This window comes from Arthrobacter sp. SLBN-83 (genome assembly GCF_006715285.1).
GTDB lineage: Bacteria > Actinomycetota > Actinomycetes > Actinomycetales > Micrococcaceae > Arthrobacter.
In genome coordinates this window covers 1,191,919-1,247,501 of record NZ_VFMX01000001.1, presented here as the reverse complement: position 1 = coordinate 1,247,501, position 55,583 = coordinate 1,191,919, and the positions used below count along the sequence as shown (strand labels likewise).

Genomic DNA, 55,583 nt, shown 5'->3' with positions numbered 1-55,583 from the left:
GCCGAAGAGGCATGGGTCCTGGATACCCCGCGTGGCCGCGAGCTGATGCTGTCCGCGGACCCGCTCTGGGTTGATGATCAAGGGCGGCTGGCGGGAAGATCATTGGGGATGCCCGTGGTCTGGCGGTACTCCGCGGAGGATGGACGCTTTGTTGACCTGGCTGTCGAAGCGGAAGCCCTGGAGCCCGCACGCCAGGCGGTACCGGTGGAACTTGTCCGCGCCGCGCAGCCCGTTCCTGCCTCCTTCGGCTCGCTGGCCGGACGCGCAGCAGCCCCGGATGGTGAAGTTATCAATGAACATGCGGCGGTGTACCGGCTTGAACTTCCGACGGCGGAACCTGGCACCGGGGACGGGCTGACAGAGCTGGAGCTCGCCTGGGCGGGCGACGTCGCCCGCCTTGTGGTGGACGGCCGCGTGGTGGCCGACCGCTTCTGGGACGGCTCCCCGTGGATCCTCGAAACCAGTGCCTTGGGCATCCAGCCAGGGTCCGACGTCGTCCTTCACATCCTTCCGCTGCCCAAGGCAGCCAAGGTGGGGATACCCGCACCGGCCCAGCTCCGAAGGGACGCCGTGGACGGTGACCTGCTCGCCCTGGACGGCGTCCAGCTGGTGCATTGGATTGCATGGCGGGAAGCCCGCGCCTGATGCACCCCCTCCGGCATAGGATGGACATTTCGTGACGGAGGGAGCGGATGTGGAGCGGGCGCACGGATTCGCCAACCAGCGGCTGGTGGTGGTGCCGCGCCCGCTGGTCCATGAGGCGCTCGGCCGTCCCATCACCCGGCACCTCATGGTCACGGACGCCGGCGTCTTCCCGGCCGCGCAGGACCACGGACGCTACCGTCCGTGCGGTGTCGAGGAGACCATCATCATCCTCTGCGCCGCCGGACGGGGGTGGGTGGAAACCGCCGGCGCCCGGACCGACGTAGGCAAGGGATCCGCCGTCGTCCTTCCCGGCGGAACCGGCCAGGCGCATGCGTACGGTGCCGCGACAGATGATCCATGGACGATCTGGTGGTGCCACGTTCGGGGAAGCGATGTCGCCGAGCTGGTTGCTGAGGCCGGGATACGCCCCGATCGGCCCATTATTCCGCTGCTCGCTGTGGACCGGTTGACGGCCATGTTGGATGAGATCATCACGGCGCTGGAGAAGGACCAGTCACCCGCGCGGCTGGTGGCCACGGCGGGGATGGCGTGGAAGCTGCTGGCCACCCTGGCCGTGGACCGCCGCGTGCCGGAGAAGGGGACGCCGCTGCAGCAGGCCATGAACTACCTGGAGGAACGGGCGGACGGGACCATCCGTCTGGCTGAGCTTGCCGCCCTGGTGGGGGTGTCGTCGTCGCACCTCAGCAAGCTGTTCCGCGAGGCAACCGGTGGGGGAGTGCTGGCCCACCACTCGGCCCTGAAGATGGCAAGGGCACGTCATCTGCTGGATACTACCGACCTGACCATCGCACAGGTGGGCCGGGATGTGGGCCTGCCGGACCAGTTCTACTTCTCCCGCCAGTTCAGGCGCCTGCATGGAGTCAGCCCCAGTGCTTACCGTGCGGAGCGGAAAGGGTAGGTCATCCGGCGGTCCTGCAGCTAGAGCAGGGGATGGTCCTGGTTGCCCTGGTCTCCGGCCCCGACGGTGGTGCGTTCGATGATCTCCTGCGCGATTGCGTAAACCTTACGGTTCGTATCCTGGCTCAGCTGGCTCATGAGCCCGTAGGCCTCGTCCGCGGTGATGCCGGTACGCCCCATCAGGATGCCCTTGGCCTGCTCGATGGCCGCGCGGTTTACTGCGGAGGCGGCCACGGCCTCGGTGGCGAGCTGGTGCCGGTCAGTATGGATCGAGGTGGTGAGGTCCACAACCACGCCCCAGACTCCGATGGGAGTGGTGCCGTCCATGATGTAGTCCGCTGAGTACAGCAACTTGTGCTGGCGGTCCTTGCGGTCCCGGATGGACACGTAGATGGACGACGGTCCGCCGTGCTTGGAGACGTGGTCCCAGTATGCCAGGACCCTTGGCCGGTCTTCGGGCTCGACGTGCGGCAGGACCATTTCCATGGAAGGGACCACCTCGCCCCGCTCATACCCGTACATCCGGTAGAGCCCGTCAGACCAGCGGAAGATGCCGTCCTCGAAGTAGTACTCGACAAGCCCGGTGGGGCAATCGAGGAAGTCGCTATGGGGGACCCTCCCTGGCTTGGGTCCTGGGTACTTGCTGGTGGGTGTCAATAAAGGGCCATTCTTACGTGCCGTACGCGGGCTACCCCCTGCCCGGCCTGAAAGCAATATAGCACTTGATATGCCAGTTAGCTTTCCTGTCAGCGCACCTGGTCCTCGGCAGTGATGTCGAAAGAGACCGCGCCCACCTTGCCGTCACCGAAAATGGCTGCCAGTTGCCTGCGGGTGGCAGTCAGGCCAAGGGGAAGGCGTGATGTCAGAGCCAGGTCACGTGGTGCCCATGTTGGCGATGGCCTGCCGCACGGCGGCCAGGTCCAGGTCGCCGAGGCCCTGCGCCACCAGTTCCGCATAGAGGTCGACGCCGGCCGAAGCCATGGGTGCGGCCGTCCCGGCAGTGCCGGCGCTGTCCAGCACAAACGACAGGTCCTTGTGCATGAACTTCGCCGGCCCGGTCGGCGTGTAGTCCTTCGCCGCCAGCCGGGGCCCCACGAGCTCCAGAACCCTGCTGGCCGCAAGGCCTCCGGACAGGACCTCAAAGAGGGCGTGGACGTCCAGCCCGGAACGTTCGGCGAGTTCGGCAGCTTCGGCGAGTGCCGCCGTCGTGGTTCCGACAATCAGCTGGTTGCAGGCCTTGGCCAGCGAGCCCGCGCCCAGGTCCCCGAGCCGCCGGACCGAGGTGCCCATAGCCTCCAGGACCCGGCGTGCCAGCTCGAAGTCCCCGGGGGACCCGCCGGCCATGATGGCCAGGGTTCCCCGCCGTGCGCCGTCGGTTCCGCCGCTGACCGGTGCGTCGAGCACCGACGCGTTTCCACCGCTGGCGTCCGCCACGGCGAGGCCGAACGCGCGGACCCCCGCCGGCGAGACGCTGCTCATCACGACTACCAGCGTTCCCGGGGTGGGCGGTACGTCCCGCCACGATTCAAGGAGCCCCGCCGCGGCCTCTTCGATGAATGGAAGGTCGGGGAGCATGAAGATCACGAAGGGTTCGTCACGCAGGTCTGCCACCTTGTCCACGCCGGTTCCGCCCAGCTCCTCAAGTTCCCGGACGGCGGCGGGGGAGCGGTTCCACCCCTTGACCTGCCACCCGGCCTTGAGCAGGTTGGCGGCCATCGGTGCCCCCATCAGCCCCAGCCCGACGAATCCCGCGCGATTGGGCGCGGGATTCCCCAGGGCGTCGTTGCCGTTGTTCACCTGGCGTCCTCCACGACCACCAAGTCGCGGCCGTTGGTTTCCGGGGTGAAGAACGTGGTGACGAAGGAGATGCCTGCCAGGACCAGCGAGTAGAGCGCCGGCACCAGCCAGGAATGGTTGGTGGCCGCCAGCAGTGCAACGCCGATCATCGGGGCGAAGCCTCCGGCGAGCACCGCGGAGAGCTCACGGCTAAGGGCCACGCCGGTGAAGCGGTGCTGGGAGCCGAACAGTTCCGGGAGCAGGGCGCACTGCGGGCCGAGCATGGCCTGCACGCCCAGGGCGATGCCCACCACCATGACCACCCAGACCAGGGCGACGTTGCCGAGCGTGACCAGGTAGAAGGCCGGCAGGGCGATGACGGCCTGGAAGAGCGCGCCGTAGCGGTACACGGGAACCCGGCCGAATCGGTCGGACAGGGCGCCGAAGGCAACCACCAGCACCGCTGCAAAGCCCGCGGCAATCAGCAGGCCGGTGGGGCCGATGAACTTGTCGCCGGGGAAGACGCCGGCCGGCATGCTGATGAAGGACACCAGCAGCGCCGAGTAGATCGAGGAGTTTCCGTTTTCTCCCATGCGGAGGCCGATGCCGACCAGTACGTTCTTTTTGGAGTGCTTCCAGATCTGGCCCACCGGGTTCTTGACCACGGCTTTGTGCTTCTCCAGTTCCTGGAAGACCGGGGTCTCCTTGAGGCGCAACCTGATGAAGATCGCTATGGCGATCAGGATGACGCTGGCCAGGAACGGAACGCGCCACAGCCAGCCCTGCAGGACCTGCTTGTCCGCCAGGGCCATCAGGGCGAAGGTTCCGGCGCCCAGGAGGGTGCCCAGCTGGATGCCAACGAACGGCAGGGAGGCAAAGAAACCACGACGGCGGCGCGGGGCCACCTCTGAGATGAGGGTGGTAGCGCCTGCCTGCTCGGCGCCGGCGCCCAGGCCCTGCAGGATGCGCAGCGTCACCAGGAGTACCGCGCCGAGCATGCCCGCCTGGTCGAAGGTGGGCAGGAGGCCGATGGCGCAGCTGGACAGGCCCATGAGGCCGATGGTCAGGATCAGCACCATTTTGCGGCCGAAGCGGTCGCCGATGTGGCCGAACACCACGCCCCCGAAGGGCCGGGCGGCGAATCCGACGCCGTAGGTGGCAAAGGAGGCGATGACCGCTCCGCTTTCTCCGAGCGGCGCAAAGAACAGCGGCCCGAAGATCAGGGCCGAGGCCAGGCCGTAGATGTAGAAGTCGTAGTACTCCAGGGCGGAACCCACGGAGCTGGCAAGTGTTGCCCTTCGCAGCTGGTCCGGATCGACGACGGCGCCGTCCGTAGTGGCCTGCGGTGAGTTAGTACGAGTTGTCACGAGAACTCCCTCTAATACACTCCAGGCCCCCGTTGGCCTGGTGGGATAGCGACAACACCTGTTGTGCCGGTCACTATGCTGAACACAATACAGCATCCTGAACGGGTGGCAACAGTTTTCGATTTTGGATTACGGGACGGCGGGGGCCAGTGCGGTCCTTAGCCCATCGGGTTGCCCAAGGAATGGGCAAGCTCCTGCAGTTCCTTGACCATCTGGGAGCCCTGCTCGGGGGTGTAGGTCGCCTTGAGGGCGGTCACGGACAGGCCCAGGCTGGGGCCGTGGGCGCCGCGGGTGGGAACGGAGACGGCAAGGCACACCACGCCGGTGGTGGATTCCTCATCCTCGAAGGCAAAGCCCTGCTCGCGGATGTCCTTCAGCTGCGCCTTCAGTTCCCTGCCCGTGCGCAGGGATTTGGGGGTGAGCACCGGCAGCTCGGCGTCGTCCGGGAACATCTCCTCCAGGTCATGGTCGCGCAGCCGCGCGATCAAGGCCTTGCCCACGGCGCAAAGGGACACGGGCATCTTGTCGCCGATATTGGACGTAAGCCGCACCGCGGGGTGGCCCTCATACCGGGCAAGGTAAATGACGTTGGTGCCATCCAGCATGGCGATCCGCACCGTCTCCCGGGACAGGACGGAGGCCTGCTCGCAGTACCGGTAAAACTCCTGCACCTCATCCATCCGGCCAAGGTAGGCGGCGCCCAGCTCCACCAGCTTGCGGCCCAGGGTGAACTCCGCGCCCTGCCGGCTGATCAGCCGGGCCTCTTCCAGCGCCAGCAGGAGGTTGGAGGTGGAGGATTTTGGTATCCCCACTTCGCGGGAAAGGTCGCTCAGCGTGAGCCGGCCGGTAGCTGAGGCAGCGAGGGCGTCGAGTACCGCTGCTGCCCGGGTGACTGCCGGCGCCGGAGAGGTCGCTCCCGGCTTTTCAGATGAAGCGGGGGCATGGGAATCGGCCATGATTCTCCTTAGGTCGCCGGGGCAGACTGTGCTGATCGTTCAGTCAACTGAACGCAATCCATCATAAGTGTGCTCGGGCGGCCTCGGTGCCTGCTGTCAGCCCACTGCGCTGCTGAGGGTGCCGATGCCCTCCACCACGATGTCCACCCGGTCTCCGGGTTCGATGGGAACGACAGTGGCGGGGGCACCGGTCATCACCACGTCGCCGGCTTCGAGGGTCAACCACGACGTGACGTAGATGAGGCAGTCCACCACGGTTGAGGGCAGGTTGAACGTCCCGGAGGTGGCCTTGGCCGTCCCGTTGACGTAGACGTCGATGGCCACCTGCTCAGGATCGGCGAGTCCGGTTTCGATCCAGGGGCCCAGGGGCGTGTAATTGACCCCGGACTTGCCCTGGAAGTTCCGCTCATCCACCAGATTTTGGTCCACGTTGGTGACGTCGTTGACGCAGGTATAGCCGAAGACATGCTCCAGCGCGTTCTCCGCGGTCAGGTTTGCTGCCGTCCTGCCGATGACGACGGCGAGCTCACCCTCCGCGTTGACCGTCCCCTGATCCCGGACCGCGCCGATGGCATCGCCGGGTCCGGCCACGGTATGAACCGACTTGTGCCACGCCTGGATGGGCAGGGGGTGGTCATTCAGCGTCCGGTTGTGGCCGATGCCGAGCACTACCTTGGGTTCCACCGGGGCCAGGAATGCGGCTTCGCTGTCCGCGGTGGTGCCGCCGGTGTACTGAAAGGGCTCCTCGAAGGGGTTGACGATGTGGTGCCATCTGCCGTCCCGTTCCACTGCGTGCCGGGCACCTTCTGCGGTCTTGATTCTGGCGATGCGCATCGGCTCTCCGCCTCGTTTTAGTAGAAATGCACCGTGTCCACGAGGTGGGGGAGATCCCCGCCGTCGAGGAAGGTACGGAGGTTGCTGCAGAACCGTTCGGTGATGAGCCGGTTCTCGGCGGCGCTGAGGGCTGAGGTGTGGGGCGAGACCATGACCTTGGGATGGTTCCACAGGGGGCTGTCCTGTGGCAGCGGTTCGACGGCGAAGACGTCCAGGCAGGCGTATCCCACCTGGCCGTTGTCCAGTGCCTCCAGCAGGGCGTCCTCGTCCACCACGGTTCCGCGGCCCACGTTGACGAAGGTGGTTCCCGGCTTCATGGCGGCAAACACCCCGCGGTTGAACAGCTTTTCCGTGTAGGCGGTGCCGGGCAGGGTATTGACGACGGCGTCTGCCGTGGCCAGGAGGGAGGGGAGGCCTTCGTTGTCCACAACCTGGTCGATACCGTCAATGGGCTCCACGGTCCGCTTGGTGCCGCTGACGTTCATACCGAGAGCCCTGGCGATCCGGGCGGTTTCCAGGCCTATTTCGCCAAGTCCGGTGATAACCAGGTTCGATCCGTTGACCAGCCGGGTGGGGACCCGGAGTTCAGGCCAGACCTTGGCGTGCTGATCCTGTGCCAACTCCGCGCTGCGCTTGAACCCGTTCAGGATCCCCATCGCGGCGAACTCGGCGAGGGGCAGGGCGTGCACACCCGCCGAGGTGGTGATCTTGAACTTCTGCAGAATGTCCTGGCCGAGTCCGGATGCCTTGACTGCTCCACCCGCGCCGGCCGCCATGGCGTGGACCCACTGCAGCCGTGGGTTTTCCCGGGCGATGCGGGCCAGGCCTGCAGGGCTCTCGTTGGGGAAGCCGTAAAGCACTTCGGCGCTGTTGAGTATGGTCCAGTAGCGTTCCTCTTGCTCCTCGCTACGTTTGAAGGCTGTGTTACCTGCGTGATCTGCCGGGTAGCGTTCCGGGGGCAGGAGGTCCGGCTCGTAAAGGACGGTGATGGAGGGGTCAACGGCTCGGATCCGGTCCACGAGCTCTGCTTCGAGCGGGACGGCGATGGCCACGGTCTTCCGGGAAGTCATGCGTTCACTATACTGGGCTGCGTCCTATATGGTGAACAATATTTCCTTGCGTTCCGCCGCTGATGAACTGACCAGGAACCCCTGAATTGGGTCAGCGGTCCAGGCCGGGACTCGAGTTGTTCCCATGTGCGGTAGCGGCAAGGAGTTTTGCGGCAAGGACTGCCGACAGCGCCGCGAAGGGAAGTTCGACCAGGACCGCTTCCAGCACCGCGGTCAGAAGTGGCGGACCCTGCTGGGCTGTGGTGACGTCGAAGAGGGCGTCGATGCACAGGCTGGTGGAAAAGGCCGTGGCAGTAAGGACCGCCAGGGTGCTGTTCCTGAAGAGGAACACCGCGGTCAGCAGCGCGGCGAGGGCTTCAAAGGCGTCCAGGGCCAGCCAGGCCATGTTCCAGTTGTAGGCGACGGTTACGGAAGGCATCGTCCCGCCCAGGTACAGGATCCAGGCAACGTAGAAGAGGGTGGACGCGGCGCCGCAGCCGATCGCCAGGCGCCGCCATCCCAGCCCGCGGACCCGCACCAAAAGGCGCCGACGGACGCGAAGGATTAAGACCAGCGCCAGAAGGACCACGCCGAGCTTCAGACCGATGAAGTGGGGTCCGCTCAACCGCCCACCTGCAACCGCCAAGGACGCGAGAGCTTGTGGTCCCCCCATGTCCAACACCTCCCTGTCTTCCGCTAATGCTTGAAGTCCGGGCTATGGCCCGCTGCCTGGGGCTATTCGTAGCGGAGCGAATCGATGGGGTTTTGTCGGGCCGCGCGCCAGGCGGGGAGCGTGCCGGCGATAAAGGCGATGACCATGACCAGGAGGATGACGCCGGCGACGGGTGCGGGGGCGAAGCTGAGGATCTGCAGTCCGGCGAGGTCGCTCAGGGGCCCCCGGGCAAGGGCGCCGCTGATGGCGGTGCCCAGGCCGATGGCGGCGGCGGATCCGATGAGGCTGCCGAGCAGGCCGATGAATGCCGCCTCGGTACTGAAAAGCGCGAATACAGAGCCGCTGCCCATGCCCATGGCCTTCATCAGGCCGATTTCCCGGGTCCGTTCCTGTACCGACATCAACAGCGTGTTCACGATGCCGAATCCGGCCGCGACGAGGGCGATGATTGCGAAGGCGTCCAGGACACCGATGATGCCGTTGATGACGGTCTTAACGGTGCCAATCCGGTCCTCAAGCGTCTGGGCCGAGTAGCCGGCGGCGCTGAGCCGGGATTTCATGTCGTTGATCTCTTTTTTGGACGTCGGTGAGAAGCTGGCCGTCGCCGCGGTCCACGTGTTCTTCGTCGCGGCAGGCGCTCCCGTGCTTTGCGCGTCCGCGAGGGCGGCGGTGAGGGCCTTGTTGGCGAAAGCGCCGCCGGAGCCGAGGAGGGCGTTGTCTTCCACGCCATTAATCCTTGCCGTGACGGTGTGCATGGTTCCAGTGGCATCCGGGATCCCGATGGTGACATCCTGGCCCACGGCCTGGTCACTGCCCGTAAAACCCAGCGGTGCGATGTAGCTGGTGGGGAGGATTATCTGGGGCTGGCTGCCGGCATCGTCCAGCGCTTCGCCGGAGGCCAGTTGCGGCTGTGCCCCTGCCAGCGGACTGACTGAGAGCTGGTATTTGTCCCGGCTGTCCCACTGAATGTAGGCGGGGCTGAGCCGGCTGACCGGGAAAACAGCAGTGATCCCGGGAATGGCGGCCACGGCGTCGAGATCGGATTGGTTCAGGGCAACCTGTGTTGAACCTGGTCGGCCGCCTGCGGCCAGGACCCTGGTGTTGGGGTCGTATTTCTGCGGGCCGGAACCCGGGCTGGTGCTGACGTCAGTCTTGGTGACAGTGAAGGCGTTGCTGGGCCCGACGGCGGCGATCTGGCTGTCGATGTAGTTGGAAATACCGGTGCCCAGACCGTTGGTGATGGTGAGGGTAAACGCTCCGACGAAGATCGCCAGGATGGTCAAGGTGGTGCGGAGCTTGCTGCGGAAGCTGTTGGCGATGGCGGTTTTCAGCGTTTCAAGCGGTTTCATGCCGCGTGCTCCTCGTCAGTGGTGATGAGCTGCCCGTCCCGGATGTAGAGGCGGCGGTTGAACCGTGCGGCCAGGTCATGGTCGTGCGTCACCGTGATGAGGGTGATGCCGTGGTTTTGGTTGAGGTCGAACAGGATGTCTTCGACGATGGCGCCCGTGGCGGTGTCGAGATTTCCGGTAGGTTCGTCAGCGAAGAGAACCTGCGGGTTGTTCGCCAAGGCGCGCGCGATGACCACGCGCTGCTTCTGGCCGCCGGACAGGTTCCCGGCCTTGTTGCGGGCCTTGTCGGCCAGTTCGAGCTGTTCGAGGACTTCCATGCCCCGGGCGCGGCGCTCCCGCGCCCCCGCCCCGGCGATCTTCAGTGGCAGGACCACATTGTCCAGCACGCTGGTGGCGTGGTTGAGGAAAAACTGCTGGAAGACGAAGCCGAACATCTGGTTCCGCAACGTGTTCAGCTTCCGGCCGCTCAACGTCCTGGCGTTCGTTCCGTCAACGTGGACTTCTCCTCCACCCGGGCTGTCCAGGAGTGCCAGCAGGTGCATCAGCGTGGACTTACCGGATCCGCTCTTGCCGACGATTGCGACGGAGTCTCCACGGTCGATATCCAGGGACACGCCTTTCAGGGCGTCGAAACGGTCAGGGCCGCGTCCATAGGTCTTGGTCAAATCGCGGGTGGACAAAATCGGCACAGACATGGGTTTCCTTCTTTAGCCCGGCACCATGCCTGCCATCCGGCCGGTCAGTAGCACGCTAAACATGCGGTAGGTGAACCGCAAAACAGAGGGTAGGGGACGAACCTTGACGAAACCTGACCAGGATCTGATGCAGGAACAGCCTGCCAACTCACCAGCGGGACTGCTCATTCAGCGGGATGTCCGCCTAGTGCTGCCCAGGCTTGGAATCCGCCGATGAGGTCGGTGGCGCGGGCCAGCCCCAGCCGCTGCAGAGTGTGTGCGGCGAGGCTGGAGCTGTAGCCCTCATTGCAGACCACCACGATCCGCCGATCGGGGTCATCCGCAATCTCGAGCCGGTGGGGGCTGGAAGGATCGAGCCGCCACTCGAGAACGTTGCGGTCAATGACCACAGCTCCCGGCAACTCACCGTCGCGCTCCCGCTGGTCGGCCGGCCGCGTGTCCACAACAAGGGCACCTGCCGCCCTCTCCCGCTCAAGATCCGAGGCGTGCACACGCTCGAGCCCGGCGCGGCTCTCCGCCAGCAGCTGGTCGATGGCAGGGGTCCCGGAAATATCGTGCTGTTTCAGGGGTTTCCTCCTAGTGGAATCCTGGCCGGCTCAGCCCGGCAAGGTTAAGTACATCCTTCAACATAGCCAGCGCTGCACCCTTCGGGCTGGAGCGGCCGCCCTGCACCGTGATGTCCCCGGCCTCGGGGCAGCTGAAGACCATCGCCTTTTCGGGACCGTTGATGGAGAACAGCGGGTCGCCGGGCGCCACGGCTTCCAACTGCACAGTGACCACCATGGGCCGGCTGAGGGAGGCGCTTGCAACGGCGCGGAGGCGCCGTCCTTGTTGGGCGGCAGCCAATGCGCTGGCGGACGTAGAGGCTTCGATCGGCTCCGTCTCAACCGCAATCGCGGACACGTCCCAGTTCCAGAGGAGTCCAGCGATCAAGCGCACCTTGGTGGCCGCATCCTTCCCGGATAAATCCGCGGAAGGGTCTGCTTCGGCAATGCCCCGCCGCTGCGCCTCCAACACGGCATCCTCCAGCCCGATACCAGCCGACAGCTCGTCCAGGATGAAGGTGGACGTGCCGTTGGGGCAGGCCCGCACAGCGCTACACCCCATGCCCCTCAGGGCCACGCGAGCCATGTCGGCCGTGGGAAGCGCCGCGCCCGTGGCCCCGGAAATGCGGATGCGGCTGCCGCCTACCTCCGCCGCACGTTCAAGCTCGCGCCAGTGGCTGAGGATGTGGCTCTTCGTTGCCGTCACCACATCCACGCCGCCCCTCAGGGCAGCAAGCGCCTCATGCAGGGCCCGCGCGTGAGCGCCAGGAGTGGAGGGCAGTGCCTGGACCAGAACGGCGGCATTGGTCCGGGCCAGCGTCTCCTCGATGGGCCGGACCGGCGCCCATGAAGCACGCTCAGGTACCGCGGACCCGGGCGCAACAAAAACCTCTGCCGAATGACCCCGGACCGCAGCAACCTGTAGCAAGGGATCCTGCTCAAAGACGGAATCAACAAAGGCCTGCCCCACAGGGCCGAACCCGGACAGGACCAGCGGCACGCCCAAAGACATTTACTTGTTCGTCATCCGGTACCGCTCGATCTGCCTCAGCCGCCGCAGGAGGCTGTCGCGCCGGGGGTGCGGGACGACGTCGGGCGCTTCTGCGGTGAGGTCCACATGGCTGGTGCCGTACTGCCACAGCAGGAGGTCGTCCAGGAGGCGGTCGGGGCCAGGGGAGTAGCGGTGGTCCAGGGCCTTGCGGACCTCGGTGATGCGGTTGGCGTTCAGCAGCCCGGCCAGCTGCATGGTCTGGTTGAGCCCGTGCGCGGCGAGCAGTTCGGCGGCCCAGCCCCAGTCGTCATCCACCTTTCGGTCCACGTGGGGGAGAAGGGTGCGCCAGACGTCCCGGATCCGGTTGGGAGTGAGTGGGGCGGCTCCTTCGCCGTCCATGTCCCAGTAGCTGCGGACTTCCTCATAGCGTTCGTGCAGGTCCGCGAAGGCCGTTTCCACCGTTTCCAGCATGGCGGCAGTAGCCGTGAACTGGCGGTCGAAGTGCGGTGTCCAGGCACGCGGGTCCTCGGCCTTGAACCGGATGTCGTGCTCGATCTCGCTCCAAGCATGGGCAAAGATAGTGCGGATCTGGCACTCGAAAAAGTAGCTGCCGTTGGGTTGTACGTCCGGGTTGAAAACCTGCTGGTACTCCTTGACGGCCTCATTCTGGATGCTCCGCAGGATCAGGTGCCGGCTGGAGTAGCCATAGGTGCCGGACTCGATGGAGCCAATGTCCTTCTCGCGGTCCCCGCGGCAATCGAACACCTGCCGCTGCCGCTTGATGATGTTGGCCACCACGGCATTCTCCGCCGGCAGTTTGGTGATGACGCGGATGCCCACCATGTCATTCAGGGTGCGGAACGGGTCCGGGAACTTCAGCAGCCGCCGCCCGCCCGGTTCCAGCGGTTCCTCGGTCCGGGAAATCTTTTCCTTGAAGGACTCCACCGTCTTGGTGCGTCCGGTGACGAACAGCGGCGTGACTTCGCTGTCCTTCAGCATGCCCCGCAGGGTCAACAGGACATCGCGGGTGACAAGCTTCAGGGCAGGCCGGACGCGCTCGTAGATCTCCACGTTGTGCTGCACGGACTCGCGCAGCGGGGCGTCCAGGCTTTCCCAGTTACTCGGCATAACCCCAGCTTAAGGCCGGGGTCGGACACGGAGCCTTTGGGACTCCCTACGTTTCGGCGGGCGACGTGGACCCGCGCACCACCAGGGAGCTCTCCAGCGTCAGTTCCTCCTGCTCCAGCGCCTGGCCCTCCATCAGCCGGCGCAGCTGCTCCCCGGCTTTAAGGCCCAGCAGCGCCGCCGGCAGGTGAACGCTGGTCAGGCCCGGGCTGCTGGTGGCGGAGTACGGCAGGTCGTCGAATCCGGCTACTGCCAGCTCCCCAGGGATCCGCACCCCGGCCACACGTGCTTCCTGCAAGACGCCATAGGCGTGCGTATCAGTGGCGCAGACGACGGCGGTCACCCCCTCACGCTGCCAGTCCGGCCATGCTGCGGCGAAGGCGGCCGCGGCCTCACCGACGTCGATGGTGGTGGCGGGCATGTGGTCCGCATCCACCGACATGCCCCGCGCTGCGGCCTCGGCCAGGAACGCCTCCCGGCGGATGGTGAAGGTTTCGGTTCCGGTGACGCTGTCCAGGTAGGCAACGCGCCGGTGACCCGCGTCGGCGAGGTGGGCGGCCAGCTCCCTTGCGCCCTGGGCGACGTCGAGATTGACGGCCGGCGCGACGGATTCCAGGCCGGGCGCGTCCAGCAGGACCAGCGGGCCGGCCACCGAGAGGTCGGCCAGGAAGCCGGCGTTCGGTGCGTCCACCAAGAGCCCGGCGGGACGAAGGGACATGAGCTTTCGGACGTCGTCGGCCTTGGGAAACTCGCCCGAATCCGTGACGGAGAGCAGGAGCTGGTAACTGGGTCCCAGGGATTCGCGTACCCCGCCGATCACCTTGGCGAAGAACGGGTTGGAGATGTCCGGGGCCACCAGGATCACGATGGAGCTGACGCCTTTGGCCAGTGAGCTGCCGATCCCGTCCACCACGTAGCCCAGCTCGGCGATGGCGTCCCGCACCCGGGAAATGTTGTCCTCGGAAACGCGGCCCGCCGTCTTGCCGTTGGCCACCAGGGATACCGTGGCCACGGACACCCCGGCCCGTGCGGCGACCATCGCCGCCGTCACCCGCCGCGGCCGCGACCGCTGCTGCACCTGTTCCCCGGAATCCATACTCCGATCCTAGCCGCCGCGTGGCGCCACCAGTAAGGGCAAGGCATCAAGCGTTTGACGTGGGACAATGCAGTCCGCACGTTAAGCGTTTGACGTAGACCACAAAACCCTGCCATGATCGCTCCCGGAAGACAGAAAACCCCTGCCGCGAGGCAGGCCCCAATGACGTGGAGAACATCGTGGAACCAAACCCGCAAGCGAACCAGCAAGAGCCCAGGAAGATCATCCTGGACTGCGACCCCGGCCACGATGACGCCGTCGCCCTCCTGCTCGCGCACGGCAACCCGAACATCGAACTGCTGGCCGTCACCACGGTGGTGGGCAACCAGACCCTCGAAAAAGTCACCCGCAACGCCCTGGCCGTCGGGACCATCGCCGGCATCACCGGCGTCCCCTTCGCCGCCGGCTGCCCCCGCCCCCTGGTCCGCAGCATCGAAACCGCGCCGGACATCCACGGCGATTCCGGCATGGACGGCCCCGCCCTGCCCCAGTCCACCATCGAGCTGGACCCGCGGCACGCCGTCGACCTCATCATCGACACCGTCATGGCGCACGAGCCCGGCACCGTTACGCTCGTCCCCACCGCCGGCCTGACCAACATCGCCATGGCCGCCCGCAAGGAACCGCGCATCGTGGAACGCGTCAAGGAAGTTGTCCTCATGGGCGGCGGCTACCACGTGGGCAACTGGAGCGCCGTGGCCGAGTTCAACATCATCATCGACCCCGAGGCCGCGCACATCGTCTTCAACGGGAAGTGGCCCGTGGTCATGGTGGGCCTGGACCTCACCCACCAGGCCCTGGCCACCCCGGACGTCGTTGAAAAGATCGCAGCGATCGGCACCGGGCCCGCAAAGTTCGTCACCGAGCTGATGGACTTCTTCGCCCACACCTACAAGGACGCCCAGGGCTTCGACTTCCCGCCCGTCCACGATCCCTGCGCCGTGGCCTACGTGATCGACCCCAGCATCGTCAGCACCCGCAAGGTCCCCGTCAACATCGAACTGACGGGCACGCTCACCCTGGGCATGACCGTCGCGGACTTCCGCGCTCCCGCACCGGCCGACTGCCACACCAGCGTGGCCGTGGACCTTGACCACGCACGGTTCTGGGACCTCGTCACCGACGCGCTGGTCCGCATCGGTGAGCCGGGAGCCGGAGACGCAAACAGCACGGGCAACGCGGACGACGGCGGCAGGCACCAAGGTGCAGACCGCGCCCAAGGCGGCGCGGCCGACGTCGTACGCCCGGAAGGTGCCCACCTCACCGCCGGAGGGGTCAAGTAAATGACGACCGCAACCCTGACTGAAACCAAGACCGGCCGCGGCAACGTTGCCGCCCTCATGACCGCCCTGCTTGCCGCCTGCGTGGCGTTCCAGCTCAATGCCTCCATGCTCAGCCCCGCCCTGGTGACCATGGGCCAGGAACTCAAGGCGGACCAGGCCCTGATCGGCCTCTCGCAGACCTGGTTCTTCACCGCCGCCGCGCTGTTCTCCCTGTTCCTGCCCCGCTTGAGCGACATCGTGGGCCGTAAGAAGGTGCTGGTGGGCATGATGGTGCTCATGGCCGTGGGCTCCGTGATCGCCGCCGTCGCCCCCGACATCACGTGGCTCTTCGTGGGCCGCATCATCCAGGGCGTCAGCGGACCCACCGTCCCGCTCTGCCTCATCATGCTGCGCTCCGCCGTCAGCAACCCGCGCAAGTACGGCACTCTGATGGGCCTTATTACTGCAGTCAACGGCGGCGTGGCCGGCGTGGACTCCTTCGTGGGCGGCTACTTCGCCGAGCACTACGGCTTCCGCAGCATCTTCTGGCTCATGGTGGTCCTCGCCGCCGCGGCGACAGCCCTCATCATGTTCCTGGCCGCCGAAAGCAAGCCTGCCGCTGGAACCCGCATGGACTGGCTTGGCGTCTTCTTCATCGTGGTGGCCGTCGGCGCCCTGCTGACCGCCCTCAATGAAGCCGCCAAGCTGGTGGGCGGATTTAACCCAGGCGTGCTGGTCCTGAGCCTGGCACTGGTGCTCGTGGCCGCGGTCGCGTTCTTCGCCTTCTGGCGCACCGAACAGCGCGCCGCCCAGCCCATGGTGGAGACCGTGCACCTGCGGCAGCGCGCCACCTGGGCGCCGCTGCTCACCACCACGCTGACCATGACCGGCATCTTCGCCGTCATCAACGGCATTGTCCCCGCCTACGTGCAGGCCGCCTCGCCGGGGTTCGGTGTCGGTCCTACCGAGATGTCGCTGATCATCCTGACCCCGTACGCCCTGCTCGGCTGGGTGGTGGGACCCCTTAGCGGCAAGCTCGCACCGGTCCTCGGCTACACCAAGGTGCTGCGGATCGGCCTGCTGGGCAGCATTGCCGCGCTCGCCGTCATCGCTTTCCTTGGCCTGCACAGCCTGCCGATGATGATCGCCGGCACGGTCTTGCTGGGCATCATGTACGCCGGTACGGTCAACATCATGCTCAACGGACTCGGCGTCGTCCTCTCGCCCGCCGGCAACCCCGGTTTCCTGCCCGGCATGAACGCCGGCGCCTTCAACCTGGGCGCTGGCCTGAGCTTCCTGATCCTGCCCGCCGTGCTGGTGGCGACGTCGGCACTCGGCGATGCGACGGCGTCGTACCTGACCGTGGTGGTGGTGGGCCTGGCGCTCACCGTGGCCGCGTTCGCCGCGTCCCTGCTGATCCCCAAGCCGGTTGAAGCAGAGGTGGCCGCGTGAGTGCGGAGGCTTCCGGCGACGGCCGGATCGTCGTCGTCGGCTCCCTCAACGCCGACCTCACCATCTACTGTGAGCGCCTGCCGAAGCCCGGTGAGACAGTGCACGGCAACGGCTTCGTGGTGAACCCCGGCGGCAAGAGCGCCAACCAGGCCGTTGCCGCGGCGCGCTTGGGCGGGCACGTCAGCTTGGTGGGTGCCGTGGGGGAGGACGCCAACGGCGCCATGCTTGAGGCGTCCGTGGCGGGGGCCGGCGTGGATGTGGGGCACGTGCGGACGTCGGCCGAGCCCACCGGTGTTGCCGTGATTGCCGTGGATGCCCGCGGCGAGAACAACATCATTATCTCGGCCGGTGCCAACGGCACGCTGTCGCCGAAAGACGTGGCGGATGCCGCGGACGTCCTGGAAGGGGCCGCCGTGGTGAGCCTCTGCCTGGAAGTCAGCATGGACACCGTGCTGGCGGCCGCGCAGGCAGGGCACGACGCCGGCGCGCAGGTCCTGCTGAACCTCTCGCCTCACGCGGAGATCCCGTCGGCCCTGGCCGGGTTGGCGGACATCCTGCTGGTCAATGCGCACGAGGCCGCACTGTTCCTGGGGTCTTCGGTTCCCGGTGCCGGCGCTGCTGCCTCTGAGTGGGACGCGGTGCGGGAACGGTTCGCCGGCCACGGGGTCCAGCAGGTCCTGGTGACGCTTGGTGCGAACGGTTCGGTGGTGCTGGACTCGCTGGCTTCTGCCGGCTCCCGGGTGGCTTTTGTCCAACCCACCACTGTGCACGCCGTGGACACTACCGGAGCCGGTGATGCCTTCACTGGAGCGGTTGCCGTCCGGCTGGCAGCGGGCGATGCCCTCGCGGATGCCGCTGCGTTCGCCTCCGTTGCCGCGGCTCTGGCGACAACCCGCAAAGGCACGCAGGCGGCCTATCCGGAAGCGGCCGACGTCGAACGCCGCCTCCGTACCTCCTAGTTCCCCATCCTCTGCTCCCCACCGGCACCCTTTTCGCGCGTCAAAACGGCAATTACGGAGCAATCGATTCCGGCAGGGTGACACCGGTGTGCTCCGCGAGCTGCGCGAGCAGGGCGTCCTGGAACCGGGGATCCTGGGTGGCGGGGTGCGGGGTCTGCCGGCGCTGGTGGTACCAGTAGCCATCGCTGGACTGCGCCGCCGGGTCGTCGCTGGTGGCCAGCCATTCCTGCGTGCGGTGGCCCAGTTCCAGGCTGTCCGGGGCCGAACGCCCGCCCATCCGCGTGGGCACCCAGCCAGGGTCCACCGCGTTACTGGCGACGTTCGGCACCAGCCGGGCCACCGCTGCCGACAGCGCAGTGACCTGAAGCTTCGTGGTGGAGTAGGAGGCCGTCGTCGTACGCCCGGCCCAGTCCAGGCCCTCCAGGCCGGTGTCGCCGCCGCGGTGCATGCCGCTGCTCAGGTAAATGAGCCGGTGGGGGCCGGGAATGAGGGTGGTCAGCAGGTAAGGTGCCACGACGTTCACTGGCAGCAGCGCGGCGCCGTTCAGGACACCGGCGTTGTGGATGACGGCGTCGATGCCGCCGATCCCGTTGACCTGGTCCGCGATTTCCCGGACCTCCTGCAGGACGGCGAGGTCCCCGACGACGCACTGCGCCCCGCGGTCCAGCAGGTGCTGGACCGCAGAGAGCCGCTGGGATGATCGGGCGTGCACGATCACCTCGTGGCCGGTCTCGAGCAGCGAGGCTGCGGCGGCCCGGCCCAGACCGTCCGTGGATCCGGTGATGAAGACGCGTGCCATGCGGGGACCTCCCTGGTTGGTCGTTATGTCCGTCTTATCGTCCGCCAGCGCCGGATGCCATGCGGACAGCCTCTTGCGAAAACACCTGGTCCACAGCGGCCGGGGCGAAGATCTTCCTCATGACAAGGGTAGCGAGCCCCGAACAGGCAGCCTGGTCTTCCGGATGCCCGGTTTCCACCGCCAGCCCTTCGCCGATCCGTTCCACCACATCGGCGAGGACCCGCTCTCCCACCTGCTCTGCGAAAAAGCCCAGGGAGCCCAGGTCACCTCCCAGGACCAGCCGGTCGGGGTTGAGCGTTGTGACCGTCGCGGCCAGGGCGCTGCCCAGCACTTCGGCTGCCGACCCAACGGCGCGGAGCACGGCCGGGTCGCCGGCAGCGGCGGCGGCACGGATGTCCGCCATGTTTGTGTAACCCTGGCCGCTGAGCTGCTCGCTCAGTGCCCTGCCGGAACTGTAGGCTGCGAGGCAGCCGCGGCGGCCGCACCGGCACAGCGGTCCGTCCGGGGTCATGCGGATATGCCCGATGTCGCCCGCCGCGCCGTGGGCGCCCCGCAGGATAGAGCCTTCAACCACGATGCCGCAGCCAATGCCGGTGCCCACTTTCACGTAGACCACGGTCTCGGCATCACTCCTGCGCTCACCCAGGCCGGCCGCCCTGGCATCGTTCTCGACGACGAGGGGCAGGTTCCAGGATGCGTTGACTGCTTTCACCACGGAGTCTTCTGCCCAGCCGGGGAGGGTTGTGGGGTGCCGGACGTGCCCTGTGTCAGCCTCCACGGGAGCCGGAAGGCTGACGCCGATGCCGAGCAACGTCTCATTCTTCCCCTGGGCCAGCAGTGCCTGCCCTTCCCGGATCAACGGATTCAGCACGGACTCGGCAGGATCACTGACGTCAAGGGGTTTCGTAAGGGAGCGCAACTGCCGGCCTGCGGTATCGGCAATGCTTACTGTTCCGTGGGTCTGGCCGAGGGTGAGTGCCAGGACCACCCTGCCCCTGTCTTCGAAGCGGATTTTCCGTGACGGACGCCCGCCGGTGGAACCCAGGGGCTCGGCCTCGTAGATGTAGCCATGCCGGGTGAGCGTGTCCAGGCGTTCATACAACGTGGCCCGGGACATGCCGGTAGTGGACAGGAGCTGCTGCCGGGACAGTCCATCCGCGGCGCGGATGAGTTCCAGCAAGTGCCCGTGCGACGTCGCCCCAACAAGTCCCGCCGGCACTCTTTCAACCGTCACTCCGGCCCCCTTTCCCGGTTCCCCAGCCTACTTGCCCTCGTTGTTCCCCTGATACGATCCCACCCATTCCAGCGCGGCAGCCGCGGTCCATGCCTGGGCGAGGCTTCCGAGGGGTTCTCCAGTGAACGGCTCGTAGTACTCGCCGAACTGCAGGTCGGAAAGCTGGTCAAGGGACGCTGCCCTCAGCATCCCGAAGAGCGCGGCCTCGCCATCGCGGGCGGAGCACCAGCCAAGGAGCAGGTTGAGGAAGGGCCATACGGGTCCGCGCCAGTACGTCCGCGGCCGGAAGGCATCACTGGCAGGGGAGGTGGAGGGCGGCAGCGGGAAGCGCAGGCCCGGGAAGCCCATCCACCGCGGTCCGCGCAGGAGTTCACGCTGGGCAGCCAGGAGCGTAGGGTCCCCGCCCGCCACGAGGGGGGCGAAGCCCGAAACCGTCTCGGTGCCGATCCACTCCCGGGCCAGCACGTCGTAGTCCCGCGCCAGCCCGGTTTCCGGATCCACTGTCGAGGCAACGCCCGCGCGGAACCGGCCCGCGATGCCGCGCAGTTCGCCCGCCTCGTTTTCCCGGCCGAGCTCATCGGCAAGGCCGGCAAGGACGTCGCTGGACGCAGCCAGGATTGCGGAAAAGAAGACGTCGCGAACACGGAAGTCCACGACATCCTGCACGGCAGCGTCATTAAACCCGACCTCCGCCATTTGCTGCACCAGCCACAGGTACTTGGTGTATTCGGTGTCGTCGGGCCGTTCACTGGCGTCCGCAACGTGCAGGACGTCCCTGCGGGTGAAGGGCGGAACGGTTCCCGGCACGATCCGCGAGTACGGGCCGTCCCAGCGGGGTGAGTTGTCGAAACCCGATTCCCAGCCGTGATGGATTTCAACAAGCCCTACGCCGTCGGGATCGCGGACAGTCGCCAGCCACCGGTGCCAGGCCAGCCACCCGTCAAAGGACTCGGCCAGGAACGCCTCGGCCACCTCCTGGTCTGCACCGCCGTTTTCCCGTCCGCGGTCAACAATGTGGCGCAGCGCGATGGCGTGGACGGGAGGCTGGCAGATGCCGCTGCTTTTGATGCCTTCCGGCCGGGCCGCCGCGTCTTCGGTTCCCCAGCGGTCGAACCCCGGGAAGTATCCGGTGTCGTTGTCGCTGAACACGATGTGCGGAATCATGCCTGTGGACCACTGCGCTTTAAGGAGGCTGCGCAGTTCCGTGACGGCCCGGGGAACGCTGGTGCGTGCGAGCCCGATGGCCACGAAAGCCGCGTCCCAGCTCCACATATGGGGATACAGGTTCGGGGCGGCGCTGGTCATGGTGCCCAAGTCGTTGACCTTGAGGACCTCGACAGCTGCTGAGCGCAGTTCTTCCATGGACAGGGATTGGGTCGGGTTCATGAGGCCTCCAGTGCCATTGACGTTTCGCGGTCGTAGACGCGCATGGTTTGGGGGGCAAAGCCCAGCCAGACAGTCCGGTGGGGTGCCGTCTTGAAGGTTGGCGGGGCCTGCACCTTGAGGGTGTGCCCGTCCACCTCAACGGTGAGCAGGGTGGTTGAGCCCATCGGTTCCACCACCAGGACCGTGGCCGCCACATCGCCCGAAGAGCGGGTGCTGTTGACCGTCACGTTCTCGGCGCGGACCCCGAGGAGGACATCCTTGCCTGCGAAGGAACGCAGGATGGAGGGGGCCATGAGCTGCTGTTCCCCCAGGACAAGCGTGCCGCCGTCGTGGCTGACTGCTGCGTCCAAAAAGTTCATCGGCGGGGAGCCGATGAAGCCGCCCACGAACCGGTCGGCGGGGGCATCGTAGACGTCCAGCGGGTCGCCCAGCTGCGCGATCCGGCCCTTCCGCATTACGGCCACCTGGTCGCCCAAGGAAAGCGCCTCGCTTTGGTCGTGCGTGACGTAGACAGTGGTGGTGCCAAGGTCCTGGACTATCTTCTTCAGCTCGGACCGGAAGGTCAGGCGCAACAGGGCATCAAGGTTGGAGAGCGGTTCATCCATCAGCAGGACGTCGGCGTCCATGACGATGGCCCTGGCCACGGCGACCCTCTGCCGCTGGCCGCCGGAGAGGTTCGCGGGGAGACGGTCGAGGTAGGGGCCCAGCTGGAGGAGATCGGCCGCCCACTGCACTTTGCGTTCGATTTCATCGGCCGGCACTTTGGCCATCTTCAGCCCGAATCCGATGTTGTAGCGAACCTTCCGGTGGGGGAAGACGGCGTAGGACTGGAACACCATTGACAGGTTCCGCTTGTTCGGCGGCAGGTACGTGACGTCGCGGCCGCCGATGGAAATGGAGCCGGAGTCCGGCAGTTCAAGTCCCGCGATCATCCGCAGCAGGGTGGTCTTTCCGCAGCCGGAAGGTCCGAGGAGGACGGTGAATTCACCGTCGCGTACGGACAGGGACACATCATCTGTTGCGCGTTCGGATCCGCCCGGATAGGTCTTGACGAGGTTGGAGATCTGGATGTCAGCCACGATGGGCTCCTTCGAAAGAGAGTTGGCAGGCCTGCGGGCCTAGCGGATGGTTGAGCCCCACATGTTGGTGAGGTACCGGCGCATCAGGGCGATGAAGATGATCGAGGGAATGACCAGGGCAAAACCGCCGGCGAACCTGTAGGCCAGTGGGGAGTCTGACAGCGAGCTGAGGACCTGCGCGGGCAGGGTGCGGTGGTCGAGGGTCAGAATCGACGCGCCCAGCACCTCATTCCAGGACATGACGAATGTGAAGATCGACGCGGCGGCGAGGCCCGGCAGTGCCATGGGCAGCACCACCCTCCCGAACGCCCCGAGCGGTGAGCAGCCAAACAGGCGGGCAGCTTCCTCAACATCGACGGGGACGCTGAGGAACACGCTGGCCGAGATCAGGATGGTGGTGGGCAGTGCCAACGCCGTGTGGAGCAGGATCACGGCGTAGGTCGTGTCGTAGATATCCACTGTGAGGAAGAGCCTGGCCAGGGGGACGGACAGCACCACGATTGGCAGGGCGCGGGTGAACAGCAGGAACAGTTGGTAGGGATCCTTGCCTGGGAATGCGAACCTGGCCAGCGCATATCCTGCGGGAACGCCGATCAGCGCCGAGAGCAGGAGTGTGCCGACGCCAACAATCAGCGAGTTGCCCAGGGCCCCGAAGATTCCGGTGGAGCCGAGGAACGCGTTGAGCGTGTCCACGGAAAGATTGGTGGGAAGGAGCGACAACGGGAAAGCGTTGAGCGATTCCCGGGTGGAAAGCGCCGCAAGCGAGATCAGGTAGATGGGGATCAGCATGAAAAGTGAGACGGCGATGCACGCTGCCTGCAGCAGGATCCGGTTTCGCTTTCTCCTGGCGACGGGGGTGGTGTCCACCGTGGTGCTCATCGGAGTCCTCCCTGGTTCTTGTCGCGGAGAGCCCGCAGGTAGAAGATCGACGTCAGCATCGACACAACGAGGATGACGAGTGCCAGTGCTGCAGCGACGTTGGGGTTCTGCAGCCCCGTGTACCAGCGATAGGTTTCACCCACCACCAGGGGAAAGTTCTGGCCTGTGAGCGCCTGGGCCACCGCGAAGGTCTGGAAGGCAAGAATGGTCCGCAGGATCAGCGCCACCTGGAGGCTCGGCTTCAACAGCGGCAATGTGACGTGCCGCAGGCGCTGCCAGAACGTGGCGCCGAAGACCTGGGCGGCCTCGTCGTAGTCCTTGGGGATGCCCTGCAGGCCCGCCACCACGATGATCAGCACCAGGGAGGTTGCGCGCCACAGTTCGGCGATGAGGACGCAGATGAACATGCTGGTCTGGTTGTCGTAGGCCAACCACGAGGTGCCCTGGAGGCCGAACCAGGAAAGGACGGAGTTCAGGTACCCGCGGTCATTGAAGATTGCGAGCCAGACCAGGCCCGCGGCCAGGTCGCTGAGCGCCAGCGGTATGGCCCATACGAAGAAGTGGACTTTGTGGAGCCGGGGATTGCTCCGCAGCATCAAAGCCATGGCAATGGCGAGGGCGAATTGCAGCGGAATCATCACCACGATCAGCAGCAGTGTGTTGCGTACCGCCGGCCAGAAGTATGGATCCTGCACCATGCGGTTGACGAACTCGAGGGTGAAACCCTGGTCATTCCTGAAGGCCTGCAGGATGCCCTGGATGACGGGCCATCCCAGCAGAAGCGCCATGAATATCACCGAAGGGGCAATCAGCAGCACGGCCGGCGGTATCCGGCGCCTACGTGGCGGCGCCGCTGTCGCGGCGGGGGTGGGGGGTGCCTCTACAGCCATCACGCTACCTCGCATTTGGTGGAAATCGGATCGGGCGCCCAGCAGGGAACATTCAAGCCCTTCAGGATGGTGTTCAACTGCGTTGCCTGAGTGTCCAGGACCTGCTGGGTGGGCCGGGTTTCCAGGCAGATCTGCTGGAAGCAGTTCTTGAAAATCTGTGACACTTCCCCTTCTTTGGCGCCGAGGCCTACTGGAGGAAGGGCCAGGAGGGCGCCGGCGGACCGCTGCTGCCGGCGGACTGCAGCAGCTTCGAGCGCAATGGCGCCGGTTAAGTCCGAGGGAAGCTCCGTTTGGACCACCGGGAAGAACGCATTGCTGCGCAGGGTTTCGATCTGGGACGCAGGCTCGGTGAGGGCACGGATGGCCTTTTCCGCAAGGTCACGGTCCTTGCCGTTCTTCGGCAGGGCCATCCCGGCAATAATCAGCATGTAGCCGCGTCCCTTGGGGCCGCGGGGTGCGGGGACCATGAGCCAGTCGTCAGGCTTGTCGGCGGGGGCATTGACCAGGCGGGCCACATGGTCCCAGGCCACCAGCACCTCGCCCCGCGCCAGGGGCTCCTGCATGTAGTCATAGTTAGTGGAAGCCGGCGCCATGGCGGACCACAGTTCCTGCATGTAGTCCCAGGCGGCTACGGCATCCTGGTTCCTGAACGTGGTGATCTGCCCGCCGGTGAAGCTGGGCAGCAGGAAACCCTGGTAGAAGCGGTGGTGCAGGCCCTTCGGTCCCGCCGGCATCCCGAAGACGGGCCGGCCCGCTCCCTGTTTGGCGGCTTTGGCCCACGCGAGGTAGCCCTCGTATGTGAGGTCGTTGACGTCCACGCCTGGGGGCAACCATTCCAGGGCCTTTTTGTTTACCGCCACAACGTAGGTGGCCTGCATCCAGGGGACATAGCGCGAGGTGGAACCGCCCACCTTGGTTAGTTCGAGCATTTCCTTGGTAAATCCGCGCCCGGACAGGTCCCGGAGGAGACCGTCGACGTCCTCGAGGGAGTCGGCCAGCGGGGCGAGCTCACCGTGGAGTCCGCCAAGGAGCGAAGTTTTTACGTTCCCGGCGCTCGCCTGGGCGGTCACCGTGGAGGCGAAGACGCCGGGGTCCACCGAGTTGTACGCGGTGGGGACCTTGGCGAATTTCTTGAGTACTGCCTCATACCGTTGCTTTTCCTCCACGGGGGTGAACTGGGTGGAGAGGAAGCCCACGGTTCCTTGGCCGGCTGATGCACCACTGGTGTCAAATCCCGCGCAGGATGCGAGGAAGGGGGCTGACATGGCCGTTCCTAGTCCGGCCAAAAGGAGGTTTCTGCGGGAAACGGCCCCTTGTCGGGGCTGGAATTTCGGGTCGTTCATTGAATGCTCCGATCGAGTGTGCGCCACTGCACAAACTTTCGTTTAAGCATTAGACATAAGTGGCCGGGTGTCAACCCTCCGTCGTCGGGGCGTTCACTGCGGACATGACGGAGCCCGGCGTCGCAGGGCGGCGCCGGGCTCCCGGTTAGGTGTTGTCCCTACGCTACTTTTGCTGGCCTCCCCTGGGTGCGGTCACGGACGCCGTTCCGTCCAAAGGACCTGCTGCGGGGTTCGCCCCTGCCGCGGCGAACAACCTGGCCTTGCGGGTAGCTGGGCCGAAAATGGCAAGGGCCACAGCGCCAAACATCCAGGTGCCGGCGATGAAGATGAACACGCTTTGGTAGCCGCTGCCGTTGTAAAGGGCCGCAATGATCAGCGGGCCTGCTGCGTTGGACAGCCGTCCAAGCCCGTAGGAGATGCCGGTGCCCATAGACCGCCCGGTGGTGTCGAACAGTTCGGGGGAGTAGGCGTAGGCCAATGCCGTGTAGCCGCGCTCAAACAGGTTGACCAGGAAACCGAACAGGACGATGAGGACCGGGTTGAACGTGAGGCCGTAGAGCAGGCCGCAGACAGCGATGACGCTGCCGAAGACCACCAGGCACCACTTCCGTTCGAATCGGTCGGTGACCAGGGAAGCGAGGTAGGAGCCCAGTGGTGCGCCCACGGTGGTCAGCGCCACGTAGAAAATGGAGTTCTCCACGCTGAAGCCTTCCTTGGCAAGGAGCGTCGGAGCCCAGCTGGAGTAGCCGAAGAAACCGATGGTCTGAGTGACCCAGAGGATGGTCAGCAGGATGGTCGGGGCGAGGTACTTCTTCTGCAGTAGAAGCGTCAGGGGTGCCTTGGTGGCCTTGGGAGTTTCAACAGGCGCGGCGGGCTCGGGGAGTGCACCCTTCTCCGCGCTGACGGTTGCCTCGATTTGGTTCAGGATGGCGTCTGCCTTGGCGTAGTCGCCTTTGTTTTCGTACCAGCGCGGGGATTCCTTGAGGCGCCGGGTGAAGAGGATGAAGAGGATGCCCAGTGCGCCCCACACGTAGACGAGGCGCCAGCTCCAATCAGACAGGGGAACGACGAGGCTGGCGATGAGGTTGGTGGCCGGCGTGCCGCAGATGCCGATGACAATTGCGTACGCCTGGTACTTGCCGCGCATGGCGGCGGGAAACAGCTCATTGACGTAGATGACCGCCACCACGGTCATCGCCGACAGCCCGGCTGATGTCAGGACCCGAAAGACGCCGAGGGACACGATGTCCCATGAGAAGGCCGCGATGAGGGAGAACACTGCGTACCAGAGCGTGGTGATCACCAGGGCGTTCTTGCGTCCCCAGCGGTCTGCCATCCAACTGGCGATGAGGGAACCGAAGAACATGCCCACGAAGGACGCGGAGGTCACGTAGGCCACCTGGTTGACGGTGACGCCCCATAGTTTGATCAGCTTAGGAACCGTGGTGGCGAAGCTGTTGATGTCGGCGAACTCGAAGAAGTACGCGAACGAGACGGCAACAAGGGCGATCTTGTGGAATTTGGAGATGGGCAACCGGTCAAGGCGGTTGGCCGCGTTGGAATGCGTCATTGGAATCCTTGGGGCAATCGTTGGGGAAGCTTGGGCGGCTGGCTAGGCTTTTTCGCCGGGCCAGTAAAGGTTCATTGGATTGCTCACCAGCAGCTTGTGTTGCAGCTCAGCGCTGGTGGCAACGTGGGGAATGTAGTCCACCAGCAACCCGTCGTCGGGCATGTGGTCCGTCAGGTTCGGGTGCGGCCAGTCGGTCCCCCACAGCACCCGGTCGGGGAATTCCTCGACCACGGTGCGCCCGAATGCCACGACATCCGGGTAGGGATCCGTCTCCCCGTCCAGGGCCGGCGGCCCGGAAACGCTGAGCCGCTCGGGGCAGCTGACCTTGACCCACACGTCGTTGTTTTCCACGAAGCGCAGGAAGCGGCCGAATTCCGGGCCGGTCGCGGGTTTGGTGACGTCCGGGCGGCCCATGTGGTCCACCACCAGCGGGGTGGGCAGTGAGGCGAAGAAGCCTTCGAGGCCTTCCAGGTCCTGCCCCTCGAAGTAGATGACCACATGCCAGCCCAGCGGGGCGATTCGGCGCGCGATTTCTGCCAGTTCCTGCTGCGGTGCGGCGTTGACCAGGCGTTTCAGGAAGTTGAACCGGACGCCGCGTACACCTGCCGCGTCAAGCCGCTGCAGTTCGGCGTTGCTGATGTCAGTGCGTACCGTGGCCACGCCGCGCGCCCTGCCCCTGGAGGCTTGGACCGCGTCCATCATGGCGCTGTTGTCGGCGCCGTGGCAGGTGGCCTGCACGATGACATTCCTGCTCACCCCCAAGTGGTCACGCAAGGCGAAAAGCTGTTCCTTGCCGGCGTCGCACGGGGTGTACTTCCGTTCAGGGGCGAACGGGAACTCGGCGCCGGGGCCGAAGACATGGCAGTGTGCGTCGACAGCGCCCGCTGGAAGTTTGAAGCGGGGCGTGGAGGGGTTGCTGTACCAGTCCAGCCAGCCCGGTGTCTTGGTGAATACGGTGTCCATGGGGTTCCTTTGGCCGGTGGAGGTTTGGTCCGTCGGTGCGGGCGCTGCGGAGTCAGTCGACATAACGGAGTCCGGCGGCTTCGAGGGGGCCGCGCATGTTGTAGATGTCCAGGCCGAGCTCTCCATTGGCGAAGCGCCGGCGTTTGCCCTCTTCGTTGTCCTCGCGTTTGCGGGCGGCTTCCGCCACTTCGGCGGCGCGGGATGCGGGAACCACTACGACGCCGTCGACGTCGGCGATCACTACGTCGCCGGGATTGACCAGGGCGTTGGCGCAGACCACGGGGATGTTGACGGAGCCGAGGGTGGCTTTGACGGTGCCTTTGGAGTTGATGGCGCGGCTGAAGACGGGGAAGTCCATGGCTTGGAGGGCGGCCACGTCGCGGCAGCCGCCGTCGATGATGAGGCCTTTTGCGCCGCGGGCGCTGAGGGAGGTGGCCAGGAGGTCTCCGAAGAATCCGTCTTCGCTTTCGGTGGTGCAGGCTGCGACGACGACGTCTCCGGGCCGGACCTGCTCGGCGGCGACGTGCAGCATCCAGTTGTCCCCGGGCTGGAGCAGGACTGTGACGGCGGTGCCGCACATTGCGGCGCCGGGGTAGACGGGGCGGATGTAGGGGCGCATCAGGCCCAGCCGGCCCATGGCCTCGTGGACGGTGCTGACACCGAACGAGGACAGTGCTTTGACGTCCTTTTCGTCCGCGCGCGTGATGTTGGTGTGGACGACGCCGAGTTCCTGCATTTTTTGCTCCTGGGATGGCTAGCGGCCCTGCTGCTTGAGCAGGGTGTTGAGGCGGGGGTAAACGGTCCGCGCGTTGTGTTCCTGGATGGCGGCCTGGTCCGCTTCGTTCAGTCCCGCCGCGTCGATGTAGCGGTGGGTGTCGTCGAAGTTGTGGCCGGTGCAGGGGTCGATGTCGCGGACTGCGCCGATCATTTCGGAGGCGAAGAGGATGTTCTTGGTGGGGATGACGTCCAGGAGCAGGTCGATGCCGGGCTGGTGGTAGACGCAGGTGTCGAAGAAGACGTTGTCCAGCAGGTGTTCTTCCAGGGCGGGTTTCCCCAGGGCCATGGCCAGGCCGCGGAAGCGTCCCCAGTGGTAGGGGACCGCGCCGCCGCCGTGCGGGATGACGAGTTTTAGGGTTGGGAAGTCCTTGAAGAGGTCGCCCTGGATGAGTTGCATGAACGCGGTGGTGTCGGCGTTGAGGTAGTGGGCGCCGGTGGTGTGGAACGCGGGGTTGATGCTGGTGCTGACGTGGACCATGGCCGGGATGTCGTATTCGGCCATCTTCTCGTAGATGGGGTACCAGTACCGGTCCGTCAGCGGGGGAGCGGTCCAGTGCCCGCCGGACGGGTCAGGGTTCAGGTTCAGCGCCACCGCGCCATATTCCTCCACGCAGCGCGTGAGCTCGGGGAGGCAGGTGGCCGGATCCACGCCGGGGGACTGGGGGAGCATGGCGGCCGGGACAAACCGCTCGGGGTAGAGCCGGCTGACGCGGTGGCAGAGCTCGTTGCAGATGGCCGCCCACTCCGAAGAGGTTTCGAAGGAGCCCACGTGGTGGGCCATGAAGGACGCCCGCGGGGAGAAGACGGTCAGGTCGATCCCGCGCTCATCCATCAGCCGCAGCTGGTTCGCTTCGATGCTTTCGCGCAGCTCGTCGTCGGAAATCTGCAGGTCTGCGCGGGACGGTGCCACGGACGGGTCGTCCAGGGCGGCGACCTGCCGGTCCCGCCATTGCCCCAGCGCGGGCGGGGCGGTGGTGTAGTGGCCGTGGATATCAATAATCATCAGATGCCCTGCTTCAGGTCGGGGGTGCGGTGTGCGGGGATCATGACATTGCCTGCCATGATCAGCCGCGCGGTACGGATCAGCGCGGACTTCACCACGCGGGTGGGGTCGGCGGGGTCCAGGCCGAGCTGGACGGTGAATTCGCCGCTGGGGTGCTCCACCGAAACGGTCACCTCTGTCCCCTCCGGCAGGACGGCGACGTCGTGTGCCACGGTCCCTTTGAGGGTGGCGGCGGTGGCGGCGGTGACGGCGGCGAGGACGCCAATGGATTCGTGGCAGACGTGCGGGATGAAGCTGCGGGTGCTGATCGCGCCGCCGTGGGCGGGTGGGGAAACGAGGGTCATTTTCGGGTAGTTCTTCCCGGTCACATCGCCCAGGCCCATCAGCTTCCCGCAGGTCAGGCGCAGGTCCTCAAGGCGGGCCTTGAGTTCGGCGTCCTTGTTAAGGTCGACGGCGGTTTCCTGGCCCGTGCGGCCCAGGTCGCCGGCGTTGATGATCACCAAGGGCTGCCCGTTGTCGATGCAGGTCACATCCACCGGGCCCACACCTGCCACCTCGACGGTGTCGCGGAGATTCCCCGTAGGCAGCAGCGAGTCACAGACCGAGCCGGCGGTGTCCAGGAAGTTGATGGTCACCGGGGCTGCGGTGCCGGGGACGCCGTCGATCGCGGCATCCCCGGCGTAGGCGACATATCGGCCGTCTGGTCCGGCGGGTGTCTGGACATTGATCTCGGCAACCATGTCCGTGTTAAGGGTGAGGACACGCGCCGTGGTGGTGTCGCCGTCGGGCGTGAAGAGGCCTGACTCGATGGCGAAGGGGAGGGCAGCGGCGAGCATGTTCCCGCAGTTGGGGGTGGTGTCCACCACGTCGCTGTCGGGCTGGAGCTGGGCGAACAGAAACTCCAGGTCCACCCCCTCACGCTCGCTGACCGACACGATTCCGGCCTTGCTGGTCAGGGGGTGCGCCCCGCCCAAGCCGTCGATCTGCCGCGGATCCGGGGAGCCCATCGCGGCCAGCAGGATCGCGTCACGGGTACGGACGTCGCCAGGCAGGTCGGCGGCCCGGAAGAAGGGACCCTTGGAGGTCCCGCCCCGCATGAACCAACAGGGAATGGCCAGTTGCCCGGTGGCAGGGCGTGTGCCCGCAGGCACCTGCTCAGTGTCCGGAGCCGGGATATCCGTGCCTCCTGCAGCAGGAGTGGCGTGATCCATGGTGGGTCCTTTTGGTGAATGGTTGGGAGGGCGCACTGGGAACCGCGCCGTCGATCAAGTGAACCAAGTTACATTCAGGATTGTCAACAATTTCTTATACACTTCTGTTTACGCTTTTTGTCGGCAATCGATAGCTGCTGTCCAGGGCCGAATCTGGAAGAGCGGAAGGATTGGTCGCGTTATGGGAAATGGAGCGGAGGTCGCCAGGAATGGAAACCCTTGAACTCGCGGAGGGCCGCTCTCTTACTGCGGCGGAGTTGGTCAGCGTGCTGCGTTCAGCCATCATGGGCGGGGAACTGGTGCCGGACCAGCGTCTCGTCGAGGCGGATCTTGCCGCTTGGTATGTGGCCAGCAGGGGAAACGTCCGCGCCGCGCTGGCGGAGCTGACTGTGGAAGGGCTTGTTGAGAGGGTCCAAAACCGCGGAGCCCGGGTACGCGCGGTATCGGTCCAGGAAGCCGTGGAAATTACCGAAGTACGTGCCGCGCTCGAGGCTCTTTGTGCCCGAAAGGCCGCTGAGCGTATCAGCAACGACCAAGCCGCCGAGCTCCAGGAACTGGCCGAGCGGATGAAGGACGCCGTGGAACGCGGTGACCGTGATTCCTATTCGGAGGGCAACCAGACCCTGCACGCCAGGCTGATCGAATTAAGTGGGCAGCAAACTGCCGCTGCAACCATCCACCGCCTCCGCGGGCAGGCCGTGCGCTTCCAGTTCCGGCTGGCCCGGCAGCCAGGCCGCCCCGCGGTTTCGCTGCCGCAGCATCTGGCGATTATCGACGCAGTGTGTGCCCACGACCCCGACGCTGCCGCTGACGCCATGCGCGTCCATCTGGAGAGCGTGGCCGACGTCATCCGCTCAACGCACGCCTAGCCATCTCACGGAGGCAGCCCGCGGCGGGTCGGGATGCACTCAGCGGCGCTTGCGGCTCAGGACCAGCGCCAGCAGTCCTCCGAAGGCAAGGAACAGCAGGCCCACGATCAACAGTCCGGTGTTCGCGCCCGTGGCGGCCAGCGTCGATGGAGTGGAGGAGTAGCCTCCTGGCATTGCCGCAGTGGCTGCGTTGGCTGCGACACCGCCAAAGGTCACGAGGCCGCTTGCGAAAGCGGTACTGAGCAGGTATCTGCGGATGTTGCGACGGGTCATGGGAAGTTCTCCTGAAGGTTGGATTGGGCCGACTGCTTAGCCCGGGAATTGGCGCGCTACCCGCGGTAAAGCGACGCGGGCGGGCCTCAACTAGTCAGGAGAAGAGCCGGTGTCGAAGGACACCGCGGCGGGGGCGGTCAGCGAATGACCCGGAACGGCGGGCATCCCAGCCGCTGGGATCGGGAAGTGGTGTGAGCTGATCCAGCCAGAAGCCGCCGGCCCGTTGCCGCCGGATGGGCCGCTTCCGCCTGGCGCAGCACCTGGCGCGGCAGGCGGCACTTCCGACGGCGCGCGGAACGGGGCGTCTTCCGGGCCGGCCTCGGAAAGCACCGGCGTTGCGGCTGCAAACTTCATCTGCAGGCCGCTTTTCGCACCGCTGCTGTGCGACACAGCACCGGACTGCGCGGGACCTATGACGTCCTGAGTGGGCAATGGCAGTTCAGTAACTGGGGGAGTGCCGGGCACGGGCTCCGGAGCAGAAGCCGCGCTGACATCCGTGGTGACAGGAAGGACGGCCTGAGGCTCTGCTTCCGGTGGAATCACGGGCAGGACAACGGCGTTGACCACCGGTTCAAGGACCGGGTCCAGGGGTTCCAGGACCGTATCGGCCAAGGGAACAACAGCCCCCACCGTCCCGCCGACGACGCCGTCCACGGCACCAACCGCAGGATCCACCACGGCCGCTACCGCTCCCATGGGTACGAGCCCGTTGACCACCGGTACAGACTGCACAGCGTTGTCGGCCAAGCCGGAGACCTCCTCCGCGGCTGGGCGGAGGGACGGTGCCGGGATCAGCGAAGCAACAGAGGATGCCGGGGCCTTGGCCGTTCCGCCGTCCAGCCCTGCCAGTACCGGTTCCAGCTCATCTTTGGCCTGGTGGGTGAGGTTGGCGGCGGCAGAATCCACAGCCCCCGGAAGCAAATCGCGGGAGGGTGTGGAGTCTGCTGACGCAGCCGCGGCTGACAGGGCAATCCAGGCTGCTGTTGCCGCCACGACGAGCAGGAGGGGCCGGAGGAACGCCCAGGCACTGCTCTTGGACTTCACTTGATACCCCTCCCCACGGGTGCGCTTCGGCAAGCAATGCTGTTCACCATAAGCACAGGTCAGACGGCAAGTCCAAATGCCGGGTCACCAGCGTCAGATTGCGTCGGTAGGGGCAGCGCGGTTATCAATGGCTGCGGCCAGGCCGTCGATCCGATCCATGGCGGCGTTGAGTTTTTCGACGGCTGCCCACAGGTCCGGGTGTTGCTCCCGCACCTGTTCCAGGCCGGTGCCGGCCGACCGGAGCGAGCCGAGATCGAAGCTGACATTGGTACGGGCCCCGGCCAGCGCCGCGCGGAGGGCCCCGAACGCGACGACGACATCCGCTACCAGGGCACGGTTGCCATTTGTTGCCAGCCAGGCGAGGTCGTCGATGGCTTCGATGGCGCGCTCCCCAAGGACGGCGGATGCGGCCGCGGCCTCCACGGATGCGCGGCGGATTGCTTCATCCCGCTCGTCCCCCGGCTCCAGCCGGAAGGCGGCACCGAATGCCTTGGAAGCCGAGGCGTCGTCATCTGCCAGTCGAAGGGCTTCCTGGCGCAGCGCCTGGGCGCGCTCCCGGATCCTGTCCGGTTCGCCGCCGTCGTCCCCGCTGTAGCCGGCGACCATCGACGTCAGCGACGCCGCGACTGCCAGCATCAGCCCCGTGCCGGCTCCTCCGCCGGGTGATCCCGTGGACTCTGCCAGTGCCCGCGTCCATTCCTCAACAGTCGACCCCTGCGTAGTCACTTCAGGCTTTTCCATATCAGGAGGCGTGCCCACAAAGGCGCCCGGCTAAACGAAGGAAGGAACCACCGTGCGTTCTGGCCCGGTTTTGACGGTCCTGCCCCCCGGAAAGCCGCGGGAGTGGTGCCGATGGCAGCCGCTAAAGTGGGCCAGTGTGACGCACCGCCACCGCTATGACTACGGCCAGGACCCCAGCCAATGGGGCGAACTGTTCCTCCCCGACCTTCCACACGGCGGGAAACACCAAGGCGTTGTGGTGGTGATCCATGGCGGCTACTGGCGCCCGCAGTATGGGGCAGAACTGGGTGTGCCACTGGCGCAGGACCTGGCTGACCACGGCACGGCCGCCTGGAACCTTGAATACCGGCGGGCGGGCAACGGCGGGGGCTGGCCGGGCACCTTCCAGGACATTCTGGCGGGCATCGACAAGCTCCGCGCGCTCGCGGAACCGCACTCGCTCGACCTGGGAAAAGTAGTGGCGCTGGGCCACTCGGCCGGCGGCCACCTGGCGGTGTGGGCCGCGGGGCGGGACCGCCTGCCCGGGCTTGGGCCGGAGGACGGCCTTCAGTTGGAGAACGACGGCGTACGCCTCACCGGGGTGGTGAGCCAGTCCGGCGTCCTCAACCTGGCCGAGGCCGAACGCCTGGACCTCAGCAACGGCGCCGTGGCCAACCTGCTGGGCGGGCCGTCGTCGGGCTTTCCGGGCCGGCACCGCATGGCCGACCCCATGGCGGCGCTACCGCTGGACGTGCCCGTCTATGCCGTCCATGCCATTGAGGATGTTGACGTGCCCCTGGGCATGTCCACTACATATGTGGAGGCGAGCCGTTCCGGACCTGTGCCGGCTGAACTGGTCATGGTGCCGGGCGACCATTTCGCCCTGATCGACGTCACCGCGGAAGCCTATGTGACGTGCCGGGAGCTGGTGGCAAAGCTGCTGGGCTGACACGAACTGCTGGCGCAGGCCTCTTTCTGGCAGAGTATGACCATGCTCACAGTGATCGGCGAAGGCCTTGTAGACGTTGTCCAGCGCGCCTCCGGAATCCAGGCCCATGTGGGCGGCAGCCCGCTTAACGTCGCGGTGGGCCTGGCCCGGCTGGACCATCCGGTGCAGTTCATCGGGCGCTACGGCCGGGATGCCTACGGCGACTCCGTGGCCGCGCATCTGCGCGCCAGTTCCGTCATGCTGCCGGTTCCCCCGGACGACCTGCCCACCAGCGTGGCCACCGCACTGATTGACGACGACGGCGCCGCCACCTACACGTTCGACCTTGCCTGGGAGCTCCCCGGCATGGGGGACCGGCTCGGCTTCATGCTGCAGGGCACCACGCTGCTGCACACGGGGTCCATCGCCACCATGCTGAAGCCGGGCGCCACCGAGGTGCTGGCCGCCGTCGAGTACGCCCACCCCTCCGCCACCATCAGCTTCGATCCCAACTGCCGGCCCAGCATCATCACCGACGTGGACTATGCGCGGGGGCAGGCGGAAAAGTTCGTCACGCTTTCCGATGTGGTCAAGGCGTCCGACGAGGACCTGGCCTGGCTGTACCCGGGGGAGGACGTGCTGGATGCGGCACGCAAGTGGCTGGCGCTCGGCGGGGAGGAGGGGCCGGCAATGGTGGTGGTGACCCGCGGTGCGGAGGGCCCCTGGGGCGTGTGCCGCGCCGGCGAGGTCTCGGTTCCCGCGCCGAAGGTGGACGTTGCCGACACTGTGGGGGCGGGGGACTCATTTATGGCCGCGTTGCTGTCCGGCCTGGTGGACCGGGAGCTGGACGGCGCCCAGAACCGGCAGGAGCTGCGCGACCTTCCGGTCGAGGGTCTGGCCGAACTCCTGGAGCATGCCGCCAGCGCGGCCGCCGTCACCGTGTCCCGGCCGGGTGCCAACCCGCCCACCCGTGAAGAGCTGCACGGGGCCGAAAAAGAGGCGTAGCCCCCGTAGATGCCGTTTAGAAGGCTCAAAAGGACGATGAGGGGCCACGCCGGCGAGGGGCCCGGCCTGAGCTTGCGAAGGTCGGGAGCCGGTGGGCAGCAGTCGATGGGGTTCCTGCGCGGGTAGCCGCCCTATAGCTGCGGCACGCAGGGGCCGCTTCCCAGCAGCGCGAGCCCGGCCCGGTCGCCGGCGGCGAAGTCCTGCAGGCCCTTGTTCTCGGCATACATGAGTTGGGTTGGATCGTTGACGTGGGCCAGGCCAAGCACGTGTCCGAGTTCGTGCATGATGATGGCGCGCACTTCCGCGGCGCCATCCGGCCGGATGGCCATGATGCCGGCGAGGTCAGGGGCGTCCAGGCTGATCTGCCCGGCGGCGAGGACCAGCGGCTGTCCCGGGGTTTCTGCGTAGCCGCTACCGCCGAGGCCTGCGACGTTCCCCGCGAGATCAGGGGTTTCCGCGGGCGTTGACCAGGCGATCAGCACCGGTGCCCAGCGCTTTCCGTAGCGGTCAGGCTGGAAAGCCTGCCGTTGATCTGCCGGCGCTTCCGTAGTGGTTCCGTCGTAGACAAACTGCAGGCCGGAGGCGCGGGAAACGGCTGCCACCGCTTCGCTGATCAGGGCATCCCCGCCCGGCAAGGCATTGTCGGGCCGGACAACATAGTGCACGGGGCGGCACGGATCGTAAGCCACCAACGTCTGTCCCGCCTTGGGCGATCCCTGCAGCACGAACGCGGTGGAGCCGGTGCTCGCGGGCGGCGTGCCCAGGGGCGACGGGGCGGCCTCGACGCCGGGCGGCGGAATCTTCGCGCCCGGCAGGTAGGGTGCAGCGACCGGGAGGACCACGCGGTCAAAGAGCGTCGGCGTGAAGTACAGGCAGACCACGACGGCGATCCCCAGCACGGTCCGGAACTGCACCGACCGCTTGGGCCGGCGCTGGGTTGTCGGCCGCCGCCGAAGCTTCGTACGTACGGGTGGAGTGGTTTCAACACTGCGCCAAGGTGCCGGTGGTTCAGCCTTTCCAAGAGCCTCGTCGATGGCCCACTGGGGGATCCGTCCGCTGGGGGAGCGCCGGACGTTCGGCGGGAGAAAGCCGCCTGACTTATCCGACAACGAATCCCTGTCAGTCCTGTAACCGTGCACCGGCGTCCCCCAATCCTTGGCCGCCCGCCGCAGGGCAACCCCCTCAGCCTAGTGGCGGGCTTCCCACCCCGAGCGCAGGAAATACGAAGGATTTCCGCAAAAGGCTCCCATGAGAAATCGATTGCTCCGTGGATGCCGTTTTGGACGCCCAAAAGGGCATCCACTCAGCAATCGATGGGGTGAGGGCGCCTACTACTCCTTGCCCAGTCCGGCCGCGGAGGTCTTCCCGTTCGAGACGCCGTTGAGCGCCCGCAGGTCAAAGATGCCGTTGATGTCGGCCTGCTTGGTGGTGCCCGCGGTGACGCCGTCGGCCAGGAGCTTCTGGTAGGTACCGGCAAGCGGGTCCACCGTGAACACGATGTTCTTCAGCGAGCGGTCAATGACGTCGGCCTTGAGTTCGGCGCCCGCGGCTTCCTTGAGTGCGGCGTTGATGACGGTGGCCTTCTCGCTGGCGGAAGCCGAGTTAAGCCACTCGACGGACTTCACGTGGCCCTTCAGCAGCGCCTTGACGGTGTCCGGGTGGTCGGCGGCGAACTTCTGGTTCACGATCAGGATGGTGGTGGGGAACTCGCCCGGCTTCCCGGACAGCGAACCGTCCCAGAGGTCCTTTTCATCCACCAGCACCCTGGCTCCGGCGGTCAGCACCAAACGTGAGGCCCACGGCTCAGGCAACCAGGCGCCGTCGAGCTTCCCATCCTGGAACAGCTTGAGGGTCTGCGCATTCTCCGTCGGGTTGATCGCGACATCGCCGCTGCCGTCCACGTTGGTCTTGTAGCCCTGGGACGAAAGCCAGGCGCGGAGTGCCACGTCCTGGGTGCCGCCAAGCTGCGGCGAAGCCAGGGTCTTGCCCTTCAGGTCGGAGGCGGAGCTGATCTCCGGCTTGACCACCAGCTGCGCGCCGCCGGCAGCCGCGCCCGCGATGATGTTCACCGACTGGCCCTGGCTTTTCACGAACGAGTTGATGGCCGGGTTCGGTCCGATGTAAGTGGCGTCGATCGCGCCGGCGTTCAGTGCCTCGATGGCTGCAGGGCCGGCGTTGAATACCTGCGTGCTGAGCTTGGTGCTGCCGAGTGCATCGGCGATGAAACCCTTACTGACGCCCACCAGGGCGGGGGCGTGCGTGACGTTGCCAAAGTAGCCGAGCTTCAGTTCCGCGGCGGGATTGCCGGACGGAGCGGTCTCCTGCGTGACGGACGGGGCCGCGTTGTTGACGGAGGAGGCGACGGCGGCACCCCCGCCAATGAGCGCCAGGACGGCTGCCGCGATCCCGACTTTGAGGCCTGCCGGCCGCTTGGGTTTGGCGGACTGGCCGGCGACGATGCGGGTGGAGCCTTGCTGGTTCTGCGGACTGTTGTCCTGCTCGTTTGCCATGGGGAAATCCTTTGCTGGGGGCGGATGCTGAGACGAGGTTACGGAGCGGCCCGCGGCCCCACAATCAACGCTGTAGCAGGCGTTCACGGGGGGACGCGAAGGCTCAACGCGGCGTAGCGGGGAGTCAAAATTCGTCGTATGACGTCTTGATTCAGCTGCCAGTTTGGTGGGTACGTGCCCGGCATGGGGATTTTGAAAAACTAGTCAAGGAGACTCTCATGTTGCTTTGGATCGCCATTATCATCGCTGTTCTCTGGCTTCTCGGACTGCTCGCGAACATCGGCGGGGGCCTTATCCACATTCTTTTGGTCGTCGCAGTAGTCGTCCTGATCTTCCACTTCGTCACGGCGCGACGGCGCGTCTAGGCAGTCAACGCCCAGACAAGAACGTCCCGCAGTAAGTAGGTCCCGCCGCTGGCATTACGCCGGCGGCGGGACCTGCTGCTTTCAGGCTGCTTTGACCAAGGGGAGTTCATCCCAGTGCGTGGTGTACCGGGGCGAGCGCATGTCCCGTTTCATGGTCCAGTCCAATCCGGACCTGATGCCCGCATGCCCCAACCCGATGGCACCCCGCCCGAAGCGACGGCTCACGTCCTCAAGCAGTGGCCCAATGCCGCGTTCCTCATGCCGGTTCTCGAACGGCTCCAGCGGCGGCTGGTTTCCCGTGGGCCGCAGGTCGGTGAGCATCAGGCCCGCCTTGGCATACTTCAGCCCTTCGCGGATGTGGGGCAACAGGGCGTGCGCGGCCTTGGTGAGCAGCAGCGGATCCGCCGTGGGCATGGGCAGTGAGACACACACAGAGGGATAGGCCTGTTCGTTGTCCCTGAAGGGGGAAGTGGCAGCGAATGCCGTAAGGACCTTTGCCTGCAGCCCGTGCTTTGAGAGCCTGGCGCTCGCCTGCTGGCCGTAGATGCTGAGGACCTCACGGAGGCCGGCGGCAGTGGTCACAGGCGTGGCAAAGGACCGGGAGAAGATCAACTGGTCGCGTCCGATCCGTTCCTCCTCCATGGGGATGCACGGTGTGCCGCGCAGTTCCAGGACGGTGCGCATAAGCACCACGGAGAATTTGTCGCGGATCATCACGGGATCCGCCCGGACCAGGTCCATGACGGTGAAGATCCCCAAAACGTTCAGCCGCTTGCTGAGCCGGCCGGCGATGCCCCAGACCTCATCCACCGGCAAACGGCCCATCAGCGCCTGGCGCATGTCAGCCGGGACCGACTCCCACAGGCAGACCCCGCCAAAAGCGGAATTGTTCTTGGCCCACTTGTTGCAGAGCTTCGCCAGGGTCTTGGTGGGCGCAATGCCCACGCAAACCGGGACGCCCACGTGCCGGCGGACTGCCTCCTTCATCCTCCGGCCCAGGGCCAACAGCTCCTCCTCTCCGCCCTTCACGCCCAGGAACGCCTCATCAATGCTGTAAACCTCCAGCCAGGCCGAGTACCTGCCCAGCAGTTCCATCACGCGGGCGCTGATGTCCCCATACAGCTCGTAGTTGCTGGACTTTGCCACCAGGCCCCACTCCTTGGCCCGCGGCGCGAGCTTGAACCAGGGTTCACCGGTGGTGATGCCCAGGGCTTTCGCCTCGGGCGAGCGGGTCACCGCGCAGCCGTCGTTGTTGGACAGCACCACCAGCGGGCGCCCTTCCAGGGAGGGGTCGAACGCCCGCTCGGCGGAGGCATAGAAGCAGTTGACGTCCACGTGGGCGATCTGCCGCATCCGCCGCATGAGGACAGGCTTAGCCACTTTGGACCTCAGACATGGTGCAGGCACCTGGTGGCAACGCCCCAGATGGTCAGCTCGGACAGGGCGGGGACGTGGATGTCCTGGTACTTGGGGTTCTCCGCCTGGAGCACCACCCCGGTGCGGGTGATGCGGAGGCGCTTGACCGTCAGTTCCCCGTCCAGCACCGCGATCACCACGGATCCGTCCTTTGGCTCCAACGCCCGGTTCACGATCAGTTCGTCGCCGTCGCTGATGCCGGCGCCCTCCATGGAATCGCCCGTTACCCGGACCACGAAGGTGCTGGTGATGTCCTTGATCAGGTGTGCATTCAAATCGATCCGGCCGTCGAAGTAGTCCTGTGCGGGCGAAGGAAACCCCGCCGCCACCGCCACGGGCGAGATCAGCACCGAGAACAAGGAGGCACCCGCATCTATCACGCGGGGACCGACAATAACGCCCACAACACACCTTTATTCGAAAATATGTTCGATAGGTTCAGTGTAGCGCCGGAGGCCGACAACGGTCACTCCGCAAGGCCCGAGGCGCCGAGGGGCTAGGCTTGGACCACTGTCGGCTCTGGGGGGAAGCGATGCGTATCTTGAGGTCCTGGTTGGTTCCGGCGGTGATGCTCGCCGCGCTCACGGGCTGCGAGTACAGCGGCCCGGCGGAGGGGCAGGCGGCGAAGGCGTCCACCACGGCGACAACGGCACCCCGGGAGGTGGCCACCGGCCAGGCGGCGGATCCGCGCGCGGCAGAGGTGCAAGCCATGGAGGAATGGTCCCGCCGGCAGCTGCAGCCCGAGCTGCCAGGCCAGCTCGCCGGGTCCACCATGTCAAACACCAGAGTCGCTTACGGCTTCGCCGGGGCAAAACCCGGCCGTTACGACGTTCACTTCACCTGCCAGGGTCCAACGGAGACGCAGCTGTCGCTCACCACCCAGGCCGGGGGCGAGGTTCTCGCGCCCGTCCAGGTCCCCTGCGACGGTGCCGTCTTCAAAGCCCAGGTGGCGCTTTCCATCCGGGGAGTGGAGTTCCTCATGAACCCTGCGGACGGCGCCAAGGGCCGCTACGCCTTCCGGCTGGTGCCAGCCTCTCCAGCGCTTGAGGCCACTGTCCTGCAGGGGACGGGCGGACTGAAGGCCGTGGTCAATGCCGGCCAGGCATCCGCACCCGGACCTGCGGCGGAGCTCAAAGGCACGCTGGGCAGGGATAAGGCAGGGTGCGCCATCCTGCAAGCGGAGGGTGGGAACGATTACACGCTGATTTTCCCCGAGGGAACCAGCCTCGACGGCGGGACACTCGTCCTGCCCGCCGGCCCCCGGCTTACCGGCGGCGATCCGCTGGTCCTCACCGGCAACCGGGTGCCCGCCGACGAAAGCCTGAGCATGTGCCTGAACTACGCCCGGCTCTACTCCGTGGAATCGGCTGCCATCATCCCCTGATGGAAAGGGCACGCCCGCAGGTCCAACGGACGCGGGAGGTACTTCAGGGAAGTACGACGGCGGCCTGCCGCCTTCCGGCGGACGCTCGCTGCCCAAGGCCCACGTAGACTTGCAGGATGCGGCTGGTAGCAAGCGATATCGACGGAACGATCCTCGGGCACGACGGAAAAATCAGCCCCCGCACCATCCGCGCCTTCCACGCCTGCCGGGACGCCGGCGTCGAACTTGTCTTCGTCACCGGCCGGCCACCCCGGTGGCTGCACCCCCTCGAAGAGCAGCTGGGCCACACTGGACGCGTGATCTGCTCCAACGGCGCCGTGGTGTGGGATCTTGAGGCGGACCGCCTGGTCTCTGCCCGCACCCTGGCCATCAACACCGTCATGGAAGTCCGGAGCATCATCAAAAAACTCCGCCCGGCCGCGCTGTTCGCCGCGGAGACGCTCACCGGCTTCCACCTGGAACCGGGCTTCATCGAGAACGAATCCAGCGAACTGCTCGCCGAATTCACCCCTGCGCCGCTGAAGGACACACTCACCTCCGATGACTCCGTGGTGAAATTCCTCGCCATCGTCCGCGACGGCACGCCTGACGACTTCCTCGGCGAGGTGGCTCCCGCAGTCGGGCACCTGGCAGCCGCCACCCACTCCTCGCCCGGAGTCGCAATGCTGGAACTGTCCCTGCCGGGCGTCAACAAGGCTGTCACGCTGGCCGAGTATGCGTCTGCCCTGGGGATTGAGGCGGCTGACGTGGTGGCTTTCGGGGACATGCCCAACGATATCGAGATGCTCCGCTGGGCCGGCCACGGCTATGCGATGGCCAGCGGCCACCCGGAGGCCATCCGCGCGGCAGGGCAGCAGGCACCACATTTCGACGACGACGGCGTGGCCCAGGTTTTGGAGGCCCGGCTCGCTTCCCTGGGCGTGCAGTTTTCCTGAAACCCATCCCGTCGGGCTGGAGCTACCGTTTTCCCAGCTTGCGCTCACCTGGCGTTTACCTTGCAGCCGTAGCGTCAAGCGTGGAGAGCAGGCACCTCCGCCGGCTCAAAGGGGGTAACGATGGCAAGAAGCACCAGGCAGCACGCAGCCGATGGGCCGCTCCGCGCAGCAACACCCGCCCCGCACTGGAAGCAGCTGCGGCAGGGCGACCGCGTCCGGGTCCTCTTTTCACCCGGTTTTGCATCGAGCGGGGTGGTGGACACCATCACGCCGGACCACACGGCGGTTTGGGTCCACCTCGACGGCGGCCGCGGGCGCACCCTGCTGCATTGCAGCGACGGCGTGGACATCCTTCCCGGCGCCGACTGAGCCGCTGGGCTGACCGCAAGTCTGCACTGACTCAGCCCTCGCTCCTCAGGTACGCTCGCAGTGTGACCCTGCCCTTCTTCGAACACCCGGACGACGCCGGGCGGCAGCTGCCCATCGCCATGGCCCACCGCGGGTTCTCGGCCGAGGGGCTGGAAAATTCGATGGCCGCGTTCCGCGCCGGCGTCGAACTCGGCTTCCGCTACCTTGAGACGGACGTCCACGCAACGTCCGACGGCGTGCTGCTGCTATTCCACGACGAAACCCTGGACCGGGTGACGGACGGCAACGGCCGGGTGGCGGAGCTGCCCGCGGCGGAGGTGGCAAAGGCCCGGATCAACGGCCGCGAGCCCATCCCCACCTTCGACGAATTGGTCGCTGAGCTTCCCGGTGCCCGGCTCAACCTGGACGTCAAGGACTGGAGCTCCGTCCGCAGCACTGCGGCCGCGATCGAGCGCCACCAGGTGCACCACCGGGTGCTGGTCACCAGTTTTTCGGACCGCCGACGGCGGGCGGTGCTGAAGCTGCTCAGCCAACCGGTGGCTTCGTCCGCCGGAGTGGCCTCGAATGCCCTCTTCACGCTGCTGGGCCCGGTACTGCCACGCCCGGTGTTCCGGCAATTGATGCGGCGGGTCCTCCGGGACGTACACGCACTACAGGTACCCGTCCGCTATGGACGGATACCTGTAGTCACTGCCGGCTTCATCCGGCGTGCCCATGAACTGGGCCTGGTGGTGCACGTATGGACCATCAATGAGGAGGACGAAATGCACCGGCTCCTCCACCTTGGCGTGGACGGGATCGTCACGGACCGGGCGGACCTGCTCCGCGACGTGCTCCGGGCGCGCGGCCAGTGGCGGCATGCGCCGGGGAACGCCGACCCCACCGGCTGAACCGCGCCCGGCTTACCGAACCTGCCGGGGACTAACCCCGGTCCGCTTCGGTGGGCGCTGTCGCATCGCCGGCCAGGCCGCCGTCGTCCGGCTCCTCGTTCTGCTTTTGGTCGTTCCGCGCCATGTCACTGTGGGCCCTGTCGTTGTCCGTCCCGTCGACGTCCCCGCCCAGCGGGCTGTTGGACACCGGGGCCGGCGCTGCCCCTGTCTTGAGGCCAGGAGCTTTCTGCTTCTCCGCCTCCATCGCGTTTGACCCTTCGCTCAGGGACGAGTGCACTTCAACGTCGTCATTGGGGTTTGCCGGGTCCGGAACATCCGTCTTTTCCGTCGGCTTGGATGTTCCGGCCAGGTCCTCCATGGCGTTTTCCGCTGCCTTGCCGATGCTGTCGCCGATTCCCATGTGACTGCTCCTTCCGACATCGCGTGCCGGCGCCCCAGCGGCGTACCGGCCCTACTCCTCCAGAATTATCAGCATGCTTACAATTAGTCCAGTGCTGGGGAATCGAACCGCAGCCGGAGAGGAAGGAAAGGCAGCATGAGCACTTACCATCCGGAAAATGACCCCGCGAATCCCGACCGTCCCGGGAAGGATAATGTTGGCGCCGCCCAGCCCCACCTCGCTGAGCAGCGCAGCAAAGAGTCGGGCAGTTCGCCGAACCCCGACCCTGCAGAGGGCAATGTCACCGGCTTGGAACCGGGCGGGGGAGTGCCGCCCGGAGAGACGCCACCCGCGGAGGACCAGATGAGCAGGGACCAGGGCCACTCCGAATAGTGCCTGGGTGTCCAGCTGCCGGCGGGCCTGCAGTCTGCCGGCAGCTGGCCCAAGGCACTTTGTCAGGACGCCGTTTTGCCCTGACTCTTCCGCGGCTCGCCCGGGCCGGCCAGGTGGCGCTCCAGGCCATCCATGTCCAGGCGCGTGTTCCAGTTGGCCCAGTCCTCGGGCCGGACGGAGGGCCGGCCCAGCAGGTAGCCCTGTCCGGCGCTGATCCCAAGTTCACTGAGGGCCTTCAGCTCGCCCACGGTCTCGATGCCTTCGGCCACCAGGGTTACGCCGATCTGGTCGGTGAAGTCCACCAGGCAGGACGCGAGGGCGTGCTGCAACCCGTCCTTGTCCACATCGGCGATGACGTTCCGGCCCACCTTGAGGAAATCCGGCCGCAGATGGATCATGCGGCTGAGCGCCCCCGCGCCGCTGTGGGTGTCATCGACTGCGACGCGCAACCCTTTTTCGCGCAGCGGATTAATCGCGGAAATAAACTGCAGGTATTCCTCTTCCGGGATATCCGCGGTCAATTCGAGCACCACCCGGTCGATGGAAAGCTCGATGTGGTCGAACAGTTCCGGCAGCCGCGGGTCCAGGCAGGACGTGGGCGAAATGTTCAACGAAACATAAAGGTTTTCCGGCAAATTGCGCGCCGCTGCAGCAGCGGACCCGAGCGCGGAAAACTCAAGGTTGGCCCCCAAACCCACGGCGGCTGCCTCGGCGAACCACAGTTCAGCGGCGGCCCCGTCGTCGCTGACGAAGCGGGAGAGTGCCTCCGCGCCCACCACGGTTTTTCCTTCGAGCCCATAGATGGGCTGGAACGCGGTCATCAGCATCTTGTTTTCGAGCAGGGCGCTGATCCGGGACGTGCTGCGGATAGCGTCCAACTGCTCAGCGAACTGCGGTGGCAGGGCGGGCGGCGTGAGGCGCATTTCCCTGGCCGTTTCCAGCGTCTCGACGGTATTGGCATCGCTCCGCCGGGTCTCGAGCAGGTACTCCAGCAGCGCCCGTTCGGGCACGCCGGGATTCTCGTCGAGGCTGTTGCTCAACCGCTGCCGGACAGCGGCTCCCGCAGGATCCGTATCCGCCAGGACAGCGGCGATTATTCCCCATGCCTGTACCCGAACCGACATTAGCAACGCCCCCAGTTGACGAAGTAATGACCCGATGGCCCAATTATGTTCAAATTTCCAAACGCCTTATAAAAGTACGGTGCTGAAAGACCCTGAATCGCGCGGCGGCGAAGAACCGGACACCGCACGCTGATCGTATAACGGCGGCTCCAAAAGCGCAGTAGTTTCGCGCTATTGGTTAGCGCTTTCCTGCTGGTCAGCGAGCAGTTCCGGTATCTGCTCCGGCGGCACCGGGCGGCTGAAGTAGTAGCCCTGGGCGCTCCGGCAGCCCAGATCCCGCAGGATCTGCGCCTGCTCCGCCGTCTCTACGCCTTCCCAGACCGCTTCCAGCCCGCACGCCCGGACCAACTGCAGCACCGCTGCCACAAGGGCCGGCTGGCTGGGGTCGCTCTCGAGGCCGGTGATCAGCGATCTGTCCACCTTGACCCGGTCCACCGGAAGGCGGCGGAGGTAGCTGATGGAAGAGTAGCCGGTGCCGAAGTCGTCAATTTCGATGCCCACGCCCAGGCCGCGGAGACCGCCCAGTGAATAGCGGTCCAACTCGTTGCCTTTGACGATGGCCACTTCCGTCAGTTCCAGGACCACCTGCTCCGGCTTGACCCCTGTGTCGTGGAGGGTGTTCCGCACGTCCTCAATAAACTGCAGGCTCTGCAGGTCCGTGGCGGAAATGTTGACGCGCACGGAGAAGGAGCTGTCCACCAACTCGGCGTCAGTCCAGCACCGGAGCTGCTTCACGGCAGTCCGGAGCACCCACAGGCCCAGTTCCGAGATCAGCCCGGCTTCCTCGGCAAGGGGAATGAACTCGTCAGGCATGATGAAGCCGCGGGTGGGGTGGTTCCACCGGACCAGCGCCTCGACGCCTTCAATCCGTCCCGTGGCAAGCTCCACCACGGGCTGGTAGTGCAGCGTCAGCGCGTCATTCTTGATGGCGGCCCGCAGGTCGTCCACCAACTGGCTGCGGAGCCGCCGCATCAGCAGCAACGCCGGCTCGAACCGGTGCAGCTTGTTTTGCCCCTCGGCCTTGGACGCGTACATGGCGACGTCGGCCTCCATCAGCATGTCCTCCGGGGTCTGGCCTTCGCTGCCCACGCTGAGCCCGATGCTGGCACCACAGCGCACGCTGCGGCCGGGCAGCTCAATGGGTTCATTGAGCGAGGCCAGGATGCGGTGCGCCACCACGGCGGCCTGGTCCGCCGACGCCGACGGCATGACGATGGCGAACTCATCCCCGCCCAGGCGGGCAACGACGTCGGACACCCGGACGGCGTTCCGCAGCCTTTCCCCCACGGTGACCAGTACCTGGTCGCCGGCCGTGTGCCCCATGCTGTCGTTGATCGATTTGAAGGCGTCGAGGTCCATCAGCAGGATGGCCGGGCCTTCTTCTGCCGATTCCCGGCCGGACCCCGACCGTGCCTCGAGGGCAGCGCGAAGGGCTTCGATCAGCGCCGAACGGTTGGCCAGGCCCGTCAGGGGGTCCTGCATGGCCATTTTCTGCATCTCGAGGTGTGCCTCGTGCAGGAGCTGGGTGCGGACCTGGACGCGCTGCTCAAGTTCTTCGTAAATGACCTGCAGGTCCTCGGCCAGCAGGTTGGTGCCCATGATGATGGCATCCAGCTCATCCCGGGCCGGTGAAACCTCGATGCGGGAGGTGAGGTCGCCGGAGGCCAGCCGGACAATGCCTTCCAGCAGCTGGGAAAGCCGGGGGTCGTCGTCGGTAAACATGGGCAGTCCTCCTTCGGCGCCTAGTTGGCCTGCACGCGGTCAGTCCTGAGGGGAAGGCAGACGGTGACCGTGGTCCCGGCGCCCAGGGTGGAGTCGACTTCGATGCGCCCGCCGTGGCGGTCCACGATGTCCTTGGAGATGGCAAGGCCCAGCCCCGTCCCCGGGATGGCACCGTTCATGGCGTTGGAGGCACGGTAGAACCTGGTGAAGACGTGGTTGATTTCGTCACTCGAGATACCGATGCCGGTGTCGGCAATCCGGACGGTGGCCCACTTGGAGCCATCCTCGGTGGCGTGGGATTCGCTGCCCACCTCGATCCGCCCGCCCTTGGGCGTGAACTTGATGGCGTTGGACACCAGGTTGGTGAACACCTGCTGCAGCTGCACCTCGTCGGCAAGGATTTCCGGATCCTCCGGCACCGGGTCCACCTCGATGGTCACATTTTGCAGCGTGGCCAATGGCCGGAGCGCCGCGGCCACCAGGTCCAGGGTGTGGCCCAGGCGCACCGGCGCCAGGTGCATCTCCGTGTTGTCCAGGCCGCCGCGCGAGACGCTGAGCATGTCCTCGATGAGCGTCCGGAGCCGCTCGGTGTTGCGGACCACGATGTCCAGCATCTGGTGGACTTCCCGGGACACCGGATGCTCGGTGCTCTCCTGGATCATGTCCAGGTACGCCATGATCGAGGTCAGCGGCGTGCGCAGCTCGTGGTTGACCGTGGCCAGGAAGTCCGTCTTGGCTTTATCGAGCTCGCGCAGCTGCTTCACCACCTGCTGCTGGCTGCTGATCAGGTGGCTTTGGATCAGGCCATAGGCGGCGTTGCCGGCCACGTGCTGGATCAGCCCCAGCTCAGCGCTGGACCAGGTGCGGGGCCGGTCCATCATGGCGATCCAGATGATGCCCAGGGAGGAATTCCCTTCGCCGATGGGCACTGCCAGGGTGGAGGCGGCTCCGGCGACCGCGGCCACGGGCTTGTCGTCTGTCCTGGGCTCGGCCTCGTTCCCTTCGGCGGAGAGGGTCTCGGTCCCCGCCCAGAGCGCGTCCGCCGTGACGCGGGCCTCGTCCTCCCCGGGAAGGGCATCCGCGGGCAGCTCCGCCAGCCCGGGCCGGTGCCATGCGGCCGTGATCACCGGGACCCGGTGGTCCTCGAAGGTGGCCAGGACTACGTGGTCCGCCTTGAAGGTCCGCCCGAATCCGGTAACGACGTGGTTGGCGATCTCCTGGGGATCGTTGGTGGCGCGCACTGCAGCCGAGACCTCGCGCAGCTGCCCGCGCAGCCCTTCGGCCTCCTGCCGGGAGGCGCGGCGCCGGGACACCTGCTCGATCAGCACGGAGGTCCGGTGCACCAGCTCCCTGGGCGCCGGCGGCTTGGTGATGCAGTCGTGGACGCCTGGCGCGTTGGCTGCGCGGATCTCCCGGGGATTGTCCAGGTCCACCATCACCAGGACGGGGACGGTGGAGGCTACGTTTGACAGTGCCGTGGACAAGGCAGCATCGGCGACGATCACCGAGGGTTCGGTGGTGCGCAGCAGGCCGGCGAGGCCAGCGCCGTCAGTTGCTTCGAAGACGCTGTACCCGGCGTCACGCAGTGCCTGGGTGTTGGTGGCCAGCCGGCCGGCGTCGGGATCGGCGACGACAGCGGTCCGGGGCAGGCGGGCGTCACTCGGCACAGCCGTCACGGTGCTCCCTTCCCTCCCAGTTGAGTACATTCTAGGGGGATGGCCGCCGGGCCGGTCTACCAGGGAGGAAGCCCGCTCCACCTCTCCGTTCCCGTCCCGGGTTCACGCGACGTGCGGCGTGGCGCGCCGTAATGTAGCCACGCTGGCCGCGGCTCCCAGCAAGGGAACATATATTTGACCCGTGTCCCCAACGAACTCATCATCCTCGGCCTGGCAGAAGTACCTGATGATCCCCAAACTCGTCAGGCTCTCCCGGAACGCCCCGAAGGACCGGCATAAGGCGTGGGACACCTACTGGGCCGGCATCACCGCCACGGGCCCGGGCGGGGAGGTCCTGTGGGACTCCGGCAGCGACCATGAGTTCCTTGGCTACAAGGACAGCCTCCAGCGCTACCTGGATCCCGCACTTCCCGTGGTGGACACCGGTTGCGGCCACGGTGGTTTTACCCGTGAGCTCGCCGGGATCTTTCCCAGGGTCATTGGCGTTGATGTCTCGCGGCACGCCATCGCCAGGGCGCGGGCGGAGTCGGCAGGCAGCAGCGCAGCATTTGAAGCACGGGACATGACGGCGGAGGATGCAGGCGCAGCGCTGGCCCAATCCATTGGGGCAGGCGACGACGGGGCGAACGTTTTCATCCGGGGCGTACTTCACGTCCTGGACCCCGGGCACCAGAGGGCACTCGTTGAAAACCTCTGGGACCTTGCCGGCCGCCGCGGCACCGTCTTCATGGCCGAAACAAATTTTCAGGGGAACCCGGTGGAGTACGTATCCCACCTCGGGGCCACCACCCGCGGCATTCCTGCGCCGTTGGAACTCGCCATCCGCGGCCTGCCCATGCCGGGGCACTTCGGGCCCGAAGAGCGCGAACGGGTGTTTCCGGCGTCGGCCTGGGAACTCCTTGAGGATGGCCACGTGGCCATCGAAACCAACCCGGCCACCGGTGTTCCGGGACAGGACCGGGTGCCCGGCTACTACGCGGTGGTCCGCCCGCTCCGGTAGGCGCTCCCCGTACCTCCCCTGCCTCCCGCGCAGGGTTTTGCCCCCCCGCCCCGCAAACCGTCCGCAAACTACCCTCCCCTCCCCTTGACAGGGGGTCCGCTCCGGAGGCTCCATAGTAAGTAGACTTACTAGTTGGCCCGAGGTGAAAGGAAGGCGGGCGTGGCAGAAGACAAAGGCAGCAGGAACCGCGAAGCGGATGGAAACGGGGGCGAAGAAGACCTCGGCGCAGGCCCCGAGGGCGGAAAGATCCGGCGTGGACCGGACTCCGCAAAGTCCCTGAAGTACTCGCAGGAAGTCACCTCAACCGAGGATGAGCCAGAGCGTGAAGGCCGCAGCCTGGCCACCACCCACCACGAAGTCATCAAGCGGTGGGCGGAGGAGCGCGACGGCGTGCCCGCCACGGTGGAGGGCACCGAACACGGCGACCACCTCGGAGTATTGCGGATCGACTTCGGTGGCAAGGACGACAAGCTCCGCCACATCAGCTGGGAGGAATGGTTTGACACTTTCGACTCCCGGAAACTCAACTTCATCTACCAGGAACAGCGCAGCGACGGCACCCAATCGAACTTCTTCCGGCTGGAAAACCCCAACCGGGAAGACGCCTAAGCCGCACCCGCGCCCCAGCGCTTGACGGCGCCGGATCATCCTCCGGCGCCACCGCCAACCGCCGGCGCAAGACCTACAGGACAAATCATGAGCAACCTCATTCCATCCGGCGCACTGCGCCGGATGCTGCTGCCCCCCACCTATGGGCGGCATGTCACCTCGGCCACCGAATTCACCATCCTTTCCGTGGAGGTGTGGGCCTCCGGCCTGGTGGTCAACATCCATTTGCCCTCGGATGACGCACCCGAACCGCGGCTCATCCTGCAGGACCACTTCGGCACCGAATACACCCTGCAGGAATCGGCCACCGTGGGTTCCCGCAATCTGCAGGTGTTCGCCCCGTCGGTGCCGCCGGGCACCAGGAGCCTGACCATCCGGTCCGCGGACGACTCCGACGGCCGGCCCGTGGTGACGTTCGCCGTCCCGCTGATGGCCGTCCCGGAAGCACCTGATGGTTCCGGGGCGGCGGTCCGGGATGACGTTGCCGAAACCGGCAGCGAGTCCTACCAGCCAGATTTGCGCCGCCCCGCCTGATCCAACGGCCCGCCCAACCGAGCGAGCCCAACCGACCGAGCCTAACCCAAACGAAAGGCCCGCCATGCCGGACACCAGCAACTTCGCCCCCACCACCGCCATCGTCACCGGCTCCGATTCCGGGATCGGCAAGGCCACTGCCGTGGCACTGGCCCGCGCCGGGATGGATGTCGGCGTCACCTGGCACTCGGACAAGGAGGGGGCGGAGGAGACTGCTCAGGAAATACGCGGCCTGGGGCGCAAGGCTGTGGTCCGGCAACTGGACACCAGTGAACTGCGCGACGCTGCGGGCGTCATCGACGAACTTGCCGAAGAGCTGGGCGGCCTGGATGTCTTCGTCAACAACGCGGGGACGGGGGCAAGCACCAAGTTCCTGGACATGGAAATCGACGACTGGATGCAGATCCTGGACACGAACCTCAATGGCGCCTTCGTCTGCTTGCAGGCCGCTGCGCGGCGCATGGTCAAGGCAGGCAAGGGCGGAAGGCTTGTGGCGGTGTCCAGCGTTCACGAGTTCCAGCCGCGCGTGGGCTCATCCGCCTACGACGCGTCCAAGCATGGCCTGGGTGGCCTCATGAAGACACTTGCCCTTGAGCTGGGCCAGTACGGCATCACGGCCAACACGGTGGCCCCCGGCGAGATTGCCACCCCCATGACGGGGCAGGAGGACCAGGATCCGACGGCGGCGGAGCGGCCCGGGGTGCCACTGGGCCGGCCGGGGAACGCCTGGGAGATCGCCAACGTCATCGCCTTCCTCGCCTCACCGGCCTCCAGCTATGTCACCGGCGCGGGCTGGGTTGTTGATGGCGGCATGCTGCAGATGGGACCGCAGGCGGGCTCGCACATCACCAGCCACGACTGGCGCGAGGCCTAGAGGGGTCCGTGCCGGGAGAGGCGCCGGCACGCTCCCAGTGGTCCCGGAGTCCACATCCCGGATCGGGCAAGCGCTTTCCCGTCAGGTGCTGGCATGATGGACGGCATGCGCATTCTTATCGCTCCGGACAAGTTCAAGGGGTCCCTGACGGCAGCCGAGGCAGCCGCGGCCATCGCCGAAGGGGCCCTGCGGGTGTACCCGGACGCCGTCGCCACCCAGTTCCCCATTGCCGACGGCGGGGAAGGCACGCTGGAAGCGGCCGTTGCGGCGGGCTATGAGGAGCGGCTGAACGCGGTAGTTGGCCCAATCCTGGCCCCGCTCGGCGCGGCCTGGGCCATCCACAAGGGCGACGGCAAGGTAACCGCGGTGATCGAGACGGCGCAGGCGTCCGGCCTGGCTGACATGGAACCAACCCCGGCCAACTCATTGCGCGCCCACAGCTACGGCTGCGGCCAGCTGATCGCCGCGGCGCTGGACGCCGGAGCCACCGAGATCGTCCTGGGCCTGGGCGGTTCGGCCATGACCGACGGCGGCAGCGGCGCCCTGCGGGCCCTGGGCCTGAAGCCACTGGACTCCGCCGGAAACGTGGTGCCCCTGGGCGGCGGCGCGCTGGCCGATGTGGTTGCCCTGGACGCGAGCGGGGTGGATCCGCGGCTGTCCGCCACCACCTTTCGCATCGCCGTCGACGTCCGAAACCCGCTGTACGGTCCCACCGGCGCGGCGCACGTCTTTGGGCCCCAGAAGGGGGCGGACCAGGACGCTGTGGAACTGCTCGACGCCGGGCTCCGCAACTGGGCATCAGTGCTGCGGGAGGCGACGGGCCGGGACGTGAACGTACCTGGCGCCGGCGCCGCCGGCGGCTTCCCGGCGTCGTTCCTTGCCTTCACCAACGCCACCCTGGAAGGCGGCTTCGCGCTGGTGGCCGGCCTCACCGGACTGGCGGACCAACTGGGCCAGGCAGACCTGGTGATTACGGGCGAAGGATCCATGGACTCGCAATCGCTCACCGGCAAGGCACCGATCGCGCTCGCCGACGCGGCCCGGGACCGCGGAATTCCTGTCATCGTGGTGGCGGGCAGGATCCAGGTGACCCTTGAGGAGCTCGCCGGTCACGGCGTGGAGGCGGCTGCCCAGCTGCTGGACGTGGCATCCAGCCCGGAAGACGCGGTGGCGAACGCCGGAAAATACCTGGCCTGGGTTACAAGCCAGGTACTTGAGGGCGCCTAGCCAACGATCGTGGTGTTGCGGCGGCGCCGGAAGAGCAGGATGGCGATCACCACCAGGACGGCCACGCCGGCGATCACCCACGGGGTGTAGTTAAGGCGCGTGTTCTCATTCTGGGCCGACTCGCCCGTGCCGGGGTTGGCCGGACCGGTGGACGCGGTATCCCCGGGAGAAGGCGTGGGAGAAGTGGCGGCCGCCCACGCAGCGCCTGTTGATCCCGAGGCCACCTGTTCCGGGACTGCGTGGCTGGCGGCGGATGCCGGTGCCGCCGCAGTGGCTGCGCCGGCCGGCAGGGCCGGGGCGGCCAGGAGCAGCAGGGCCAGAAGGGTGGTTCGCACGAAGGTTCGCATACAGTCTCTCCTTTTGGGTGGGGCTGGTCGGATTGGTGCTGGTTGGCTCGGGTGTTCAGGTGCCGGTTTCGTAGTGGGGTTCTGCCACGGGCTTTGACTCCGGGGACCCCTTTTGGCGCAAATAGACCGAGGCGCCCACCAGGACGCCCACGGCCAGGAATTCGCTTTGCCAGTTCTGGAAGGACTCGAACCAGAAGCGGCTGCTGCCCAGGTACTGCAGGAGGGTAATGGCCGGCTGGCCGTGGCTTTGCTGGTCCTGGTTGTACTCGTCCACCCCTCCGGCGGCGTGCAGGGCAAATGATCCAAGGAAAAGGGCGAAGAGCAGGATCGACAGGGAGTTCTCGTACAGCTTGAGCACTGCACCGCCGCGCCGGACGGGCCACGGCGTGGCCCTGCTGACAGCCACCTGCTGGGGGTCCTCATCCTGCGGCGCTCTCTTTCCCAGCGGTTTGGACTCACTTGATCCTTTTTGGAAGAGGAACACCGTGAGGACCACGTACATGGCCATCTGCAGGAACTCGGATTCCCAATTCTCAAAGGTGGCTTCCACGAAAGCGCCGGTGCCCAGGAACTGCAGGACCGAGACCGGCGGTTCCCCGTGGGCCTGCTGGTCCTCGCTGTAGGACGCGGCCCCGGAGAGGACCATGCCGACAAAGAAGACCAGGAAGCAAGCCAGGTTGGCGACCAGCAGGCCATGCTCTTTGGCCCATCTACGCATTTTCACTCCTTCTCCTGGGCGGGCGGGAGAATTTTCCCGCTGGCCAGTTTGTTCAGCCGAAGCGGGACGAATACCAGCATGACCACCATGACGCCCAGCAGAGCCCCGCCGGCGGTAACCCCTGCGGACCTTCCTGCCGCGACGTCGAACACCAGGGCGGCAGTACCGGCGCTTAGCAGGGCGATCCCGCCAAGGGCGATCTTGGTGATGGTGTCCGCGCTGGAAACCAGCATCTCCTTGAGCCGCTTCCGGAAGAGCCGCCGGTGCACGCTGACCGGGAGAAGGATAAAGGCCGTGGTCAGGGCGGCGATCACCACGTTGGTGAGGTAGAGGGCAACCTCCCAGTCGTCCAGCTTTTCGAAGCGCTGCTGGAACGGCAACGTCAGCAGGAAGCCGGCCAGGATCTGCACCCCGGTCTGGAGCACGCGCAGCTCCTGCAGGAGTTCCGCCCAGTTGCGGTCCAGCTGCTCCTCGCGGGTTTCATTCCGTCCCGTCCGGCCCGTGTAGTCCTCGACTTCGGACATTGGCCCTCCTTCCACTCCGGCCACGTCCAGGCCTTCTTTCTAATCCTCCCCTACCCAGAAACAAGGCCGACGTTGCGCCTGCGACCACATTTGATAAGTTTACTGATTATTACCTTGGGGTGGTGGACTTGGTCCGCCACTCCGGATAGCTTCGAAGGGCCGGAGCGCGGCGGTGCTCTTCCAACCGAACAGGTCAACCGACACAGGCAGGCGGACTATGAGCGACACGGACAAGCAGACAGACCAGCCGAAAGATCCGCGCGGCGGCTACCACTCCGGACCGTTCCCGGAGCAGGAACAGAAACAGCCCGGACTTACCGCGCCCATGGACCCCAAACCTGACCACGGGGAGCACAGCTACAAGGGGAACGGCAAGCTCGAAGGGAAAGCGGCGCTGATTACCGGCGGGGACTCCGGCATCGGCAAGGCCGCGGCCATCGCCTTCGCCCGCGAGGGGGCCGACGTCGCCATTTCCTACCTTCCCGAGGAGGAAGACGACGCCCAGGACACCGCGGAATGGATCCGGAAAGCCGGACGCCGCGCGCTCCTCTTTCCCGGCGACGGACGGGAAGAGGAATTCAGCACCCGCATCGTGGACGGGACCGTATCCGAGTTCGGCCGGCTCGATGTCCTGGTGCTGAACGCGGCGTACCAGAAGAACCGGGAGAGCCTGGAGACGCTTCCCACCGAGGAGTTCGACCGGGTCTTCCGCACCAACCTCTACTCGCTGCTGTGGTCGGCGCGGGCTGCGGTACCGCACCTGAAGGCGGGCGCCTCGATCATCACCACGGCCTCCATCCAGGCTTTCAACCCCTCACCCGGGCTTATCGACTACGCCATGACCAAAGCGGCACAGGTGGCATTCACCAAAGCCCTGGCCCAGGAACTGGGACCCAAGGGGATCCGCGTCAACGCGGTTGCG

The 55,583-nt window shown here is 66.3% G+C and carries 59 protein-coding genes (2 of these 59 only partly in view); 20 read left to right on the top strand and 39 right to left on the bottom strand.

From position 1 onward, the window contains the following. Positions 1-645, top strand: the final stretch of a protein-coding gene (locus FBY30_RS05720; protein ID WP_142131830.1) for a beta-galactosidase. The gene continues 1,695 nt to the left of window position 1, outside the view; the window shows 645 of its 2,340 coding nt (coding positions 1,696-2,340); its start codon lies off the left edge, out of view; its stop codon occupies positions 643-645. 31 nt (positions 646-676) lie between these two features. Further along, the gene (locus FBY30_RS05715) at positions 677-1,564 is read left to right on the top strand and encodes a helix-turn-helix transcriptional regulator (RefSeq protein ID WP_235009350.1); all 888 of its coding nucleotides are present in this window, start codon (positions 677-679) and stop codon (positions 1,562-1,564) included. Positions 1,565-1,584: 20 nt separating this feature from the next. Here FBY30_RS05715 and FBY30_RS05710 read toward each other — a convergent pair whose 3' ends face one another. The 13 genes from FBY30_RS05710 to FBY30_RS05650 all read right to left on the bottom strand — a co-directional run bounded on the left by FBY30_RS05710 (position 1,585) and on the right by FBY30_RS05650 (position 13,962). After that, on the bottom strand, positions 1,585-2,220 hold the full coding sequence (locus tag FBY30_RS05710) for an ANTAR domain-containing protein (RefSeq protein WP_142131828.1): 636 nt from the start codon (positions 2,218-2,220) through the stop codon (positions 1,585-1,587). 216 nt (positions 2,221-2,436) lie between these two features. After that, the gene (locus FBY30_RS05705; RefSeq protein ID WP_268815685.1) at positions 2,437-3,360 is read right to left on the bottom strand and encodes an NAD(P)-dependent oxidoreductase; all 924 of its coding nucleotides are present in this window, start codon (positions 3,358-3,360) and stop codon (positions 2,437-2,439) included. Beyond that, entirely contained in the window at positions 3,357-4,706 is a 1,350-nt protein-coding gene (locus tag FBY30_RS05700) for an MFS transporter (RefSeq protein ID WP_142131826.1), read from the bottom strand. Before FBY30_RS05700 ends, FBY30_RS05705 begins: the two co-directional genes overlap by 4 nt. Positions 4,707-4,864: 158 nt before the next feature. Next, positions 4,865-5,662 carry an IclR family transcriptional regulator gene (locus FBY30_RS05695; protein ID WP_142131823.1) on the bottom strand — a complete coding sequence of 266 codons (798 nt, stop codon included), beginning with the start codon at positions 5,660-5,662 and terminating at the stop codon, positions 4,865-4,867. Positions 5,663-5,758: 96 nt separating this feature from the next. Continuing rightward, entirely contained in the window at positions 5,759-6,496 is a 738-nt protein-coding gene (locus FBY30_RS05690; RefSeq protein ID WP_142131821.1) for a fumarylacetoacetate hydrolase family protein, read from the bottom strand. A gap of 17 nt (positions 6,497-6,513) precedes the next feature. Continuing rightward, positions 6,514-7,566, bottom strand: coding sequence for a D-2-hydroxyacid dehydrogenase (locus FBY30_RS05685; RefSeq protein ID WP_142131819.1), 1,053 nt, complete (start codon positions 7,564-7,566; stop codon positions 6,514-6,516). 91 nt (positions 7,567-7,657) lie between these two features. Further along, complete coding sequence (locus tag FBY30_RS05680; RefSeq protein ID WP_142131817.1) at positions 7,658-8,170, bottom strand: hypothetical protein; 513 nt, start codon at positions 8,168-8,170, stop codon at positions 7,658-7,660. Between the two features lie 110 nt (positions 8,171-8,280). Then, entirely contained in the window at positions 8,281-9,567 is a 1,287-nt protein-coding gene (locus FBY30_RS05675) for an ABC transporter permease (RefSeq protein ID WP_142131815.1), read from the bottom strand. Continuing rightward, positions 9,564-10,262 (bottom strand): ABC transporter ATP-binding protein, encoded by a 699-nt coding sequence (locus FBY30_RS05670; RefSeq protein ID WP_142131813.1) that lies wholly within the window; start codon positions 10,260-10,262, stop codon positions 9,564-9,566. The genes FBY30_RS05675 and FBY30_RS05670 overlap by 4 nt, the downstream gene beginning before the upstream one ends. 164 nt (positions 10,263-10,426) lie before the next feature. Then, entirely contained in the window at positions 10,427-10,753 is a 327-nt protein-coding gene (locus FBY30_RS05665; protein ID WP_327437002.1) for a rhodanese-like domain-containing protein, read from the bottom strand. A gap of 85 nt (positions 10,754-10,838) precedes the next feature. After that, entirely contained in the window at positions 10,839-11,819 is a 981-nt protein-coding gene (locus FBY30_RS05660; RefSeq protein ID WP_142131810.1) for a homoserine dehydrogenase, read from the bottom strand. Continuing rightward, positions 11,820-12,926 carry a GTP pyrophosphokinase gene (locus tag FBY30_RS05655; protein ID WP_142131809.1) on the bottom strand — a complete coding sequence of 369 codons (1,107 nt, stop codon included), beginning with the start codon at positions 12,924-12,926 and terminating at the stop codon, positions 11,820-11,822. It lies immediately after the preceding gene. A 46-nt stretch (positions 12,927-12,972) separates the two neighbouring features. Further along, a complete protein-coding gene (locus FBY30_RS05650; protein ID WP_442858296.1) occupies positions 12,973-13,962 on the bottom strand; it encodes a LacI family DNA-binding transcriptional regulator in 990 nt (329 codons plus the stop codon). Between the two features lie 236 nt (positions 13,963-14,198). Here FBY30_RS05650 and uriH point away from each other — a divergent pair, with 236 nt between their 5' ends. The 3 genes from uriH to FBY30_RS05635 are packed head-to-tail and all read left to right on the top strand — an operon-like array spanning position 14,199 to position 17,692. After that, positions 14,199-15,302: a uridine-preferring nucleoside hydrolase UriH gene (gene uriH / locus FBY30_RS05645; protein ID WP_235009349.1), complete on the top strand. Its 1,104-nt coding sequence runs from the start codon at positions 14,199-14,201 to the stop codon at positions 15,300-15,302. After that, positions 15,303-16,733: a uridine transporter UriT gene (uriT, locus tag FBY30_RS05640; protein ID WP_142131805.1), complete on the top strand. Its 1,431-nt coding sequence runs from the start codon at positions 15,303-15,305 to the stop codon at positions 16,731-16,733. It begins immediately after the preceding gene. After that, positions 16,730-17,692 carry a ribokinase gene (locus FBY30_RS05635; protein ID WP_142131803.1) on the top strand — a complete coding sequence of 321 codons (963 nt, stop codon included), beginning with the start codon at positions 16,730-16,732 and terminating at the stop codon, positions 17,690-17,692. Before uriT ends, FBY30_RS05635 begins: the two co-directional genes overlap by 4 nt. 52 nt (positions 17,693-17,744) lie before the next feature. Here FBY30_RS05635 and FBY30_RS05630 read toward each other — a convergent pair whose 3' ends face one another. The 12 genes from FBY30_RS05630 to FBY30_RS05575 form a co-directional block, all read right to left on the bottom strand. Then, positions 17,745-18,491 (bottom strand): SDR family NAD(P)-dependent oxidoreductase, encoded by a 747-nt coding sequence (locus FBY30_RS05630; RefSeq protein WP_142131801.1) that lies wholly within the window; start codon positions 18,489-18,491, stop codon positions 17,745-17,747. 34 nt (positions 18,492-18,525) lie between these two features. Continuing rightward, on the bottom strand, positions 18,526-19,725 hold the full coding sequence (locus tag FBY30_RS05625; protein WP_142131799.1) for an ROK family transcriptional regulator: 1,200 nt from the start codon (positions 19,723-19,725) through the stop codon (positions 18,526-18,528). A 27-nt stretch (positions 19,726-19,752) separates the two neighbouring features. Beyond that, positions 19,753-21,111 carry a glucosylglycerate hydrolase gene (gene ggh / locus FBY30_RS05620; RefSeq protein ID WP_142131797.1) on the bottom strand — a complete coding sequence of 453 codons (1,359 nt, stop codon included), beginning with the start codon at positions 21,109-21,111 and terminating at the stop codon, positions 19,753-19,755. Beyond that, positions 21,108-22,190 carry an ABC transporter ATP-binding protein gene (locus FBY30_RS05615; protein ID WP_142131795.1) on the bottom strand — a complete coding sequence of 361 codons (1,083 nt, stop codon included), beginning with the start codon at positions 22,188-22,190 and terminating at the stop codon, positions 21,108-21,110. The genes ggh and FBY30_RS05615 overlap by 4 nt, the downstream gene beginning before the upstream one ends. A 39-nt stretch (positions 22,191-22,229) precedes the next feature. Beyond that, on the bottom strand, positions 22,230-23,069 hold the full coding sequence (locus tag FBY30_RS05610) for a carbohydrate ABC transporter permease (RefSeq protein WP_142131793.1): 840 nt from the start codon (positions 23,067-23,069) through the stop codon (positions 22,230-22,232). Then, complete coding sequence (locus FBY30_RS05605) at positions 23,066-23,857, bottom strand: carbohydrate ABC transporter permease (protein ID WP_235009348.1); 792 nt, start codon at positions 23,855-23,857, stop codon at positions 23,066-23,068. The genes FBY30_RS05610 and FBY30_RS05605 overlap by 4 nt, the downstream gene beginning before the upstream one ends. 101 nt (positions 23,858-23,958) lie before the next feature. Next, positions 23,959-25,224, bottom strand: a complete 1,266-nt coding sequence (locus tag FBY30_RS05600; RefSeq protein WP_235009347.1) for an ABC transporter substrate-binding protein — start codon at positions 25,222-25,224, stop codon at positions 23,959-23,961. Between the two features lie 241 nt (positions 25,225-25,465). Further along, a complete protein-coding gene (locus tag FBY30_RS05595) occupies positions 25,466-26,872 on the bottom strand; it encodes an MFS transporter (RefSeq protein WP_142131787.1) in 1,407 nt (468 codons plus the stop codon). Positions 26,873-26,914: 42 nt separating this feature from the next. After that, positions 26,915-27,835 carry an amidohydrolase family protein gene (locus FBY30_RS05590; protein WP_142131785.1) on the bottom strand — a complete coding sequence of 307 codons (921 nt, stop codon included), beginning with the start codon at positions 27,833-27,835 and terminating at the stop codon, positions 26,915-26,917. A gap of 52 nt (positions 27,836-27,887) precedes the next feature. Continuing rightward, positions 27,888-28,571 carry a 4-carboxy-4-hydroxy-2-oxoadipate aldolase/oxaloacetate decarboxylase gene (ligK, locus tag FBY30_RS05585; protein ID WP_142131782.1) on the bottom strand — a complete coding sequence of 228 codons (684 nt, stop codon included), beginning with the start codon at positions 28,569-28,571 and terminating at the stop codon, positions 27,888-27,890. An 18-nt stretch (positions 28,572-28,589) separates the two neighbouring features. Continuing rightward, positions 28,590-29,615: an amidohydrolase family protein gene (locus FBY30_RS05580; protein WP_142131780.1), complete on the bottom strand. Its 1,026-nt coding sequence runs from the start codon at positions 29,613-29,615 to the stop codon at positions 28,590-28,592. After that, positions 29,615-30,826: a 4-oxalomesaconate tautomerase gene (locus FBY30_RS05575; RefSeq protein WP_142131778.1), complete on the bottom strand. Its 1,212-nt coding sequence runs from the start codon at positions 30,824-30,826 to the stop codon at positions 29,615-29,617. Before FBY30_RS05575 ends, FBY30_RS05580 begins: the two co-directional genes overlap by 1 nt. Positions 30,827-31,035: 209 nt before the next feature. On the opposite strand from FBY30_RS05575, the gene FBY30_RS05570 reads away from it, so the two are divergent. Then, positions 31,036-31,695, top strand: coding sequence for a GntR family transcriptional regulator (locus FBY30_RS05570; protein ID WP_142131776.1), 660 nt, complete (start codon positions 31,036-31,038; stop codon positions 31,693-31,695). Between the two features lie 39 nt (positions 31,696-31,734). Here FBY30_RS05570 and FBY30_RS05565 read toward each other — a convergent pair whose 3' ends face one another. The 3 genes from FBY30_RS05565 to FBY30_RS05555 all read right to left on the bottom strand — a co-directional run bounded on the left by FBY30_RS05565 (position 31,735) and on the right by FBY30_RS05555 (position 33,753). Then, positions 31,735-31,968: a hypothetical protein gene (locus FBY30_RS05565; protein ID WP_142131774.1), complete on the bottom strand. Its 234-nt coding sequence runs from the start codon at positions 31,966-31,968 to the stop codon at positions 31,735-31,737. Between the two features lie 90 nt (positions 31,969-32,058). Beyond that, positions 32,059-33,012 (bottom strand): hypothetical protein, encoded by a 954-nt coding sequence (locus FBY30_RS05560; RefSeq protein WP_142131772.1) that lies wholly within the window; start codon positions 33,010-33,012, stop codon positions 32,059-32,061. Positions 33,013-33,105: 93 nt separating this feature from the next. After that, positions 33,106-33,753 carry a cyclodeaminase/cyclohydrolase family protein gene (locus FBY30_RS05555; protein ID WP_142131770.1) on the bottom strand — a complete coding sequence of 216 codons (648 nt, stop codon included), beginning with the start codon at positions 33,751-33,753 and terminating at the stop codon, positions 33,106-33,108. A 136-nt stretch (positions 33,754-33,889) separates the two neighbouring features. Here FBY30_RS05555 and FBY30_RS05550 point away from each other — a divergent pair, with 136 nt between their 5' ends. Together FBY30_RS05550 and FBY30_RS05545 are read left to right on the top strand one after the other, a co-directional pair. After that, on the top strand, positions 33,890-34,681 hold the full coding sequence (locus tag FBY30_RS05550; RefSeq protein ID WP_142131767.1) for an alpha/beta hydrolase: 792 nt from the start codon (positions 33,890-33,892) through the stop codon (positions 34,679-34,681). A gap of 42 nt (positions 34,682-34,723) precedes the next feature. Beyond that, entirely contained in the window at positions 34,724-35,665 is a 942-nt protein-coding gene (locus FBY30_RS05545; protein WP_142131765.1) for a carbohydrate kinase family protein, read from the top strand. Between the two features lie 131 nt (positions 35,666-35,796). On the opposite strand, the gene FBY30_RS05540 is transcribed toward FBY30_RS05545, so the two are convergent. After that, positions 35,797-36,804, bottom strand: a complete 1,008-nt coding sequence (locus FBY30_RS05540) for a matrixin family metalloprotease (protein WP_442858268.1) — start codon at positions 36,802-36,804, stop codon at positions 35,797-35,799. Between the two features lie 192 nt (positions 36,805-36,996). Further along, positions 36,997-38,175 (bottom strand): ABC transporter substrate-binding protein, encoded by a 1,179-nt coding sequence (locus FBY30_RS05535; protein ID WP_142131761.1) that lies wholly within the window; start codon positions 38,173-38,175, stop codon positions 36,997-36,999. A 218-nt stretch (positions 38,176-38,393) separates the two neighbouring features. Here FBY30_RS05535 and FBY30_RS05530 point away from each other — a divergent pair, with 218 nt between their 5' ends. Then, positions 38,394-38,540, top strand: coding sequence for a lmo0937 family membrane protein (locus FBY30_RS05530; protein ID WP_142131759.1), 147 nt, complete (start codon positions 38,394-38,396; stop codon positions 38,538-38,540). 81 nt (positions 38,541-38,621) lie between these two features. Here the strand turns inward: FBY30_RS05530 and FBY30_RS05525 are convergent, their stop codons facing one another. Then, positions 38,622-39,902, bottom strand: a complete 1,281-nt coding sequence (locus tag FBY30_RS05525; RefSeq protein ID WP_200830750.1) for a Y-family DNA polymerase — start codon at positions 39,900-39,902, stop codon at positions 38,622-38,624. Positions 39,903-39,928: 26 nt separating this feature from the next. After that, positions 39,929-40,360, bottom strand: coding sequence for a LexA family protein (locus FBY30_RS05520; protein WP_142131757.1), 432 nt, complete (start codon positions 40,358-40,360; stop codon positions 39,929-39,931). Positions 40,361-40,488: 128 nt separating this feature from the next. On the opposite strand from FBY30_RS05520, the gene FBY30_RS05515 reads away from it, so the two are divergent. From FBY30_RS05515 to FBY30_RS05500, 4 genes are all read left to right on the top strand, one after another. Then, positions 40,489-41,340 (top strand): hypothetical protein, encoded by an 852-nt coding sequence (locus FBY30_RS05515; RefSeq protein ID WP_142131755.1) that lies wholly within the window; start codon positions 40,489-40,491, stop codon positions 41,338-41,340. A gap of 116 nt (positions 41,341-41,456) precedes the next feature. Next, positions 41,457-42,275: an HAD family hydrolase gene (locus FBY30_RS05510; RefSeq protein WP_142131753.1), complete on the top strand. Its 819-nt coding sequence runs from the start codon at positions 41,457-41,459 to the stop codon at positions 42,273-42,275. A 120-nt stretch (positions 42,276-42,395) separates the two neighbouring features. After that, complete coding sequence (locus FBY30_RS05505) at positions 42,396-42,644, top strand: hypothetical protein (RefSeq protein WP_142131751.1); 249 nt, start codon at positions 42,396-42,398, stop codon at positions 42,642-42,644. 62 nt (positions 42,645-42,706) lie between these two features. Next, positions 42,707-43,534: a glycerophosphodiester phosphodiesterase gene (locus FBY30_RS05500; protein ID WP_142131749.1), complete on the top strand. Its 828-nt coding sequence runs from the start codon at positions 42,707-42,709 to the stop codon at positions 43,532-43,534. Between the two features lie 31 nt (positions 43,535-43,565). On the opposite strand, the gene FBY30_RS05495 is transcribed toward FBY30_RS05500, so the two are convergent. Next, a complete protein-coding gene (locus FBY30_RS05495; RefSeq protein WP_142131747.1) occupies positions 43,566-43,934 on the bottom strand; it encodes a hypothetical protein in 369 nt (122 codons plus the stop codon). 135 nt (positions 43,935-44,069) lie between these two features. Between FBY30_RS05495 and FBY30_RS05490 the strand changes: the two genes are divergently transcribed. Then, the gene (locus FBY30_RS05490) at positions 44,070-44,306 is read left to right on the top strand and encodes a DUF6480 family protein (RefSeq protein ID WP_142131746.1); all 237 of its coding nucleotides are present in this window, start codon (positions 44,070-44,072) and stop codon (positions 44,304-44,306) included. Positions 44,307-44,368: 62 nt separating this feature from the next. Here the strand turns inward: FBY30_RS05490 and FBY30_RS05485 are convergent, their stop codons facing one another. From FBY30_RS05485 to FBY30_RS05475, 3 genes are all read right to left on the bottom strand, one after another. After that, positions 44,369-45,430, bottom strand: coding sequence for an EAL domain-containing protein (locus tag FBY30_RS05485; RefSeq protein ID WP_235009345.1), 1,062 nt, complete (start codon positions 45,428-45,430; stop codon positions 44,369-44,371). Between the two features lie 171 nt (positions 45,431-45,601). Then, the gene (locus FBY30_RS05480) at positions 45,602-47,152 is read right to left on the bottom strand and encodes a putative bifunctional diguanylate cyclase/phosphodiesterase (protein WP_142131744.1); all 1,551 of its coding nucleotides are present in this window, start codon (positions 47,150-47,152) and stop codon (positions 45,602-45,604) included. Between the two features lie 20 nt (positions 47,153-47,172). Continuing rightward, a complete protein-coding gene (locus FBY30_RS05475) occupies positions 47,173-48,858 on the bottom strand; it encodes an ATP-binding protein (protein ID WP_142131742.1) in 1,686 nt (561 codons plus the stop codon). Between the two features lie 196 nt (positions 48,859-49,054). On the opposite strand from FBY30_RS05475, the gene FBY30_RS05470 reads away from it, so the two are divergent. The 5 genes from FBY30_RS05470 (at position 49,055) to FBY30_RS05450 (ending at position 53,072) form a co-directional block, all read left to right on the top strand. Next, positions 49,055-49,828 carry a class I SAM-dependent methyltransferase gene (locus FBY30_RS05470; protein WP_142134932.1) on the top strand — a complete coding sequence of 258 codons (774 nt, stop codon included), beginning with the start codon at positions 49,055-49,057 and terminating at the stop codon, positions 49,826-49,828. A gap of 159 nt (positions 49,829-49,987) precedes the next feature. Continuing rightward, on the top strand, positions 49,988-50,437 hold the full coding sequence (locus FBY30_RS05465; RefSeq protein WP_200830639.1) for a hypothetical protein: 450 nt from the start codon (positions 49,988-49,990) through the stop codon (positions 50,435-50,437). An 87-nt stretch (positions 50,438-50,524) separates the two neighbouring features. Further along, on the top strand, positions 50,525-50,971 hold the full coding sequence (locus FBY30_RS05460) for a hypothetical protein (protein WP_235009344.1): 447 nt from the start codon (positions 50,525-50,527) through the stop codon (positions 50,969-50,971). A gap of 64 nt (positions 50,972-51,035) precedes the next feature. Beyond that, entirely contained in the window at positions 51,036-51,845 is an 810-nt protein-coding gene (locus tag FBY30_RS05455; protein ID WP_142131740.1) for an SDR family oxidoreductase, read from the top strand. Between the two features lie 105 nt (positions 51,846-51,950). Further along, a complete protein-coding gene (locus FBY30_RS05450) occupies positions 51,951-53,072 on the top strand; it encodes a glycerate kinase (protein ID WP_142131738.1) in 1,122 nt (373 codons plus the stop codon). Here the strand turns inward: FBY30_RS05450 and FBY30_RS05445 are convergent. Genes FBY30_RS05445 through FBY30_RS05435 form a run of 3 tightly spaced genes read right to left on the bottom strand, consistent with a single transcriptional unit; the run spans position 53,069 to position 54,661 of the window. Next, positions 53,069-53,419 carry a LuxR family transcriptional regulator gene (locus tag FBY30_RS05445; protein ID WP_142131736.1) on the bottom strand — a complete coding sequence of 117 codons (351 nt, stop codon included), beginning with the start codon at positions 53,417-53,419 and terminating at the stop codon, positions 53,069-53,071. The genes FBY30_RS05450 and FBY30_RS05445 overlap by 4 nt on opposite strands. Positions 53,420-53,474: 55 nt before the next feature. Beyond that, entirely contained in the window at positions 53,475-54,137 is a 663-nt protein-coding gene (locus FBY30_RS05440; RefSeq protein WP_142131734.1) for a DUF6766 family protein, read from the bottom strand. Between the two features lie 2 nt (positions 54,138-54,139). Continuing rightward, positions 54,140-54,661: a DUF6328 family protein gene (locus FBY30_RS05435; protein ID WP_142131732.1), complete on the bottom strand. Its 522-nt coding sequence runs from the start codon at positions 54,659-54,661 to the stop codon at positions 54,140-54,142. 217 nt (positions 54,662-54,878) lie between these two features. Between FBY30_RS05435 and FBY30_RS05430 the strand changes: the two genes are divergently transcribed. Beyond that, on the top strand, positions 54,879-55,583 hold the 5' portion of the coding sequence (locus FBY30_RS05430) for an SDR family oxidoreductase (protein ID WP_142131730.1). It continues 195 nt past the right edge of the window; the window shows 705 of its 900 coding nt (coding positions 1-705); the start codon lies at positions 54,879-54,881; its stop codon lies off the right edge, out of view.

Bases quoted from the DNA above. Each gene is read 5' to 3' on its own strand.
- FBY30_RS05695 (WP_142131823.1), bottom strand. From the start codon at position 5,662: ATGGCCGATTCCCATGCCCCCGCTTCATCTGAAAAGCCGGGAGCGACC.
- FBY30_RS05690 (WP_142131821.1), bottom strand. From the start codon at position 6,496: ATGCGCATCGCCAGAATCAAGACCGCAGAAGGTGCCCGGCACGCAGTG.
- FBY30_RS05685 (WP_142131819.1), bottom strand. From the start codon at position 7,566: ATGACTTCCCGGAAGACCGTGGCCATCGCCGTCCCGCTCGAAGCAGAG.
- FBY30_RS05675 (WP_142131815.1), bottom strand. From the start codon at position 9,567: ATGAAACCGCTTGAAACGCTGAAAACCGCCATCGCCAACAGCTTCCGC.
- FBY30_RS05670 (WP_142131813.1), bottom strand. From the start codon at position 10,262: ATGTCTGTGCCGATTTTGTCCACCCGCGATTTGACCAAGACCTATGGA.
- FBY30_RS05660 (WP_142131810.1), bottom strand. From the start codon at position 11,819: ATGTCTTTGGGCGTGCCGCTGGTCCTGTCCGGGTTCGGCCCTGTGGGG.
- FBY30_RS05655 (WP_142131809.1), bottom strand. From the start codon at position 12,926: ATGCCGAGTAACTGGGAAAGCCTGGACGCCCCGCTGCGCGAGTCCGTG.
- FBY30_RS05650 (WP_442858296.1), bottom strand. From the start codon at position 13,962: ATGGTCGCCGCACGGGCCGGGGTGTCCGTGGCCACGGTATCCCTGGTG.
- uriT (WP_142131805.1), top strand. From the start codon at position 15,303: ATGACGACCGCAACCCTGACTGAAACCAAGACCGGCCGCGGCAACGTT.
- FBY30_RS05630 (WP_142131801.1), bottom strand. From the start codon at position 18,491: ATGGCACGCGTCTTCATCACCGGATCCACGGACGGTCTGGGCCGGGCC.
- ggh (WP_142131797.1), bottom strand. From the start codon at position 21,111: ATGAACCCGACCCAATCCCTGTCCATGGAAGAACTGCGCTCAGCAGCT.
- FBY30_RS05610 (WP_142131793.1), bottom strand. From the start codon at position 23,069: ATGAGCACCACGGTGGACACCACCCCCGTCGCCAGGAGAAAGCGAAAC.
- FBY30_RS05605 (WP_235009348.1), bottom strand. From the start codon at position 23,857: ATGGCGCTTCTGCTGGGATGGCCCGTCATCCAGGGCATCCTGCAGGCC.
- FBY30_RS05600 (WP_235009347.1), bottom strand. From the start codon at position 25,224: ATGTCAGCCCCCTTCCTCGCATCCTGCGCGGGATTTGACACCAGTGGT.
- FBY30_RS05595 (WP_142131787.1), bottom strand. From the start codon at position 26,872: ATGACGCATTCCAACGCGGCCAACCGCCTTGACCGGTTGCCCATCTCC.
- FBY30_RS05590 (WP_142131785.1), bottom strand. From the start codon at position 27,835: ATGGACACCGTATTCACCAAGACACCGGGCTGGCTGGACTGGTACAGC.
- ligK (WP_142131782.1), bottom strand. From the start codon at position 28,571: ATGCAGGAACTCGGCGTCGTCCACACCAACATCACGCGCGCGGACGAA.
- FBY30_RS05580 (WP_142131780.1), bottom strand. From the start codon at position 29,615: ATGATTATTGATATCCACGGCCACTACACCACCGCCCCGCCCGCGCTG.
- FBY30_RS05575 (WP_142131778.1), bottom strand. From the start codon at position 30,826: ATGGATCACGCCACTCCTGCTGCAGGAGGCACGGATATCCCGGCTCCG.
- FBY30_RS05570 (WP_142131776.1), top strand. From the start codon at position 31,036: ATGGAAACCCTTGAACTCGCGGAGGGCCGCTCTCTTACTGCGGCGGAG.
- FBY30_RS05565 (WP_142131774.1), bottom strand. From the start codon at position 31,968: ATGACCCGTCGCAACATCCGCAGATACCTGCTCAGTACCGCTTTCGCA.
- FBY30_RS05555 (WP_142131770.1), bottom strand. From the start codon at position 33,753: ATGGAAAAGCCTGAAGTGACTACGCAGGGGTCGACTGTTGAGGAATGG.
- FBY30_RS05545 (WP_142131765.1), top strand. From the start codon at position 34,724: ATGCTCACAGTGATCGGCGAAGGCCTTGTAGACGTTGTCCAGCGCGCC.
- FBY30_RS05535 (WP_142131761.1), bottom strand. From the start codon at position 38,175: ATGGCAAACGAGCAGGACAACAGTCCGCAGAACCAGCAAGGCTCCACC.
- FBY30_RS05530 (WP_142131759.1), top strand. From the start codon at position 38,394: ATGTTGCTTTGGATCGCCATTATCATCGCTGTTCTCTGGCTTCTCGGA.
- FBY30_RS05525 (WP_200830750.1), bottom strand. From the start codon at position 39,902: ATGCGGCGGATGCGGCAGATCGCCCACGTGGACGTCAACTGCTTCTAT.
- FBY30_RS05515 (WP_142131755.1), top strand. From the start codon at position 40,489: ATGCGTATCTTGAGGTCCTGGTTGGTTCCGGCGGTGATGCTCGCCGCG.
- FBY30_RS05510 (WP_142131753.1), top strand. From the start codon at position 41,457: ATGCGGCTGGTAGCAAGCGATATCGACGGAACGATCCTCGGGCACGAC.
- FBY30_RS05505 (WP_142131751.1), top strand. From the start codon at position 42,396: ATGGCAAGAAGCACCAGGCAGCACGCAGCCGATGGGCCGCTCCGCGCA.
- FBY30_RS05495 (WP_142131747.1), bottom strand. From the start codon at position 43,934: ATGGGAATCGGCGACAGCATCGGCAAGGCAGCGGAAAACGCCATGGAG.
- FBY30_RS05490 (WP_142131746.1), top strand. From the start codon at position 44,070: ATGAGCACTTACCATCCGGAAAATGACCCCGCGAATCCCGACCGTCCC.
- FBY30_RS05485 (WP_235009345.1), bottom strand. From the start codon at position 45,430: ATGTCGGTTCGGGTACAGGCATGGGGAATAATCGCCGCTGTCCTGGCG.
- FBY30_RS05480 (WP_142131744.1), bottom strand. From the start codon at position 47,152: ATGTTTACCGACGACGACCCCCGGCTTTCCCAGCTGCTGGAAGGCATT.
- FBY30_RS05475 (WP_142131742.1), bottom strand. From the start codon at position 48,858: ATGTACTCAACTGGGAGGGAAGGGAGCACCGTGACGGCTGTGCCGAGT.
- FBY30_RS05470 (WP_142134932.1), top strand. From the start codon at position 49,055: ATGATCCCCAAACTCGTCAGGCTCTCCCGGAACGCCCCGAAGGACCGG.
- FBY30_RS05460 (WP_235009344.1), top strand. From the start codon at position 50,525: ATGAGCAACCTCATTCCATCCGGCGCACTGCGCCGGATGCTGCTGCCC.
- FBY30_RS05455 (WP_142131740.1), top strand. From the start codon at position 51,036: ATGCCGGACACCAGCAACTTCGCCCCCACCACCGCCATCGTCACCGGC.
- FBY30_RS05450 (WP_142131738.1), top strand. From the start codon at position 51,951: ATGCGCATTCTTATCGCTCCGGACAAGTTCAAGGGGTCCCTGACGGCA.
- FBY30_RS05445 (WP_142131736.1), bottom strand. From the start codon at position 53,419: ATGCGAACCTTCGTGCGAACCACCCTTCTGGCCCTGCTGCTCCTGGCC.
- FBY30_RS05440 (WP_142131734.1), bottom strand. From the start codon at position 54,137: ATGCGTAGATGGGCCAAAGAGCATGGCCTGCTGGTCGCCAACCTGGCT.
- FBY30_RS05435 (WP_142131732.1), bottom strand. From the start codon at position 54,661: ATGTCCGAAGTCGAGGACTACACGGGCCGGACGGGACGGAATGAAACC.